The sequence below is a fragment of the Pilimelia terevasa genome (assembly GCF_014647915.1).
In the GTDB taxonomy this organism is placed as follows: domain Bacteria; phylum Actinomycetota; class Actinomycetes; order Mycobacteriales; family Micromonosporaceae; genus Pilimelia; species Pilimelia terevasa.
This window is the reverse complement of the sequence record NZ_BMQC01000018.1, coordinates 1-57,671: the sequence shown is the minus strand read 5'-3', so window position 1 is coordinate 57,671 and position 57,671 is coordinate 1. Positions and strand designations below refer to the sequence as shown.

General features: G+C 67.8%; 30 protein-coding genes and 3 pseudogenes (1 of these 33 running past the window's edge). 17 read left to right on the top strand and 16 right to left on the bottom strand.

Annotation, left to right across the window (positions count from 1 at the left end):
- The 4 genes and pseudogenes from IEY75_RS18360 to IEY75_RS21560 form a co-directional block, all read right to left on the bottom strand.
- Window positions 1-840, bottom strand: the 5' portion of a protein-coding gene (locus IEY75_RS18360) for a hypothetical protein (protein WP_189115623.1). The gene continues 213 nt to the left of window position 1, outside the view; only the first 840 of its 1,053 coding nucleotides appear in the window; its start codon is at window positions 838-840; its stop codon lies beyond the left edge, outside the window.
- 381 nt (window positions 841-1,221) lie between these two features.
- Window positions 1,222-1,392 (bottom strand): annotated as a pseudogene (locus IEY75_RS21075) (DDE-type integrase/transposase/recombinase); the annotation flags it as partial.
- 1,640 nt (window positions 1,393-3,032) lie between these two features.
- On the bottom strand, window positions 3,033-3,500 hold the full coding sequence (locus IEY75_RS18350) for a hypothetical protein (RefSeq protein ID WP_189115621.1): 468 nt from the start codon (window positions 3,498-3,500) through the stop codon (window positions 3,033-3,035).
- Between the two features lie 272 nt (window positions 3,501-3,772).
- Window positions 3,773-4,270 carry a NucA/NucB deoxyribonuclease domain-containing protein gene (locus IEY75_RS21560; RefSeq protein ID WP_444544008.1) on the bottom strand — a complete coding sequence of 166 codons (498 nt, stop codon included), beginning with the start codon at window positions 4,268-4,270 and terminating at the stop codon, window positions 3,773-3,775.
- Between the two features lie 168 nt (window positions 4,271-4,438).
- Between IEY75_RS21560 and IEY75_RS21070 the strand changes: the two are divergent.
- A pseudogene (locus tag IEY75_RS21070) lies at window positions 4,439-4,774 on the top strand (site-specific integrase); the annotation flags it as partial.
- A 391-nt stretch (window positions 4,775-5,165) separates the two neighbouring features.
- On the top strand, window positions 5,166-5,897 hold the full coding sequence (locus IEY75_RS21065; RefSeq protein ID WP_229789881.1) for a tyrosine-type recombinase/integrase: 732 nt from the start codon (window positions 5,166-5,168) through the stop codon (window positions 5,895-5,897).
- Between the two features lie 844 nt (window positions 5,898-6,741).
- On the opposite strand, the gene IEY75_RS18340 is transcribed toward IEY75_RS21065, so the two are convergent.
- Window positions 6,742-7,851 (bottom strand): DNA cytosine methyltransferase, encoded by a 1,110-nt coding sequence (locus tag IEY75_RS18340; protein ID WP_189115620.1) that lies wholly within the window; start codon window positions 7,849-7,851, stop codon window positions 6,742-6,744.
- Window positions 7,852-8,124: 273 nt separating this feature from the next.
- On the opposite strand from IEY75_RS18340, the gene IEY75_RS18335 reads away from it, so the two are divergent.
- From IEY75_RS18335 to IEY75_RS18325, 3 genes are read left to right on the top strand one after another with little or no spacing between them, the layout of a single operon-like run.
- Complete coding sequence (locus IEY75_RS18335; RefSeq protein WP_189115619.1) at window positions 8,125-9,744, top strand: sigma-70 family RNA polymerase sigma factor; 1,620 nt, start codon at window positions 8,125-8,127, stop codon at window positions 9,742-9,744.
- Window positions 9,741-12,806, top strand: a complete 3,066-nt coding sequence (locus IEY75_RS18330) for a helicase-related protein (protein ID WP_189115618.1) — start codon at window positions 9,741-9,743, stop codon at window positions 12,804-12,806. Before IEY75_RS18335 ends, IEY75_RS18330 begins: the two co-directional genes overlap by 4 nt.
- Before the next feature lie 12 nt (window positions 12,807-12,818).
- Window positions 12,819-14,561 carry a DUF8724 domain-containing protein gene (locus tag IEY75_RS18325; protein WP_189115617.1) on the top strand — a complete coding sequence of 581 codons (1,743 nt, stop codon included), beginning with the start codon at window positions 12,819-12,821 and terminating at the stop codon, window positions 14,559-14,561.
- On the opposite strand, the gene IEY75_RS18320 is transcribed toward IEY75_RS18325, so the two are convergent.
- Window positions 14,491-14,982 carry a very short patch repair endonuclease gene (locus tag IEY75_RS18320; protein ID WP_189115616.1) on the bottom strand — a complete coding sequence of 164 codons (492 nt, stop codon included), beginning with the start codon at window positions 14,980-14,982 and terminating at the stop codon, window positions 14,491-14,493. The genes IEY75_RS18325 and IEY75_RS18320 overlap by 71 nt on opposite strands.
- 103 nt (window positions 14,983-15,085) lie before the next feature.
- On the opposite strand from IEY75_RS18320, the gene IEY75_RS18315 reads away from it, so the two are divergent.
- The 12 genes from IEY75_RS18315 (at window position 15,086) to IEY75_RS18260 (ending at window position 48,452) form a co-directional block, all read left to right on the top strand.
- Window positions 15,086-17,965: a helicase-related protein gene (locus IEY75_RS18315; protein WP_189115615.1), complete on the top strand. Its 2,880-nt coding sequence runs from the start codon at window positions 15,086-15,088 to the stop codon at window positions 17,963-17,965.
- Window positions 17,962-22,659: an Eco57I restriction-modification methylase domain-containing protein gene (locus tag IEY75_RS18310; RefSeq protein ID WP_189115614.1), complete on the top strand. Its 4,698-nt coding sequence runs from the start codon at window positions 17,962-17,964 to the stop codon at window positions 22,657-22,659. The genes IEY75_RS18315 and IEY75_RS18310 overlap by 4 nt, the downstream gene beginning before the upstream one ends.
- Window positions 22,656-28,979: a DEAD/DEAH box helicase gene (locus IEY75_RS18305; protein WP_189115613.1), complete on the top strand. Its 6,324-nt coding sequence runs from the start codon at window positions 22,656-22,658 to the stop codon at window positions 28,977-28,979. Before IEY75_RS18310 ends, IEY75_RS18305 begins: the two co-directional genes overlap by 4 nt.
- Window positions 28,979-31,114 carry a UvrD-helicase domain-containing protein gene (locus IEY75_RS18300; protein ID WP_189115612.1) on the top strand — a complete coding sequence of 712 codons (2,136 nt, stop codon included), beginning with the start codon at window positions 28,979-28,981 and terminating at the stop codon, window positions 31,112-31,114. The genes IEY75_RS18305 and IEY75_RS18300 overlap by 1 nt, the downstream gene beginning before the upstream one ends.
- Before the next feature lie 69 nt (window positions 31,115-31,183).
- The gene (locus IEY75_RS18295) at window positions 31,184-32,191 is read left to right on the top strand and encodes an HNH endonuclease (RefSeq protein ID WP_189115611.1); all 1,008 of its coding nucleotides are present in this window, start codon (window positions 31,184-31,186) and stop codon (window positions 32,189-32,191) included.
- A gap of 440 nt (window positions 32,192-32,631) precedes the next feature.
- Window positions 32,632-33,234, top strand: a complete 603-nt coding sequence (locus IEY75_RS18290; RefSeq protein ID WP_189115610.1) for an XRE family transcriptional regulator — start codon at window positions 32,632-32,634, stop codon at window positions 33,232-33,234.
- Window positions 33,235-33,311: 77 nt separating this feature from the next.
- A complete protein-coding gene (locus tag IEY75_RS18285) occupies window positions 33,312-33,797 on the top strand; it encodes a ParH-like protein (protein WP_189115609.1) in 486 nt (161 codons plus the stop codon).
- Window positions 33,790-34,980 carry an MAB_1171c family putative transporter gene (locus tag IEY75_RS18280; protein WP_189115608.1) on the top strand — a complete coding sequence of 397 codons (1,191 nt, stop codon included), beginning with the start codon at window positions 33,790-33,792 and terminating at the stop codon, window positions 34,978-34,980. Before IEY75_RS18285 ends, IEY75_RS18280 begins: the two co-directional genes overlap by 8 nt.
- Window positions 34,973-35,599 (top strand): phosphatase PAP2 family protein, encoded by a 627-nt coding sequence (locus tag IEY75_RS18275; protein ID WP_189115607.1) that lies wholly within the window; start codon window positions 34,973-34,975, stop codon window positions 35,597-35,599. Before IEY75_RS18280 ends, IEY75_RS18275 begins: the two co-directional genes overlap by 8 nt.
- Before the next feature lie 254 nt (window positions 35,600-35,853).
- Window positions 35,854-39,120, top strand: coding sequence for a hypothetical protein (locus IEY75_RS18270; RefSeq protein ID WP_189115606.1), 3,267 nt, complete (start codon window positions 35,854-35,856; stop codon window positions 39,118-39,120).
- Between the two features lie 197 nt (window positions 39,121-39,317).
- Window positions 39,318-41,960: a LamG domain-containing protein gene (locus tag IEY75_RS18265; RefSeq protein ID WP_189115605.1), complete on the top strand. Its 2,643-nt coding sequence runs from the start codon at window positions 39,318-39,320 to the stop codon at window positions 41,958-41,960.
- A gap of 96 nt (window positions 41,961-42,056) precedes the next feature.
- Complete coding sequence (locus IEY75_RS18260; RefSeq protein WP_189115604.1) at window positions 42,057-48,452, top strand: RHS repeat domain-containing protein; 6,396 nt, start codon at window positions 42,057-42,059, stop codon at window positions 48,450-48,452.
- 913 nt (window positions 48,453-49,365) lie between these two features.
- Here IEY75_RS18260 and IEY75_RS18255 read toward each other — a convergent pair.
- From IEY75_RS18255 to IEY75_RS18210, 10 genes and pseudogenes are all read right to left on the bottom strand, one after another.
- A complete protein-coding gene (locus IEY75_RS18255; protein WP_189115603.1) occupies window positions 49,366-50,826 on the bottom strand; it encodes a tyrosine-type recombinase/integrase in 1,461 nt (486 codons plus the stop codon).
- A 186-nt stretch (window positions 50,827-51,012) separates the two neighbouring features.
- Window positions 51,013-51,309: a DNA-binding protein gene (locus tag IEY75_RS18250; protein ID WP_229789879.1), complete on the bottom strand. Its 297-nt coding sequence runs from the start codon at window positions 51,307-51,309 to the stop codon at window positions 51,013-51,015.
- Window positions 51,306-51,815: a hypothetical protein gene (locus IEY75_RS18245; RefSeq protein ID WP_189115602.1), complete on the bottom strand. Its 510-nt coding sequence runs from the start codon at window positions 51,813-51,815 to the stop codon at window positions 51,306-51,308. Before IEY75_RS18245 ends, IEY75_RS18250 begins: the two co-directional genes overlap by 4 nt.
- Before the next feature lie 140 nt (window positions 51,816-51,955).
- Entirely contained in the window at window positions 51,956-52,303 is a 348-nt protein-coding gene (locus IEY75_RS21060; protein ID WP_229789878.1) for a hypothetical protein, read from the bottom strand.
- Between the two features lie 401 nt (window positions 52,304-52,704).
- Window positions 52,705-53,697 (bottom strand): DNA-methyltransferase, encoded by a 993-nt coding sequence (locus IEY75_RS18235; protein WP_308425716.1) that lies wholly within the window; start codon window positions 53,695-53,697, stop codon window positions 52,705-52,707.
- Between the two features lie 56 nt (window positions 53,698-53,753).
- Window positions 53,754-54,059 carry a hypothetical protein gene (locus tag IEY75_RS21055; protein WP_229789877.1) on the bottom strand — a complete coding sequence of 102 codons (306 nt, stop codon included), beginning with the start codon at window positions 54,057-54,059 and terminating at the stop codon, window positions 53,754-53,756.
- A gap of 241 nt (window positions 54,060-54,300) precedes the next feature.
- Entirely contained in the window at window positions 54,301-54,870 is a 570-nt protein-coding gene (locus tag IEY75_RS18225) for a DNA cytosine methyltransferase (RefSeq protein WP_229789876.1), read from the bottom strand.
- Window positions 54,867-55,781, bottom strand: coding sequence for an adenine nucleotide alpha hydrolase family protein (locus IEY75_RS18220; protein WP_229789874.1), 915 nt, complete (start codon window positions 55,779-55,781; stop codon window positions 54,867-54,869). Before IEY75_RS18220 ends, IEY75_RS18225 begins: the two co-directional genes overlap by 4 nt.
- Window positions 55,778-56,605, bottom strand: a pseudogene (locus tag IEY75_RS18215) (TRM11 family SAM-dependent methyltransferase); the annotation flags it as partial. The gene IEY75_RS18220 and the pseudogene IEY75_RS18215, both read right to left, overlap by 4 nt.
- Before the next feature lie 19 nt (window positions 56,606-56,624).
- Entirely contained in the window at window positions 56,625-57,209 is a 585-nt protein-coding gene (locus IEY75_RS18210) for a hypothetical protein (RefSeq protein ID WP_189115599.1), read from the bottom strand.
- Between the last annotated feature and the right edge of the window lie 462 nt (window positions 57,210-57,671).

Genomic DNA, 57,671 nt, shown 5'->3' with positions numbered 1-57,671 from the left:
CACCGCCGCCCGCAGCCACTGGCCGGTGCCGTCGTAGACGTTTCGTACCAACGCGCCCCAGACGGACGCCAGCAGCGGCGCGGCCGCTAGGACCGCGGCCATCTCCCAGCCCCCTGAGGGTACGGCGAACGCCAGCGGAACGGTGGCCAACGTCAGCAGCAGCACGACGAGGGCTAGCAGCAGGCCCGCGACCATCCGGCGGCGAGCGCCACGAGTGGTCTCGGCGTCGGCCGCGAGTTGGGCCGTGACTCGCTCGTGCTGCGCGAGGAGCGCCGCCACCACGGCGCCGGCCGTTCCCGTCTGCCACGGTTGGGCCAGGGCGCTGACGTCGTTGTCGGTGGCGTGGGCGCGTTCGGTGTTAAGCCGGTGCCAGACGCGTTCTGCGGCACCGCCGAACGCTGCCACAGCTACTACGGGGATGCGCCGTGAAAGCGCGAGCACGCCCGCGATGAAGGTCGACCGCCCGCCGCCCAGGAGGACGACGGCGTCGACGTCCAACAGCGCCCGGTAGAACGCCACTTCCCAGTCGGCCGTCGACTCCGGCGCGACCACGAACAGCTCGGGATGTTCGACCATCTCGTCGAACGTGAGGTCTGATCCGTAGCGGCCGCGGACGTGGATTGAGCGGGTACCCGCGTGGCCCGATGCGACGTATCCACGTACCACCGCCTGCTCGATGTAGTCGGGCCTGCCCGAGAAGACGACAACCTGACACCCCTGCGCCGCCAGCTCATGCCCGATTGCCACCGCGGCCGCGGCCGCCGTCACCGGCTCGCGCACCGGGTACTCGTAGTCGCGTGAGGAGTCGGCACTGCCTATGATCGCCACCACCGGATGCATGTGACGATCGTGGCTTACCCACGCCAGCCAGGGGAAGGGCGGACCGGTGTTCGATGAGCGCCGCCCGGTCGCCTCGTCCGGGCTGCGGCGCCAACGAGGATCGGGCCGCGTAGCGGGTATCAGCCTTGTGACCTGCGCAAACTTGCGCAGAGTCAGTTGCCATTCTGGGCCCGACGTGGCCGATATGCCCTGAGCGTAGCATTATGGCCTTGAGCTACTTTTATATCGAAATTGTCCTTGGGTCACCCGCCGCTAGGTTTGCCACCTTCCGTCGCGGGTGGGCTGCGGCCCGGCGTGGGGGCGGCAACGATGGCCGGTGTGACTGTGCTCTTCGATTCTGACCTGCCCGTCCACTACGGATTCGCGTTCCTGGCGGCGCTCGCCGCGATCGGAGTGGAACACCAGCCCCGAGGCAGGCCGGCGGCGGGTAAGCGCGTCGGTCAGGGCGGCGTCAACGAGGTCGGTGCGTAGATGCTCGGCGACCGCCCAGCCGACCACGCGACGGGATGCGAGGTCGATGACGGTGGCCAGATACAGCCAGCCCACTCCAGTTTCAGCCGTCCGCCGTCGGCCGCGACCACACGCCGCACCGTCGCCGGCCGGTGGAAGGACTTCCTGCACTACGCCTAACATCCCTTCAAAACACCTTCTTGGGCCATTGCGCAGCATGCGCTGCTTGCCACGGACCCGGCTGCGGCATCCGTGGCAGCTCGCGAAGGTGACCTGCAGCGGCCCACCATGCGTTCGACGATAGCTGTGCTGGCCCGGTAGACGGTCATCAGTGAAATGTCGGAGGGTAGCGCTACGGTCATTCGATGAGTTACAACCCTCATCGAGCTGCCGCGCTGGCGATGGCCGACGATTGGATGGCCGACCCGGAGACGCTCGCCCTTATCGCGAACGCCTACGAGATCTCTCGTGATGAGCATCGAGACCGGGTCACGGTTGTAGACGTATTCGGCCAACCGCATAGCGGCTGGGACATGGGTCAACTGTTCGCCCTCGCTTGCATGGATCACCTCTTGTGCACTGGGCGAATGGTTATGGCCGAGCACTACGTGGGCGCGACACCGAAGCCCGACAAGTTTCGGAGTGAGAACGAGCAAGCGCTCCGATCCCGGTTGGAGGACGGCACTGGGGTGTACGTGGACCTCGCGCAACGGGGCGCCGAATGTGACGGGCGCCTACATTGGGAAATGTCTATTCCGGCCACCGGAGCATCGGGCCGTTCTGTCGAAGTAGCGCCCAGCGGCGCTTCGCTGGAGATTGGCGGCACAGACGCGAGCACAACGCTCTTGCACCTGGGCCGTCGGGGCGCCGTCGCGCGTTGGCCGTACGGACATGACACCCTTCGTGTACTGGTGATGCAACCACGACAATTGATCAACTGGGTTCGCATAGGACACTGCGAGACCGATGACCTTGTGCTCCAGTCCGCAGCTAGATTCCTCGATGCGATGTGGTGGGGCTGGTTCAACCGGGGCCCTGCCACGAGGCGTCGCGGATTGCCCGTAGGGCGGCCTCGTCCGCCGAAAGCTTACCTCGAGCAGGGAGGGTCGGGAGCATCTGGCCAAACCGATTCATATAGAACGATCGGATCATCGTCGCCGCCGGTAGCCGCCGACGAAGTCCAGCCTAGCGGCACCAGTCGGTGCTGCAGCCAAGCAGGTAGAAGCGCGGCTGCATCGACTTGTTGCAGCTCACCATCGCGATTGAAATGGCGACTGGGCACTGGGGAAGCCGCGAGCCGGGCGCCCATCTGATGAGGCTGATGCCGGCCTGGCCAGTGTCGCCGCAGCCGGTTACTTCCGGGTCAAGTCGCCGCCGCTGCCGCAGCGACCTTGGCGATTGCTTGACACAAGCATGCTTAGTCGTTGTTGGCGAGATGGTGTGTGCCAAGGCATCAAAATCTGATGGGTCGACGACCATTTTCTAATAGTCGAACCGCCCTCGCCGGCTCGCTGCCCTGAACTCCTCTGTGGCCGCGCGTAGCTCAGTGGCAGCGGCCCTGATGTCTTTCGTGTCCAATGCGATTGCCGATTCAGAGAGGACGCTTACGGTTCGCCTGAAGGTCGGCGTTCCCAAGACTTCAGCCTCGTGCCCCAGCGCGGCAATCGCATCTCGGCGCGGCGACCCCGGCGAATGGCCAAGCGCCTGAACAAGATTTTGCAGTTCACGCACCGTGAGCGCGTTCACGCGACCGGTCTTGGCGAGCTAGTCGGCGATCCGCTGTAGGCGCTCGGCGGGGGCGTGAACGCGGCTACCAGGAGATCGTTCAAGACCTTCTCGTTCACTGGCCCGAGCGCGGCGAGCGCGGCTCCGTTATCACCTTCACGCTTGTCCTTCCAACTACGGAGCAGCTCGGCCGGGTACAGGCGCTCCCCGGTTTTCGGGTCGTCGATCTCACCGTGGTGGGGGTAGCACAGAAGCAGGAGGTTGGTGAACCCGTCCCGCTCGGCCTGTGGCAAGGGCTGGTAGCGAGGTGCACCCGGAGCGACCCCGTGGATGTGCGCGATCTGAGCGTTCTTCCGAAACACGCCCTTGCGAACCTGCATGACGAGCGGGTTGTCGCAGAGTGGAAAATAGCACCGGCCATTACTGAGTGCCCACAGGGCAGCCTGGGTCGCCGCCTGGATTTGCTTTCGCGGGGATGCGGTCATACCGAGCGCCCTAGCCAAGGTGAGCGACACAGCGAGCATCTTGATCAGCCACCGCCACTCTGCTCAGCCGGGCGGGGCGCCGGTGGTCGCGGCGATGATCGCGACTGCTGGGCCGGCAGCCGGCGGAGCTGCTGTTCGGCGCGACGCCGATATGTGTCAGTTTTCGATCCCCCGCTCCAGGTCGTCGATTGCTCCGCCGACGCGACACACTAACCGAGGCGACGAGCGCAATCTGACGGAGCCGACTCCCAATTTGACCTGCCTCGTTCCGGCTACCAGGCCTGACGACCTCCTCGGTTCGGCTTGGCGACAGGCGCCAGCCGGGACGGACGCCTCGGCTGGCGCTTCATCTCAAAACAGGTGCCGGCTCTCGCCGGCCAGCGCCGCCGCGTGACCTGACCTGTCACCCACGGTGCAGCAGACCCGTTCTCTCCATAGGGAACCGGGTTGGAAGAGAACGACAAGGTCGAACCTGGCTGGTAGTCCGCGTGGGCAACTCCCTCGAAAGTTGAAGCCATTGGGTACTCGTCGCAGTCCCGCTTCTGATTCGAATATTCGCTGTTCGGGCTTTCTGGCTTGGCGTAGTCGACACCCCAGAACCTCACGCAGTTCTCCCGTGCCCGCGTCCGGTTTTTAGTGATTCGCGCGTCAAGTTCGGGCGTGTGATTGACCAGGAGCGTCAGTGGTTGCCCTAATCCCGGCTTGCCTGGGATGACCTTATTGGGGACGCCGGGCTTGGTCTCCAGCGGCTTGTTTAGTGCCTGCCACAAGTGATCTCCGACTGACTTGTGCGGGCTAGCGGGAGCTCGGGAGAGCCGAAACCACTCGCGCCAGCAGGCTCAGAACCATCCGGCAACGTTTCGCACATCGACCTACATGTTCAGCTTGCTTAACCGGAGCGCGGCACGCTGGAACTACACGACTGGAAGGACGCCGCCATGAACAGAGGACTGATCTTCAAACGGTGTGGGTGTGTGGCGCCTGGCACCCAGCGCAAGCTCGGTCGGGCCTGTCCCCGCCGCGGCGAGCGCGGCCACGGTAGCTGGTACTACCGCTGCACCGTGCCCACAATCCTCGGCCGAGGCGAGCGAGTCTGTCGGGGCGGGTTCACTTCCAAGGCCGCCGCTCAGCGTGCCCGTGACGAACTTCTCGCCCTACCGGCCGAGGAGCGCGCTGCCCGTACCTGGACTCTCGCTCGTTGGTTGGAGCACTGGCTCGCCACTCGGGTGCGGCTGCGGCCGACCACCCGCATGAACTACGCCGGCGACATCCGCCGCTTCCTGATCCCGCACCTGGGCGCGGTGAACCTCGGCGACTTGACCACCCGACAGATCAGTGTCGCGTTCAGCCAGGTCGCCGAAGCCCACAACCGGTTCGGTAAGCCGCACTCCGCATGCACCCTTGCTCATCTGCGAAGCACCCTACGAGCGGCATTGAACACCGCCATCCGCGAAGGGCTCATCATCGACAACCCCGCCCGCCGGGTCGAGACACCTACCCGGCCGGACAGCCACGCCCGGGTCTGGACCGAACAGCGCGTCGCCGATTGGCGGGCCACCGGCACCCGCCCCACGGTCGCGGTGTGGACAGCCGAACAGCTCGCCGAGTTCCTCGACAGCGTCCGCGGCGACGGCCATTGCGCGATCTGGCGCCTGATCGCCCTGCGTGGTCTGCGCCGCGGCGAAGCCGCTGGTCTGCGTTGGGAAGACATCGACTTCGACCGGCTCCAGATCAACATCGTCCGTCAACGCGTCGCCGTGCGCTACGACGTCTGCGAAGGACCACCGAAGTCCGCAGCCGGTACCCGCGTCATCGCCATCGACAAACACACCGCATCAGCCCTACGCGCCCACCAACGCCAGCAACGAACCCACGGCGACACCCATAGTCGGTACTGCGACACCGGCTACGTGTTCACCCGCCCAGACGGCCGGCCGGCCGGGCCACCCCGGCTATCTCACCCAGCGGTTCCGTCTACTCGTCACCCGATCTGGGCTACCACCGGTACGGCTGCACGACCTACGGCACGGCGCCGCCACCCTCGCCCACACCGCCGGCGCCGACCTCAAAACCATCCAGGACCAGCTCGGCCACTCCACCATCACCGTGACAGCCGACATCTACACCAGCGTCCTACCACCAACACAACGCCGCAGCGCCGAAGCAACCGCGCAACTGGTCCTTACCGCCGCCGCCAAGATCCGCAGCCGCATCAAGCAGGCTAGGCGACGCCACGAACGCGACACCAAAAATCCGGATGCGTCAAACCGACCGCCCACCAGCAGCGGCCTCGAAACACCAGGCCAACGCCATGAACGGCGGAGCAGGAAGCACCGCGCAGCGAAGCCTAAGAAGCGGCACACACGTGGCACACGCTGCCCCAGAAAACATCGATGACCAGACATACTGCCTGGTCATCGTGGCGCGCCCGAAGGGACTCGAACCCCTAACCTTCTGATCCGTAGTCCGAAGTTCGGATATCCAAATTTCTCTGTCATCGGTGTGATGTGTGTGGTCGGCGACTCGCAGGAGTTGAGGCGGACTTTCTGGGCAGCTCCGCTACGAGGTTGGGCGTTCTAGTCGGTTTTCGTGCGTGTCTTCTCGCGGAAAGCGCGGCTGTGGCGGTGCTGTCAGTGATCGCGGAGTGTCCACAGTTCACGGGCCCGCGATCGGCGGGTTGGCGTTGTCGGGTCAGTCTCATCCGGTCTCCCTTGGTCTCGGACGATGTCTGTTGTCAGCTCGGCAGCCGAGCAACCACGGAGCAACACGGTCGCGCCGCCATGGACGCTGGCTGCCGGTGTCCTTCTGGGCCATCATCACGGTCTGCTCATGCCTGGCGGGGAGACCGGTTGGTTCAGGCCGGACCAACTGCCGCGTACGGTGAACCCTGACCGTGCTGTGACGGAGGATGCATCGTGACATGGACATTGTGGCGACCGATCCACCTGGAGCAGCACGGTCCTAGAGGTGCGAATGGCGGCTGCGGAGCTGGAACAGTGCAAGCGGCACATCGTCGGCCGGCTCGATCACGAAAGCTCGGGCGACTCTCGCGCACAACTCGGGCCGGTCGAAGGCGCGGTCATCCGGATCAAACGATCAAACGACAGGCGTACGGTCGCGCGCAAACCTCGATCTTTCCGCCGCCGAATCCTTCAATCGTGATCCAGGCCGAACCGTCAACACCCAACGGAAAGGGGGCCAGAACCAGGGTTGGGGCGGCGTTGACAGAGTTGTCGCCGGATCAAGCGGTGAGCTGGGCTGCAGGGACGGTCTTGGCGCGCGAGACCTTGCGGACACTGCCCCTGAACGCCTTGACGTGATCGACGATCGCCGTTCCCACCGCCGCAGCTAAGCGGGGCGGTACCGCGTTGCCGATGAGTCGGCCGAGGGGGGCGAACTGCACCGGTTCCCCCGGCGCGACGAACTCGTAGTCCGGCGGGAAGCTCTGCAAGATGGCGGCTTCGCGGAGCGTGATGGGACGGTCCTGCTCCGGATGCCCGAACCGACCGGCACCGAAGTTGTACGCCAGAGTGGTGATCGTCGGAGAGGGGTCGTCCCAGACCATGCGGGCGTAGACGTTGCGGAAGGTGGCACCCGAGGCCCTGCGATGGCACGGTGCTCGCAACTCCTCGGGCCACTCCTCCCAGGTGCCGCCGGGCTTGGAACGCCTGATGCGTTTCAGGTTGAGGTCGTTAAGGGTTCGACTCTTGTGAAGGCGGTCGTCGGGATGGACCTCACCGTGCCTCACCGGCTCCAGATCGCCGATGGCCTGCCGGACAGTGGTGTAGTTGGCGGCCGTGGTCGCACCTTTGGGCACGGCGATGTCGCCCATTAACGATGCGACGAGGACCAGCCGCCGCCGACGCTGCGGTACCCCATACGCCGGGCAGTAGCACGAGCCGGAACTCACCCGGTAGCCAAGCTTCCGTAGGCGCGCGACGAAGTCCGTGAAGACCGGCGTGCTGACTATGCGAGGAACGTTCTCCATCGTGACGATGTCGGGCAACGCGCCTTCGACGAGCCGGCGTACCTCGTTGACGAGTGGCCACTGGGCCTCTCTCGACGTGTCGACACCTCGACGGTACGACGAGAACGGCTGGCAAGGCGCACACCCGGCGAGGACCCGTACGGCCCCAGCCGGCCACATGGCAGCCAGCTCGTCGACAGCGAGGTTGCGGATGTCTCGTCGGTGAAACGGTGCCCGGATGTTGGTGCGGTATGGGTAACCGCAGATGGGGTCCAAGTCGACGCCGGCTGCGACGTGAATGCCGGCGTCCTGCAGTCCGTGCGACAGGCCGCCGACGCCACAGAACAGGTCGACGGCGGAAACTTGGATGGGTCGGGCTGCCATGTAGGGACTGTAGTGGACCAGCCGCCGTTGACGTTCGACCGAGGGTGCGCCGCCGGAACAGAGCCTGGCGAGCAGCTGCTCTGTCGACTCTCCGACAGTCGCGGGCATCGGGTCGGACCGGTGATCGGTACCGACGGTGGGGCTGCGCATCGACCTCGCCGGGGTGCTCCAGACCCGCTTCTTGGTAGACCCGCCATCGAACAAATGTTCTATTGATGCCTTCTTGTCGGACTCGGTCTCTACGATGAGCCTTCCACGAGCAAGGAGGCGGTCATGGCGACGTTGACGCGATCGTCGGTGCAGCGCTGGGCGAGCGCGCCGACGCGTGTCACTCCCGCCCTCGTCGATGAGCTCCGCATGATCGTCGACAGTCGCGGTGCTCGGTCGGTCCCGTCCCTCGTAGCTGACTACGTGGCTCGCTACCGCCTGACGCATCGCGACGTCGAGGCGCTCGTAGCCGCCCTCGCGCAGCAGGAGGACCCGACCAACATCCGAGTACCCGAACGCGCGGTCCAGGCCGCCGGGACGCCACCGGTGTGTCGGTCAGTCGCCGTTATCAGGTCCGTCCAAATGACAGTCTCGGGCGCCGAGCCGGATGACCCGATAGCCGGAGGCGACCCAGGCGGACCTGGTGAGGACGTGGCGTGGATGTTCGGGCAGGAGCCAGACCCGCCGGTACCGCGGGCTGCAGACGACATCGTCGGCAAGGCGCTCGACGACCTGATGGGCGACTGGGTCCGTACTGGCGGGCAGCTTACTCGTGCTGATGTGGCGCTGCTGATCACGAAAAGGAAGCTTTCCTCCGCTGAACACGGCTCGCTGTTGGAGCGGTTGGAAGAGGCGGGGGTCGACCTACCCGCACTCGCCGATCTGCGGCTGGAGCGAGTCGCTCCCGAGGGGTACGAGCACCACGAAGACTCGGTTGGGCAGTATCTGCGAATGATCAACCGTCATCCGCTGATCGGTGGTGTGCGAGAGGTCGAGCTGTGGTCGGTGATCTCGCAAGGCGCCGCCGCTCAGGAAGAACTCGATGCTGCACGCGAGGGCAAGCTCTCGCCGGGCGTCCAGCTGAGCCTGCAGACTAGGGTCTTAGCCGGTCGACAAGCGCATGCCGAACTGGTGTGTACGAACCTGCGGTTGGTGGTGTCAATTGCCAAGGCCCGTCAGTATCAATTCTGTGGCGTCGAATTCGCCGACCGTATCCAGGACGGGAATCTGGGCTTGATGCGTGCGGCCGACAAGTTCGACGGGTCAAAGGGCTTCAAGTTCTCCACGTACGCCACATGCTGGATCAAGCAGGCGATCGACCGTGGTATCGCCGATCGAGGCAGGACCATCCGCATTCCCGTCCATGCCCATGAACAGATGCAGAAGGTCAGGAAGGGAGCCGCGAGACTGAGGGCGCGGCTCGACAGAGAACCCACCTTGATCGAGATTTCAGAAGTGGCCGGCCTGGAGCCGGGAAAGGTTCAGTGGGCACTGGACGTCATGCGTCCGTTTCGGAGCGTGGACGAGCTCCTCGGAGACGAAGGCGACCTTCGCCTGGCGGACATCTTGCCACGCGATGAGGACCGCGATGGTCGAACCGACCCTGCGGAGATCGTCGTCTACGCCATGTTCCACAGTGACATCGCGCGGATGCTCAGGAGGCTTCTGCCGGAGCGGGCCGCTCGCGTCGTCGAACGTAGGTTCGGCTTCGAAACTGGGGACGAGGAGACGTTGGAAGAAATCGGTGCGGACTACGGCGTCACCGGGGAGCGTATCCGACAGATTCAGGCCACGTCGATGACGAAGCTGCAGGCAAGCGAAGAGGCGGCGGCGCTGCGCTCGTATCTGGTCGACGATTCGAAGGCCGGCTGGTCCGGCGGTTCCGTCGAGAGGAAGGCGTCATGAACGTCAATGGGGTCGAGTCGCAGGAGCAGGCGTGCGAAGCGTTCGTCGCCTGGCTCGATCGCCGGGTCGTCGCGGCGGGCCGCGGTGACGGGTTGGCGCGATTGGAGGTGGCACCGTCCGGGACGTTCTGGCTGGGTCGGATCGCCTGCGAGGACGAGGTCCGCAAGGGAGCTGCCGACGAGCGGTTGGAGCGGTTGGACCCCTGCGCGATCGGCATCCGGCTGCGACCGGCGGTGGCGCCGTCGTGGTCGATGACGGTGACGGTGCGCGCCAGAGCCTGGGTCAAGGACCCCAAGGATGGGTCGCATCCGGAGCAGCGTTGGTGGCGCAGTGACCTCGTCGAGGAGGTCGTGTCGGTCCTGGTGGACGCCGGGGGCGGTTCATTCGGTGGCAAGCAGTTGACGGATGCGTTCGCCGCGGTCGGGGCGCCGGGCCTAGCGGCCGAGGTACGAGTCGAGGTCGAGGACTGGCACCGCGAGGCCGAGCTGGTGGTGCAGCTGGTCAACACCAGTCCGGAGAAGGCACCCGGGCTCACCGATTCACATTTGTACGAGACCCAGCTGGAGGTCGCCGGCCTCACGACGACACCGTTCCAGCTCGAGGCGTTGCCGGACAGCTTCCGATACGACCGAGACGTTCCCGCGTACGGAATCAACGTCGGCGTCGACGTGCCTGAGCCGGGGGTGTTCCGCACGACAGACACCGTGGATGTGCAGACGTGTCGCCCGGCCTACTGGAACAGCACGAGCACTCCGCCTGACCTGTCGTTCCTGGCGTTGGCGTGCGACCCACTACCGGAGTTGACCGCGCTGGTGGACGCGCTCGCGGCATACGACGAAGCGCATTGGTCCCAGGGTGCCTTGGACGACCGGCAGACGGCCGAACGGTGGACTGCGTCGATGCGCGCCGAGGCGGACAAGTCCGCCCAGGACGTGTTCGACGAGCTGGATCGCCTGCGGACCGGGGTGGAGTTGCTGCGGACTCGCCCGACGATCCTGCGGGCATTCCAGTTGATGAACAAGGCCATCGCCCGAAGCGCTGAGGGACGTGGTTATGCCACGTGGCGGCCGTTCCAGGTCGGGTTCCTGCTGTCGGCTATCCGGTTCCTCGCTGAGCCGGACGACGAGGCCCGCTTCGTGGACACGGTGTGGTTCGCCACCGGTGGCGGCAAGACGGAAACCTACCTGGGGCTGCTGCTGACGGCAGCGTTCCACGACCGACTCACGGGCAAGCTGATGGGCGTGACAGCGTGGTCCCGGTTCCCGCTGCGGCTCCTGAGTTTGCAGCAGACCCAGCGCTTCGCCGATGCGCTGGCCGGCGCCGAGATGGTGCGCAGGGAGGAGAACGTCGGGGGCACCCCGTTCAGCCTCGGCTTCCTCGTGGGCCAGGCCGGTACCCCCAACAAGATCGTCCCCAAGGCGGAGAAGGACGGCGACATCACCCCGGACAGCCCTGGGCTTCCGGACAAGTACCAGGTGCTGCTGCAGTGCCCGTTCTGCCGCGCCGACAACCTTACGATGCACTTCAACCGTGAGCGGTGGAAGTTGGAACACCGTTGCACCAGCACGACCTGTCCCACGAAGGGGCAGGCGCTGCCGATGTACGTCGTCGACCAGGAGATCTTTCGGTTCCTGCCGACCGTGGTGGTGGGCACTTTGGACAAGGCGGCGTCGATCGGTATGCAGCAAGCGATGCGAGGGCTCGTCGGCCCGCCGCAGAAGCTGTGCCCGGTGCCGTGGCATGGCTTCACCTACGCCGAGCGATCGGCGGCCCCCAACGGGTGTCTGGTGCCGAGTTGCCAAGGTGGCAAGGTCCTCAAGGACCTCCCGATGGATCCGAAGCGGTATGGCCCGTCGTTGCGGCTGCAGGACGAGCTGCACCTGCTGCGCGACAGTCTCGGCGCGGTCGACTCGCACTACGAGAGTCTGCTCGACCACCTGCAGCACGAGCTATGCGGCACCAGGGTGAAGATCGTGGCGAGCAGCGCGACGCTGACCGGGTACGACCGGCAGATCGACGTGCTGTACCAGCGCGAGGGCCGGGTGTTTCCCCAACCGGGTCCGCGAGCCGGCGAGTCGTTCTGGACGACGTCGACGACGCAGCCGCTGCGCCGTTTCGTGGCCGTCGCACCGCGCGGTGTGACGTTGGAGCACGTCAGCGACCGCACGCTGGACGCCCTGCAGCGGTGCGTGCGGGAGCTCGTCAACAACCCGGCGTCGGTGTGCGCGGAAGCCGGCGTCGACCCGCGCCACGTGCCCACGCTGATCAGCCTCTACGGCACCGACGTCGTCTACGGGACCACGCTCTACGACGTCGAGGCCGCCGGTCGAAGCCTGGGCAGCAACAACACGGTCGACGGCATCAACGTCGAGCAGCTCACCGGTCAGACCGACTTCGACGAGGTCCGCGCAATCCTAGATCGGCTGGAGAAGCCGGAAGACGACTTCGCGGAGCGCATCCACGTGGTCGCCGCCAGCTCGATGCTGTCCCACGGCGTTGACGTCGACCGCCTCAACACCATGGTCATGCTGGGTCTGCCGCTCACGACGGCAGAGTTCATCCAGACGACGGCCCGGGTGGGACGCCGTCATCCCGGCTTGGTGTACGTGCTCCACAAGATTGGCCGCGAGCGGGATGCGCAGACCTTCCGGCACTTTGCGCAGTACGTGCGCCAAGGCGACCGCTTCGTTGACGCGATTCCGATCACGCGCCGCAGCCGCCGGGTCCTGGACCTCACGATCGCCGGCATCGTCGCCGCGCGCACGCTGATGCTTCGTGAACCGGCAAGCCGACAACGGTTGAGCACACCGGCGAAACTCCGTGACCATGTTCGTGCCTCGGGGCTCACTTCCGCGATGGAGGCTGCGGCCGTAGCGGCGGTGCTCAACCTCGAAGGACCCGAGGACTCGGTGCACCGCGAGCAGATCACCGAGTGGATCCGGGCGTGGTTCGCGGAGCTGGTAGACCCCACCAGCAAGGCCAAGTTCATCGGCGACCTCGGGCCCCGTTCCCCGATGATGAGCCTGCGCGACGTCGAAGCCAGCGCTCCCATCCACGACTGAGAGGCGGACGAGATGACGGTCCTCGGATCCCGCAGCGGCAGCCAAATCTTGCGTACGTTCTTGCCCGATCAGACGGTCGACCTGCGGGGCGACGTCTACCGGGTCGCCGAGTGGTCGGCGCCGAGCCCGATCGAGGTGGACACCGCTCTGGTGCGGCGGCACCTGCTGCGTGAGATCGGCGCGTGGATCGCCCACGACACCGACGGCGGCATGGGCGACGATCTACTGCGCAATGTCTCGGTCGAGGTCGTCGAGCTGGAGGAGCGGCGCGGCGTCACCGTGGAGCGGTACCCGCAGGTGTGGTTGTGCCGGGTCTGCAAACGCATCGGAAAGTCCCTCGATCGGAATTGCATCTGCGGACAGCGCAAGTGGGGCCAACTGCACTTCGTCGGCATCCACGATTGCGGCGCGATCACCGAACCGTGGATCCGTCGGTGCCCCGCGCACGACGACGTCAAGGTCGTCATACCCAAGAGTGCCAAGGCCGCAGACATCACCTTCGTCTGCCCTACCTGCAACACGCAAACGATGCAGGGGCTCGGCTTCGGCAAGCAGTGTGCCTGCGGCAACGGCACGATGCGATGGAACGTCCACAAAGCCCGTGCGGTGTATACGCCGCGCGGCATGGTTCTGATCAACCCGCCGCGCCCGGAGCACCGCGAGGCGCTCAAGCTGGCCGGGGGTGCCCGTAAGGCCCTCGTCTGGGTGGTCGAAGGGCTGACCGCCGCACGGCCGGCTGACGTCGCCTCCCCGCCGACCAAGGAAGAGCTCGTCGAGCAGCTCGTCCGCAACGGCATCCCACCGGAGATCGCCGAAATCTCCGCGTCCGCCGCCGAAGCGGGCGGCGGCCTCGCGGCACCCGGCGACCATCCGATCGACCGGTTGTCGACCGGACAGCGGGAAGAGGCCGAACGCGAAGCGGTCGACATCGCGATGGCACTCGCGGAGAGCAGGCTGGCGACCACGGCCCTCCGTGGGACGACCCCGGACGATTCTTTGAGCGTGCGATATCGAGACAGCTACCCCGCGGCGCTGGCTCGGGCCGGGATCGACGGCCTGGACCTGGTCGACCGCTTCCCGGTGCTGAACGCGATGTACGGCTACACCCGCGGCGACGACGACCCGGCGAAATGCAGGCTCGTGCCGTTCAGGCGCAAACGGGGCGGCTACCGCCTCTACGGCAACCTGGCCGAGACTGAGGCGTTCCTGGTGCGTCTCGACCCGGTACGGGTGGCGAGCTGGCTCGTGGGGCGGGGCCGCGACCTACAGGGGTGGGCGTCCGGAAACGACGATCCGGTCGCTGCGCGGGTGGCGATCCTGCGCTCCGCGGTGATGCCGACCAAGCGCGACGACCCGTCGGTGGAGTCGGTGGGCACCGACGTGGTCAAGCTGGTGCACACGTACGCGCACCGGTTCATCCGGCAGGCCGCGGTGTTCTCCGGCATTGAGCGGGACGCGTTGAGCGAGTACCCCGTAACCGGGCATCTGGGATTCTTCGTCTACGCCGCCGCGCGCGGCGACTTCGTGCTGGGCGGGATGCAGGCGGTGTTCGAATCGAACCTCGACGATCTGCTGCATGCGTTCGTTGACGCGGAGCACCGTTGCCCGCTGGACCCGGGGTGCAGTCGTGGCAGCGGGGCGTGCAGCGCCTGCGTACACCTGGGCGAGCCGTCCTGCCGCTTCTTCAACCGGTTCCTCGATCGTGGGGTGCTGTTTGATGCGGGCGGCTATCTGCGTCCACGGCGCGATGCGTAGCGGGCACCCGGCTGCGCCACTCAGCTTCGATCGTGTCGGCGGCGGCACCGGGCGCTTCGTGTTCCCACACGTGCAGCACGACCCAGTCAAGATCAGCCAAGGCAGCGTCCTTGGCGCGGTCGCGGGCGACGTTGCGATCCAGCTTGTCCTGCCACCACTGCCGGTTGTTGCGCGGCAGGGTGCCGTGCTCCGGGCAACAGTGCCAGAAACATCCGTCGACGAAGACCGCCACCTTGGCCCGGGTGAACGCGACATCGGGACGTCCCGGCAGTTGCGGGTGGTTGATCCTGAATCGCAGCCCTCGGCGGTGCAGCTCACGACGCAAAGCCAGCTCGGGCTTCGTGGAGGCGCGGGCCTGACGTCGCAGACGGGCGGACGTCGCGGCGTCGAGGGGCGCCGGCGGTGTGGACTTTCGGCCCATCTGTCCAGCCTATCCGCCGTCGTCACGAAAGATCGCCCGCAGCTAGGCTTCGGGCGAACGGAACCTCACGTGCAGTGACTGCCTCAGAACGGAGAATGCACCGGTGACGGCAACGAAGCCCGACGCCCGGGAGACGCTCGCGCCAGGATCGGTCGTCGTGGTCCGCGACGAGGAATGGTTGGTGTACGCCACCGAGGAGACCACCGACGGCACCCTGGTGCACGTCCAGGGACTCGGCGAGCTGGTACGTGACACCAACGCCTCGTTCTACACCCGACTCGACCACGTGGTGCCGCTCGACCCGGCGAAGGCCCGGGTGGTGGCGGACGCGAGCCCACGCCATCGCAGGGCACGGCTGTGGCTGGAGTCGACCGTCCGTAAGACGGCGGTGCCGCTCGGGGAGCGTGCGTTGTCCGTGGCGACCCGCGGGCTCGCCGATCCGCTCAGCTACCAGCAGTCCGCGGTGCACAAGGCCCTGGATCCGGCGAATCTGCGGCCACGCATCCTGCTCGCCGACGCGGTCGGCCTCGGCAAGACCCTCGAGATCGGCATGATCCTCTCGGAACTGGTCCGGCGGGGACGCGGTGACCGGATCCTCGTGGTGACCCCCCGGCACGTGCTGGAGCAGATGCAGCACGAGCTGTGGACCCGGTTCGCGTTGCCGTTCGTCCGGCTGGATTCCGCCGGCATTCAACGGGTGCGGCAGAAGCTGCCCGCGACCCGGAACCCGTTCACGTACTACCGGCGGGCGATCATCTCGATCGACACGCTGAAATCCGACCGGTACGTCGCTAGCCTGCGCAGACAGCGCTGGGACGCCGTCGTCATCGACGAGTCGCACAACCTGTCCAACGTCTCCACACTGAACAACCGGCTGGCGCGACTGCTCGCCCGCAACACGGAGGCTCTCGTCTTGGCCTCGGCGACCCCACACAACGGCAAGGCCGAGTCGTTCGCGGAGCTGGTGCGACTCCTCGACCCGTCGGCCGTGCCCGCCGATGGCACCCTCGACCGTGACGAGCTGCGCCGGCTCGTCGTTCGCCGGCACCGGCACAGCCCCGAGGTCGCCCGCGTCGTCGGCGCCGACTGGGCGGAACGGCAAGAGCCGAACAATGTGCTGGTGGCCGCCACCCCGGCCGAGGACGCCGTTGCCCGCGAGCTGGAGGAAACCTGGCTGTGGCCCGGTCGGGGCGGCAGCCCGTACTCGGGGCAGAACGCGGCGCTGTTCCCGTGGACGCTCGCGAAGGCGTTCCTGTCGTCGCCCGCGGCGCTGAAGGAGACCATCGACGGCCGCCTGGGCCGGCTCGGCAACGACGACCGGGCCGACGCCGAACGACGTGCGCTGCTACAGCTGGCCGAGCTCAACGCCGAGACGTTGCGGCGGCCCTCCGCGAAATACACCAAGCTGGTGGCGCATCTCAAGCAGATCGGCGTCGGCCGGGGCTCACCTGCCCGGGCGGTGGTGTTCGCCGAGCGCCTCGAGACTCTGCGCTGGCTGCACCGCAGCCTGCCGAAGGACCTCGGCGTGTCCGACGATGCCGTGCAGATCATGCACGGTGGGCTCGCCGACGACGAGCAGCAGCGCATCGTCGAGGCGTTCAAGCAGGAGCAGGCACCGGTACGCGTGCTGGTCACCGGCGACGTCGCCTCCGAGGGGGTCAACCTGCACGCCCAGTGCCACGAGCTGATCCACTACGACATCCCGTGGAGCCTGATCCGCATCGAGCAGCGCAACGGCCGCATCGACCGGTACGGCCAGAAGCACCCTCCCCGGGTGACCGCCCTGCTGCTGGACCCGTCGAGCGATCGCTTCGCCGGTGACGTGCGGATCCTCGCGAAGCTGGTGGAGAAGGAGGACGAGGCGCACACCGCCCTTGGCGACGTCGCGTCGCTGATGGGCCGCTTCGACGTCAAGGGCGAGGAGGACGCGATCCGCGCCGTCCTCGCCGGCACCAAGGACTTCGACGAGGTGGTCCGCCCGGTCGCCGCCGTCGCGGCCGCCGACGACTTCGCCGCCATGTTCACGCAGCTCTTCGACGCACCGGAGACGCCCCCCGTCGTCACGGCCACCAAATCGGAGCAGCGGACCGACCCCGGCTCGGGCCTGTACGACGACGACGTCTCCTACCTGGAGGACGCACTTGGGGAGGCGTTCATCGACCCGACGGCGCCGCCGGCGCGGGGCGGTGTGGGCTGGCGCCGCAACGCGGCGTTCGGCACCGTCGAGCTGAACCCGCCACCGGACCTCGCGCAACGCCTCGAGGTGCTCCCTCAGACCTACCTCACCGACCGCCGGGTCACCGAACGGCTCGTGCTGGCCACCACCCTGGCCCGGGGCAAGGACAGGCTGGCGGCGGCGCTGCGCGACGACAGCGACTCGACATGGCCGGACGCGCACTACCTGAGCCCGCTGCACCCCGTGCTGGACTGGGCGGCCGACCGGGCGCTGGCCGCTCTGGGCCGCAACGAGGTCTTCGCCGTCCGCGGTGCCGTCAACGCCCCCACCGTTCTGCTGCTCGGCACCCTGACGAACAAGCGCGGCCAGGTCGTCTCGTCGGCATGGTTGACGGCGCAGTTCCCGGCGCCGGACAGCCCCTCCTTCGCGCTGGTAGCGCCGCACGGCTCTGCCCGCGAGGCGCTGGCTGCGCTCGGCTGGGACGCCGTACGCACCAACCCGCGCCCGGTCGCGGACCTCGACGTGCTGCAACGCCTCATCGCGCCGGCCGTTCACGAGGCCGAGAAGCACCTGCTCACCGTGTTCGCGGCCGCGGAGCAGGACGTGGCTCAGCGGGTCGAGCAGTGGTCACGACGGCTGGACCGCTGGGACGTCGAGGCTGACGCGCTCATCCAGCGCAGCGAGATCAAGCAGCGCCGTACGAGCGTCGAACAGGAGCGCGCGCTGGTGTTGGCGATGGCGCCCGACCAGCACCTCGTACGGCCGCTGCTGGTGGTCGTCCCGGACATGGAAGGTGGCACCCAGTGAGCGGGTCGGACGCGATCCTGGTCGGCGAAGGCTGGATCTCGGAGCACTACTTCACCACCGACGCGAAGGGCGAGTCGTTCCGCGCCAAGGTGGTGGAACGCCGCGCCTACTGGGACGCCGAGGCGAAGGAGGGACGTGACACCCCCCGATCCCGCTTCACCGAGGCCCGGCTTGGATTAGAAGTCGACCTTGCCGCGCTGGCGGAGCTGCTCGACCCCACGGCCACGATCGACCTGCGCGACGGGCGCACCCCCGACGACATAGCCGCCGCGGTCCACGAACGGTTGCTCGACGTCCTCGAGCTGACCGGCCACGGCCTCGCCCTCGACCGGCAGGACCCGATGCTGCGGGTGTCGTCCCCGGGCGTCACCGACCGCGCGCCGCTCGTCGTAGTGTCCGCCCGGCCGGTGATCGCCGTCGAGGAACTGCTGGCCCGCGAGGCGGTGACGCTGCGCGCCCCGGTGCAGCTCACCGAGGATGGCGACGAGCTGAAGTCCGCTGCCCGGCTGGTGTCGGCGCTGTTCGTCGCCGACGACGCCCCCGATCTCGTGCTCGTGCTGGCCGGCCGGTGGGCACTGCTCGCCGAACGGGAACGCTGGGCCGAAGGCCGGTACCTCGCCGTCGACCTGCAACTCGTCTGCGAACGCAAAGACACGAAGAAGGGAGGCGAGATCGACCGGGCGCTGACCTGCCTGAGCGCGCAGTCAATCGCCCCCGACGCGGACGGCAAACTGTGGTGGCACGCCGTCCTGGAAGCCTCCATCAAGCACACCGTCGGCGTCTCCAAGGACCTGCGCGACGGCGTACGCCTTTCCATCGAGATCATCGCCAACGAGGTCGTTGACCGCCGCCGCGACCAGGGCCTCGACCCGCTGCCCGGTAGCGAGGCCCAACCGCTGGCGAAGCAGTCGCTGCGGTTCCTCTACCGCATCCTGTTCCTGCTCTACGCGGAGGCGTCCCCTGAGCTGGGGGTGTTGCCCGTCGGCGCCGCCGAATATGACCAGGGCTACAGCCTCGACCGGCTGCGCGAACTGGTCCAGGTGGAGCTGCCTTCCCCGCGCGCCCGAAACGGCACCCACCTGTACGAGTCATTGGGTGTGTTGTTCCGGCTCGTCGACCGCGGCCACAGCCCTGTCGTCGCTGACGACTCCATCGATACGCAAGGGCTTACGTTCAACCCGCTGCGGGCCGACCTGTTCCGGCCCGAGGCGACCGCGCACATCGACGCAGTGGGCCTGGGCAACGCCGCGCTGCAGAAGGTACTCACCCACCTGTTGCTCAGCAAGGAGTCGCGGGGGCGGGACCGGGGCTTCATCTCGTACGCGGAGTTGGGCATCAACCAGCTGGGCGCGGTGTACGAGCGCCTCATGTCGTACACGGGCTTCTTCGCCGAGACCGACCTGTACGAGGTCGCCAAAAACGGTGACGGGTCCAAGGGCTCGTGGGTGGTCCCGGTCGAACGGGCGGATGGGATCTCGTCGGCTGACTTCGTCAAGGTCGTCCACCCGCTGACCGGCGAGTCTCGGCCGGTGCTGCACGAGCGGGGGTCGTTCGTGTTCCGGCTCGCGGGGCGTGAGCGGCAGCAGTCGGCGTCGTACTACACGCCGGAGGTGCTGACCCGTTTCACGGTCGGGCAGGCCCTGGAGGAGCTGCTCGACCAGGACGGGCGCACGACGACGGCCGCGGAGATCCTGGAGTTGGCCGTCTGTGAGCCGGCGCTCGGGTCGGGCGCGTTCGCGCTGGAAGCGGTGCGGCAACTCGCCGAGCAGTACCTCAAACGCCGCCAGAAGGAACTGGGCGTTCAGCTGGACCCTGACGAGTACCCGCGCCGGTTGCAGGAGGTCAAGGCCTACCTGGCGCTGCACAACGTGTACGGCGTCGACCTCAACGACACCGCCGTCGAGCTGGCCGAGATCTCACTGTGGCTGGACACGATGGTCGAAGGATTGTCCGCGCCGTGGTTCGGCCTGCATCTGCGGCGGGGCAACTCGCTGATCGGTGCCCGCCGCGCCATCTATCGCCGGTCTCAGGTCGCCGACAAGTCATGGCTGGCCGCAGTGCCGACCGAGGTGTCGCTGACATGCCTGGTGAGCGACGTCGAGGCCGACAGGGTCGCGACCGATGGCATCCACCATTTCCTGCTGCCGGCCGATGGTTGGGGGTCGGCCGCCGACGCGAAAGATGCCGCCGCCCTCGCCCCGCACGCCACGACCAGGCTCAAGAGGTGGCGAGGCGCCACCAAGACCGAACCCACCAAGACCCAGATCGACGCGTACGCGGAGCTCGCGCATCGGGTGGAGACGCTGTGGCAGATCGCCTACCGCCGGCTGAGCATTGCCGAGCGGGAGATCCGCCGCTCGATTCCGGTGTGGGGCGCCACCGGACTGCCGGTCGGCGGTGCGGTCGGACGCGAACAGATCGAGGCGGCGCTGGCCGACCAGGCCGGCGCGTATCGGCGCCTGCGCCGGGCAATGGACGCCTGGACGGCGCTGTGGTTCTGGCCCCTCACCGACACCGCCGTCACCGTGAACGGCGTGGTGGTCTCGCCACCGACCACTGATCAGTGGATCGCGGGCCTGCAGGCGCTGCTGGGCCGCAACCCGGACGTGCACAAGCGTAAGCCGGTCGAGCTGCGGTTTGGCGCCGGGATGAGTTGGGACGAGCTGGGCGAGGCGGAGCTGATGGAACTCGGCTTCGCCAGCGCCGAGTCCATCGACGAGGTCCTCCAGAAAAATCCGTGGCTGGTGGTCTGCGACCGAATCGCCCAACGACAGGGCTTCTTCCACTGGAACTTGGACTTCGCCACGGTCTTCGCCCGCGGCGGCTTCGACCTGCAAGTCGGTAACCCGCCCTGGGTACGACCCGATGTCGATGTCGCGGCCCTGCTCGCCGAGGGCGACCCCTGGTGGCAGCTCGCACTCAAGCCGACCCAGGCGCAGGTTCTCACCAAGCAAGCCGCAACGCTCGCTCTTCCCGGCATGACGGAGTTCGTCATCGACGGCACAGCGGACACGGTCTGTGTCGGGTCCTTCGTCAGCGCAACGCCACAGTATCCGCACCTGGCCGGGCTGCGGCCCGACCTGTACCGCTGCTTTATGGAAGTGATGTGGCGGCACCTATCGGAGCAAGGCCGAATGGGCATGATTCACCTGAACTCGCACTTCACCGACGAGAATGCCGGCGTCCTTCGCTCCGAGCTGTATCTGCGCCTCCGCCGCCACTGGCACTTCATCAACGTTCTTAGCCTCTTCGAAATTTTGCACAAAATCCATTATGGGATCACGGTGCACGGATCTCGACAAATGGCACCCGCGTTCACCCAGGCAAGCTGGCTGTACCATCCCGACACTGCCGAGCGTTCCCTCGCCCATGACAGTTCCGGGCCGGAACCTGGCCTCAAGGACGATGACGGAAGTTGGGACGTGCGTCCACACGGGTCACGGATCACGGAAGTTACCGATGAGACCCTGCGCGCCTGGCACGCCACGATGGAGAACGACGAAGTGCCGATCCGACAGACCCGGATGGTGTACGCCCTGAACCGATCTACCGCGGCTGTGTTAGAGAAATTATCTCGTGCCGGCCGCATGAATGAACTTGGGCTCCGCTTCTCGCAGGGCTGGAACGAAACGACCGATCGCCGAAAAGGCTATTTCGAGTCGGAGTGGGCGGTGCCGGCGTCGTGGGACGACGTGATCCTGCAAGGGCCGCACCTGTTCGTGTCGACACCGCTCTACAAGGCCCCGAACCCGACCATGCGAAACAACCAGGATTGGTCAGTGACGGACTTCGAGCAGTTGCCGGCCGACGCGATCCCGGCCACCGCCTACCAGCCCGCCGGTGAACGCTACGACTACGACTGCGCCTACACCGACTGGGGCGACGAGGACCACCCGTACCCCGCCCGCGACCACTACCGCATTGCCTGGCGAGACATGGCGGCAAACCAAGGCGAACGTACCTTAATCCCTGCATTGATCCCGCCAGGTCCAGCGCACGTTCACACCGTCAGATCAGCCGCCCTGCCTGCAGAACCTCATCGTTTGGTGCAGGTGCTCGGATTCTTTTCATCACTCAGTCACGACTACTCGGTGCGCGTTGCGCCAAAGTCGACCATTTCGCCGGGGACAGTGAATCGACTTGCATTCATTAACTCGCTACTGAATATCGACCTCGCTATTCGCGTCCTTCGCCTCAACTGCGCCACCATCGCATATGCCGACCTCTGGCGAGCGTGTTTCGTAGCCGAATTTGTCGATGACGAATGGGCGGGTGGTTTCGAACACCGGAGGCGGGTGACCCTGGGAGATGTCGGGCCGGAGTGGACCGCCGACACGCCGTTGCGGATTGCCGCTGATCGACGCCAGGCGCTCGTCGAGATCGACGCGTTGGTCGCGCTCATGCTCGGCCTCACCGCCGACGAGCTGTGTTCGATCTACCGCACCCAGTTCGCCGTGCTGCGCGGCTACGACCGCACCGTCTACTACTACGATATCAACGGGCGGATCGTACCGAACTCTGTGCTGAGTGTCTGGCGAAAGAAGGGTGATCGGACCACCCACGAGGAGCGGACCGCCACTAACCAGGCCGGCAACACGTACACCTACGAGCTGCCATTCGTGACACTGGATCGTGAGGCGGACATGCGGCAGGCGTACGCCCACTTCGAGCAGCGGCTGAAGGACCGCTCGTGAGCGAGCTGCTCCCCACCCTCCAAGCAACAAACATCCGCCACAGCCTCGTCGACTACCTGACAACGACGTTCGGGCTGACCGACGGCGACGCCCGCGACGGCCTGGACCGTTTTCTGTCGGTCCCCGACAGCGGCATGTTCAAGGGCCCGTACGTGCGCCTGCGCTTGCCGTTCCGCCCTGCCGACGAGGGCTGGCGCGACGCCCTGGACTGGTACGGAGGCTTCCCGCCCTACGGCCACCAGGCCACGGCCTTCGCCCGGCTCAGCTCCAAGACGAACGAGCGGCCCCGCCCCACACTGGTCACGACCGGCACCGGCTCCGGCAAGACCGAGGCGTTCCTGTACCCGATCCTCGACCACGTGTTACGCGCTCGCCGCGAGGGCGTGACCGGCACGAAGGCGCTGATCCTGTACCCGATGAACGCGCTCGCCAACGACCAGGCCGCCCGGCTAACCAAGCTGCTCACCACGAATACCGAGCTCGCCGGCGTGACCGCAGCCCTCTACACCGGGCAGGCCGGGCCGACCCGCATCGCGGTCACCCCCGACGGCTTGATCACCGATCGAGAGATCGTCCGGGACACCGCACCGGACATCCTGCTGACCAACTACAAGATGCTCGACCAGTTGCTGCTGCGTTCCGCCGATCAGGCCCTATGGCGACAGTCGGCGACGAGCCTGCAATACCTCGTCCTCGACGAGTTTCACACCTACGACGGCGCGCAAGGTACAGACGTGGCGATGCTGCTGCGCCGCCTCGGCCTGGCGCTCAAGAGTCATTGGCACGACGGCGAGCCCGTCGTTGATGATGCGGCCCGCGCGCGTCCGCTGGGGATGATCACGCCGGTGGCGACGTCGGCGACGCTCGGCGACAAGGGCGACCCGACGGTCATGCTGGACTTCGCGCGCACCGTGTTCGGCGAGGAGTTCGACGCCGACGCGGTCGTCACCGAGACCCGGCTGGGGCTCGCCGAGTGGGTCGCCGACGCCGAGCAGGCGGTGACCGGGGCAGGGTTCACGCCGGTCGAGGTGGCGTCGCTGGACGCGGCGGCGACGATCGAGGCGGTCACGGAGCTGGGCCATGATCCGACCGGCGCGCAAGTCGCCCACACGATTCTCGGTCAGTTGTACGGCGTTGACGCGAGCAAGGTCGCCGATGCCGAGCCGCAGCTGCTGGCGGCGTTGTGCCGGGCGCACCCGCTCGTCGGTGAGCTGGCGCAGTGTGCCGAGCACGCCGTCGGGCTGGACATGTTGGCCGAAGGCGTTTTCGGCACCGGCAACGTGCCGCGGGCGCAGACGCTGCTGTCGTACGTGCTCGGGATGCTCGGGCACGTGCGGGCCGTCGCCGGACGCGAAGCGCTGTCGGTGGACGTACATCTGTGGGTCAGGGAACTATCCCGCATCGACCGTGCCGCCGCGGCCACCGCGCGGTTCCGGTGGGGTGACGACGGGCCGCCGGTCGCCGGCGGCGACGCCGAGGAGGCCGGGCCGTCGTTCCCGGCAATCTTCTGCCGGCTCTGCGGCCGGTCCGGGTGGGGCATCGTGCTGGCGCCCGTCGGCAACAGCCTCGACGTCGACGACGACGGCATTCGCCGGCAGCACGCCGCCCGGGAGGGCCGCTTCCGGCCGCTGCTGTACGCCCCCGCCGAGGCCGCGACCCGGCTGGAAGGCGGCGAGCGGATCGACCGGCTCATGTGGTTCTCCATCCGCAACCGGGAGTTGCTCGCCGACGTGGCGGAGGACGACCCTGACCTGCGCGATGGCTGGATCCTGCCGGTGCTCACCAACGTCGGTGCCGACGCCGACGAGCAGAGCCGCACCGACACCTGCCCGTCGTGCCGGCAGGAGGACGGGATCCGGTTCCTCGGCAGCGCGGTCGCCACATTGTTGTCGGTGTCGCTGTCGACCCTGTTCGGATCACCGACGCTCGACGCCCGGGAGAAGAAGGCGTTGGTCTTCACCGACTCGGTGCAGGACGCGGCGCACCGGGCCGGGTTCGTGCAGGCCCGGTCGCACACGTTCACCCTGCGCTCCGCGCTGCGCGAGGCGGTGGTCGACGGGGCGCTCACCCTCGACGCGCTGGTCGACGAGGTGATGCGGCAGGCGAAAGATCCGTTCGAGCGGTACCGCATTCTCGCCCCTGACTGCGCCGACCGGGAGTCCTTTGCGGAGTTTTGGCGGGCGAAGACCCTGCGGTCGGTGCGCGCCTCGGTGCGGTCCCGCGTTCGCCGCCGTCTCGCGCTCGACGCGGCGCTGGAGTTCGGGCTCAACTCGCGCATCGGCCGCACGCTCGAGCTCACCGGCTCGGTGGCCGTGGAGGTGGAGGCGGGGCTGCCCGCGCGGATGGCGGGGGTGGCACGCGCGGCACTGCACGGCACGTCGTGGCAGGGCGCGCTGGGCTCGGCCGGCCCCGACGACGAGACGCTGGTGCGGTGGGTACGCGGCCTGCTGGACCGGATGCGCGCCCAGGGCGCCATTGACCATCCGTGGTTCGACAGGTACCGGCTCGAGGACGGCCGGGACTGGTCGATCTGGGGTGGCCGCCCTCGGGGCGAAGGCATGCCCGCGTTCCCCCGTAACCGGCCGCGGCCCGGGTTCCCCAAGGTCGGCGGATCCGCACCGCCGGCCCGCCACGGCGGCCTCGACGCGGTGACGTCCGCCCAGTCCTGGTACGCCCGCTGGACCGCACGGACGCTCGACGTGTCGCCGCTCGACGGAGGCCGTCTCGCGCGCCTGCTGTTCGACCGGCTGGGCCGCGACGGCGTGCTCACGACCAGCACCAGCGAGTCCGGCGCTACCGTGTACGCGATTCCCGCCTCCGCGATCGTCGTCGCCCCCACCGAGGTCACCGACCTCGCCGCCGGGCGCCACCTGCTCGCCTGCACCACCTGCCGGGCCACCACACCGGGCTCGAGGACGGCGGTCGAGCAGCTCACTGGCGCGCCGTGCCTGAACGTGAGCTGCCGCGGCCAACTCACCCCCGCGACGCTGAACGACAACTTCTACCGCCGGTTGTACGCCTCGCCCGACACGCGCCGCGTCGTCGCGCGGGAACACACCAGTCTGCTCGACGACGTGACCCGCCGGGCGTACGAGGACGGTTTCCGCGACGCGGCCACCAGCCCGCAGTCGCCGAACGTTCTCGTCGCAACGCCGACCCTGGAGATGGGCATCGACATCGGCGATTTGTCGGCGGTGTTCCTGGCGTCGCTGCCGCGCACCGTCGCGTCGTACCTGCAACGCGTCGGCCGGGCCGGGCGCCTCACCGGCAACGCACTCAATCTCGCCTTCGTCACCGGGCGCGGCGAGCACCTGCCGAAGCTCGGTGACCCGCTGTCGGTCGTTGACGGCGAGGTGCGTCCCCCGGCGACGTACCTGGCCGCCGAGGAGATCCTGCGCCGGCAGTACACCGCCTACCTGATGGACGGCTTCGCCCGTGACCAGGCGCGCGTGCATCCGAGGACGGCGGTCGCCGCCATCGGGACGTGCCGGCCGGGAACCTTCCTCGGTGATCTGGTCGTGCACGCTGAGCAGGGCGCCGACGCGCATGTGGGCCGCTTCGCCGCCACGTTCGATGGGCTACCTCCCGAGGTCGTGTCGGGGCTGCGCGACTGGTTGCAGCCCGTGTCCGGCCCGCGGACCAGTGGGTTCGCGGCGCACGTGCTGGCCGCAAGCCGTCGCTGGCAGGACACCGTCGAGACGTTGAAGCGTCGGCAGGCGACCATCGACGCGCTGCTGCCCGATCTGGAAGCGCGGATCACGTCGCCGGCGGCGACCGACGACGACCGGCAGGCGTTGCGGTCGGCCAAGGCCACCCGCAAGCTCACCGCCAACCAGCTCGCCCACCTACGCAGCGAATACTGGATCAGCGTCCTGGAGGAGTACGGGCTGCTGCCCAACTACACGCTGCTCGACGACACGGTCACCCTCGACGTCGGCCTGTCCTGGATCGACCCGGACAGCGGGGCGTACGAGTACGGCAGCGCGCAGTTCCAGCGCGGCTCGGCGCAGGCGTTGCGCGAGTTCGCCCCCGGCGCCACGTTCTACGCCCGCGGGTGGGAGATCGAGGTTGACGCGGTCGACCTCGGCCTGGACGGCGCGTCCATCCGCACCTGGGCCTTCTGCCCCGACTGCGGGTACGCCGTTGACCTCGTGGAGTCCGGCCAGGAAATCATCGTGTCGTCGTGTCCGCGGTGTGGCAGCACGCGCATCGGCGACACCGGTCAGCGTCTCGACGTGGTGGAACTGACTCGGGTATCCGCCGAGGTGCGGCGCGACGAGGTCGCCATCTCCGACCGCAACGACGAACGCGGGCGAATCGCGTTTCAGATCGTCGCCGCCGCCGACGTCGACCCCGCCCACATCGCCCGCCGGTGGTTCGTCGAAGGCACCGGCCTCGGCTGCACGTATCTGCGCTCCGTCGACCTGCGGTGGATCAACATGGGTCCGTCGGGGCACGGCACGACGCGGATCGTCGCCGGCGCTGAACGGCAGGGGACCCTGTTCCGGGTGTGTTCCGGGTGCGGCAAGAAGGACACCGACACCGGACGTAACCGGCCGCACGAGCACCGGCCGTGGTGCCCGTACCGCGCCTCCGCGACCGAGGTGACCAGCACCGTAGCGCTGTCACGGACGTTGCGTACCCAGGGTTTGTTGATCCGGTTGCCCCATACGGTGAGCCTGGGCGACGACTTCGCCGTGCCCAGCCTGTCCTCGGCACTGCTGCTCGGCCTGCGCGAGCAGATGGGCGGACACCCGGATCACATCCGCGTCGAGCACGTCGTCGACCCGACCCTGTCCGATGGCACGGACAACCACGACGGAATCCTGCTGCACGACGCCGTGCCCGGCGGCACCGGCTACCTCGCCGAGACAGCCACCCCGGACCATTTGCGCAAGCTGCTGCTGTTGGCGTGGAATCGGGTCCGTGACTGCGAATGCCGACACGAGGAACGCCTCGCCTGCCACCGGTGCCTGCTGCCGTTCACCGCTCCCGGCGCCGTTCGCAGGGTCTCACGGGCGTCGGCCGACCGGCACCTGCGCGCCCTTCTCGGACTGACTCCCGATGCCGAGACCGCCGAAGGGACGGCCTGGACCGTGACCGAGGTGCCCCCCGCCGAGGAGCCCGAGTCCCACCTTGAACGCGCCTTCCAGCGGCTGTTGCTGGGTCGGCTACGGCGCAACGGCGCCGCTGTCACCGAGGTGCCCGGCCCTGCCGGCAACGCCGTGCGGTTCACCCTGCCCGGTGGCCACCGACAGTGGACGCTCACCCCGCAGGCCAACGTCGCGGACTCCCGGCCGGATTTCCTGCTCGAGACCAACGACATGAACGTGCCCGGCGTCGCCATCTTCACCGACGGCAGGGCCTACCACGCCACCGCCGCCGCCAATCGGCTCGCCGACGACGCCGCCAAGCGGACCAACCTGCGCGACAGCGGCCTCGTCGTCCTCGGAGTCACCCTGCCCGACGTCACCGCCGGCGAAGACGGCACCGCCTCCGCGCCTGCCTGGTACAACCCCGACCTCGCCGGCGGTCTGATGAACGTGCCGTCGCTGCAGGCACCGCCGGAGGCGTACCGGGCGCTGGGCCGGGGGCCGGTCGACTGGCTCGTCGACTGGGTGTCCGATCCCCGACCCGACGCGGTCCGCAACGTCGCCCGAGCCGTCCCAATGTTCCTGTCGGCTGTGGCGCAGCCCGTACAGGTGACCGACACGACGAAACTGGAGGAAGTCGCCCGCGCGATCATGGTCGGCGACCATCTGCCCACGGGTTCCCGGAAGGTGCATCTGCATCGGAGCGGCGCTCTGGCGGTCGTCGTGGAAATGGCCGCCGCCACTTCCGTGCATGTCGCTGCCGTCCTCGACGACCGCGACAGCGTCCTCGACGACGCCCACGCCGACTCCTGGCGGGCCTGGCTACGGCTGTCCAACGCGCTCGCTCTGCGCGATTGGCCCACGGTGGTGACGACTACCAGTGCCGTTGGGGCATCCGGCACCGAGTCGACCGACACCGAGCATGGGCGCCCCGTCGGGGCTTGGGCCGACGTCTACGACGCAACGACGGCTGGCCCCGAAAGGACGCTGGTGACGGCTCTCGCCGCACACCAGGGAATCGTCCCCCCCGTCGTCGGCGCCGAAGGCCCCGACGGCATCCCCCTCGACCTGTCCTGGCCCGATTTCAAGGTGGCCGTGGCTTTCGATCACATGCCGCCCGAGGACCGCGCCGACCTCGCCGGCGCCGGGTGGCGAATCATCGATCCCTCGCCCGATCTCGTCGCCGCCGCGCTGAGTGGCGGTCGCCGCACGCAGGGAGAACGCTGATGCCGACGATCATCATGGGCAAGCTCGCCAGCAAGATTGACGGCTCCGTTCGTAGCAAGGCCATGACGTTCCTGCAACGGCTCGGCAGCGACGACACGACCCCCGGCCTGCGCGTCGAACCCATCCAGCACTGCGCCGACCCCCGGGTGCGGACGGGTCGCGTGGACGGCTTCTGGCGCGCCGTCATGTTCCGCCTCGACGGCGAGGGTGAGACCCACTACGTCATCCACGGCATCTGGCCGCACGACGAGGCCAACGCCATCGCCCAGCGAGTGCGATTGAAGGTCAACCCCATCAACGGGCTGCCGCAGATCCAGGAGGTCGCTCCACCACCCGTGGCGCCCGTCGTCCCGCAGCCGACCACGCCACTACACCGCGAATCGATGCTCGTCCGCATCGGACACCGCCGTGCCGATCTCGTCGACACCCTCGGGCTGCCAGTCGATATCGCCGACGAAGCCATGGCAGCAGCCGACGAGGATTCGGTACTCGACATCGCCCAACGTCACGACGGGTGGATCGGCTCTATCCTCGTCGACCTCGCCGCCGGTGACACCGCCGAGGCGATCGCCGACCGCATGCAGCTCGAAAATTCCCCCACGTCAGGCGACGCGGACACCGACGTCCTGCAGTCGCTCAAGCGCCCCGCCGCCGCGCTGCAATACGCCTTCATCGACGACCAGGATGAGCTGCGCCGCGTCATCGAGCAGGGAGATTTCGGCGCCTGGAGGGTCTTCCTACACCCTGAGCAGCGTCGCTACGTCGACCGTAGCTACAAGGGCCCGTTCCGGCTGTCCGGCGGTGCCGGCACGGGCAAGACCGTCGTTCTCGTCCACCGGGCCCGCGCGCTCGCCCGACGAGACCCGACGGCTCGTATCATCCTGACCACCTTCACCACCAACCTCGCCGAGGCACTCGGCGCAGGCCTCACCCAACTCGACCCACGCATCCCACAACCGAAGAAGCCCGGCGACGCTGGCGTGTACGTCACCGGCGTTGACGCCTTGGCCGCCGCCGTGCTCCGCAGCGCCGGCAGCGGTCTCGCCGCGGCCATGGGCGACGTCCTCGGGGAGGAACGTTCCGCACCGCTTGCCCGCACCGCCGGCACCCGGTGGCGCGACGCCATCGACGCCACCGACACATCCCTACCGCACGAGCTGGCCAACGAGACGTTCCTGGCCACCGAGTACGCCCACGTGGTGCTGCCCGGCAAGATCCACGACGTGGCCGGCTACCTGCGGGTACGCCGCCCCGGGCGTGGCGTGGCCCTGGACCGGACGAAACGATCCGGTGTGTGGGAGCTGATCGCCGCGTACCGGGCACAGAGCCGCATCGACGGCAGCCTGGACTTCACGGAAGCCGCCGCCGTCGCCGCCGCGCATCTCGTTCGACAGGCGCATCGGCCGGCAGACCACGTTCTCGTCGACGAGGGTCAGGACCTCGGACCCACCCACTGGCAACTGCTGCGGGCTCTCGTCGGTGAGGGGACCGACGATCTGTTCATCGCCGAGGACTCCCATCAGCGGATCTATGGCGCCCGTACCGTCCTGGGGCGGTACGGGGTCGCCATCGTCGGCCGGTCGCAACGTCTCACTCTCAACTACCGCACCACCGCGCAGAACCTTCACTATGCGATGGCCTTGCTCGACGGCGGCGAGTACGTCGACAGCGAAGACCAACCCGACGCCACCGGCTACCGCTCCGCACGAACCGGCCCGGCACCCGTCATCGAGACCGTCGGCTCTATCACCGGTGAACTCGACGCGATCGTCCGTCATGTCCACGCCTGGCTCGCCGACGGAGACGTTCCCGACACGGTCGCCGTCCTCGTGCCGGACCGCTTCCACCGGGATCGGGTGGTCACCGCGCTCACCGAACATGGCATCGATGCCCGCGCCGTGGACCGCGACCGCCCGCCCGGCGGACGGGTGCCCGTGTTGACCATGCATCGGGCCAAGGGCACGGAGTTCTCCAAGGTCGTCCTGTCCACCGGCAAGCCCTCCCCGGCGGAACTCGAACGCCTCTCGTCGTTGAACACCTCCGAACGCGCGGACGCGGACCTGCGTGCCCGATCGTTGAGGTACGTGGCAGCGACGCGAGCGCGTGACGAGTTGGTAGTCGTGAGCCGGCATTGACCGACCGGCGACACGGCTTCGGGCTCAAGCAGGCTTCGCTTCATTGCCTCAGCATTGCGGGGAGGGTGGATGCCAGCGGCAGCGGACTACCTGGCGATCACTCCCGCTGCGGCTCGTGGGCAGTGGAGCGCGGTCCTCAACCGTCCCTGGCCGGCAGCGGGGAAGCGCCAAGTCGCGTTCACGCCGGTCGAGACGTTGCTGTGCCTGGCCGCGAGCCTCATGGTCGATCATCGCCGGTACGGCGGATCGACCGCGCACCGTGCTGAGGAGCCGGTGTCCAGCCTGGCCCAGCTGTTCAAGCGCCCTAACAGCAGTGTGTTGGCGAAGATGGCCAATCTCGACGGCAGTCGCCGCAACGGTGCGCGTCACGAGGTAGAGATTGCCGCCCGACTCCTCGGTACGCAGGACCACTTGGCGGTCGTCTACCGCATCATCGTTCGCGCGGCCCGAGATGCCGGCGTGTCAGCGCACGCACTGCCCGACTTCCTGATGCTCGAGCACGACGAGGCGCCGCTGATCCTGCTCGGCCAGGAAGAACTCCCCGCGAACGACATCGCCGACGTCGTACACCGGGAGAACCCGATGCTGGCCGATCACCTCACGGAGAAGCTGTTGATCGCGGCGGCACGGGTCGGACAACACCGTTTTGCCCGCGACGTGTTACGCAACCATGGCCACCGGTGCGTGTTCTGCGGCCTGACGGTCACCGTTGACGACCGGAGGGCCCCACGGATGCTCGTCGCGTCGCACATCAAACCGTGGCGCGACAGCGACACCCGCGAACGCCTCGACATGACCAACGGTCTGACAGCGTGCCCAACACATGACGTCGCCTTCGACATCGGCCTGCTCGGCGTCAACGGAGGCCTCCGCATCAACCTGCACCGCGACCTGCATCGCGCTGCCGACACCGATCCTGCCACCCAGGCCGCGTTCGGCCGACCACCGCTGGCCGAACGGCTCCTCGTGCCCGTCGGCGGCACGCCACCGCACAGCGCCTACCTCCACTGGCACCGCACGCACGTGTACCGCGGGGGAGACGAACGCGCTGACGGAGCCCGCGATCCGGTGACATGACGGGCCGTACGGGCTTCGTGCGCGCCGTACCGCGGCACCGACGTTGACAAAAGGGCCCCGCGCAGACGTTGGTTGTGACCGACCGCGTGGTGGTATGGGTTCGCACATCAATGTCTGGGTTGATTCAGAACGCCTGGTGTCGAGAAGCTAGGCGCACCCAAGTGCGCATACGTTCATCTGCGATTTGGGATCGACTTCTTCACCGGAGTCGAGGTAGGACCGGCGGCGCGGGTACCGTGGCGACGTGTGATGTGTGGTCGGCAGGGTGGGAGGCGAGGATGGAGGCTGTCGGGCCTCTGGGTATGGGCGGGGATCACGTCTACCCCGGCCGGGTAGGCGACGGTAGGCGTGGAATGCGCCTTTGGACGCTGCCGTCGCGACTGGAGCACCTTTTCGGAACGGTGGTGAAGCCTTCGGGGGCGCAGCATACTGTGGAGGAGGTGGCGGACTGGATCAACGGTCGCGGCACGGTGGAGGTGTCAGCGGCGTACCTGCGGTGTCTGTTGGCGCCTCGGTCGGGGGCGGGTAGGCCGGCGGTCTCGGCGCTGGCTGTCCGGTTGAACCACCTGTTCGACGCCGTCCGGCGTCCGGACGGGAAGGCGTTCAGTAATGACGAGGTCGCCGCCGCGGTCAGCCGCCGTGACGGAGTTTCCACCTCCGGGTCGTACCTGTGGTACATGCGCCGCGGGGAGCGGGACAACCCGAAGATGAAGGTGATCGAGGGGTTGGCCGATTTCTTCGGAGTGCCCCCCGGGTATTTCTTCGACGACGAGCCGCCGGCGGTACTGCTGGGGGAGGTTGCCGCGTTCTTCGATGTACCCGTTTGCTACTTCCACGACGACGAGCAGGCTACGACGATCGCCGAGGAGTTGACCCAGCTCGCTACGCTGGCGCGTGGTCGGGCCACCCAGACGGTGGCGAAGATCGAGCATGTGGCGATGCGCATGGGTGACCTGTCAGAGGACAGTTTGCAGACAATTCTCGAGATCGTCGAGAACGTGCGTCGCCTGGAGGGTCTGGACCGCCCTCGCCCCGGAGGCTGATAGTGGGTCCGTGGAACTTGCATCATGCAGCTTGGTCCCAGAGTCAGCGGTCATTGCGCGTGCGGTGCGTGGCGCGCTTGGCTGAACTGGATCTGTCCCTGCCCGTTCCGTTTGACCCGGAGCGGTTCTGCCGGGATTTGGCCCACCGGCGTGGTCGGCCGATCCACCTGATGCCGCTTCCTCGTGACCGGACCCAGGCGCCGTGTGGGCTGTGGATCGGGTTGGAGGATCGGGACATAATCACTTACGACCCGGGACAGTCCCGTCTGCATCGCGACCACATCATCGCGCATGAGACGGCCCACATGATCTTGGATCATCCTTCTCAGCTTGACCCCGCTGCCCTCTCGACCCTGCTTCCGCACTTGTCTACGCGGCTGATCAGACGGGTTCTTGGACGGCATCCGTTGATGCGTGGACCGCAGGAGCGGGAGGCTGAGCAGCTGGCGGCGATCATGCTGAATTGGGGTGACGAGGGGCTTCCTGTGGCCGATTCGGCTGGAGGGGGGCAGGTGCGGCGCTGGACGAGCATGTTCGACGCCTCTCGCCGCTGGCATGGGTGAGGTCGCGGTGGACGTTGCCGCTGCGGTGCTCGTCACTGCGGCCGGCTGCTACAAGGCGGTCCACCTGGCCCGGAATCCGGGTAATCCGACGCTACGCGCGTTGGTCCTCGGCGCCGGACTACTCGCCCTCGGAATGTGGTTGGGTGTGGCCTGGCTGTATGCGGCCTTCGACGAACTTGTGGGCGTGGCGAACGCGGCGCGGCTGGCGCGGCACCTGTGTGCGTTAGGCGTGGCGGCGGCGAGTCAGTCGCTGTTTCTGTGGTTGGCCGATCCGTCATCGGCGGCGCGGCGGGCGCGGCGCCGCGTCGCCTGCTGTGTGGGCGCCGGGATCGGGATGGCGGTGCTGTTCACCCAGGCGCGGGTGCCCGTGGAGGCGCCACGCGATTTCGCCGCCCGCTACGCCGACCAACCGCAGATCGCCGCGTACATGCTGCTCTACCTGGCGGTGCTGGGCTTCGCCGCGGTCGACCAGTTCTGCGCTGCCGTCCGGTTCGCCCGCCGCTGCAGCGGGCTTGTCCAGGTCAGTGGCTACCTGTTTGCCGGGGCGTTCGCCGCCGGCGGCTGCTATGTGGCCGCCACCGCCAGCGTGGTCGTGGCCGGCGTTCGCGGCGCCCGAGCAGCTTCTTACGACACCGCGCCGCTGCTGCTACTGATCATGGTTCTGCTGGTCGGCGCGGTGGTCCTGCCGTCGGTGTGGCCCCGCCTGGCCACCGCCGCCCGCGCCCCGCTACGGCGACGGCTGTACCGCAGGATCGGCCCGCTGTGGCGGGCACTGCACGCGGCGGCCCCACACATGACCATGCGCCCCGCTTCGCAGGCGGCCACTGACCATGCCGCTCTGGGGCACATTCGAGACGCTCTCTACTGGCGTGTGATCGAATGCCACGACGCGCTACGCGCGCTTCGCCCACTGTTGGCGGTCGCGACCCCCCAGGGCGGCGCCGACGGGGTGAAGGCGCTGGCCGCGTCCATATACCGGGCCTTGAGTAACGACCACACCACCGCACCACCCGCGGTCCTGACCTCGTCCGCCCAGGACGTGGACGGCGGCGTGGCCTGCCTTGACGCCGATGCGCGGCATCTCGCCGATGTCTCCGACGTCTACACCGCGCTACGACTCGCAGCGGAACTCACCGACTGCGGTGCGGATCTCCAGTCTCGAAGGGAACCCGGGAATGACTGAGGCGAAGCCGGCGCCCTCGCGCACCCGACACGCTCTGGACAGGCTCGCCCGGGTTATCACCGAGACACTGGCGCCCGCGGTGCTCCTCAGCGTCACGATCCTGGCCGTCGCGGGTCACGTCATGGCCACCGAAGGTTGGGCGGCCCTGGCCTGGGGGGCGGTACTGACGCTGTTCGGCGCGGTCATCCCCACCATCTACATCGTGCGGGGCGTCCGACGCGGCCGGTGGAGTAACCACCACGTCACCCGACGCGAGAGCCGCACCCGGCCGCTGATCGTCGCGGCGTTGTCGATCCTGACCGTCCTGATCCTGGCCTCGGTGGGCGACGCGCCCCGGCTGCTGGTCGCCATGACCGTCACCGGCCTGGTGAACCTACTGGTCCTACTGGCCATCACTAGGTGGGCGTGTCACAAGATCTCGTTACACAGCAGCGTTGCCGCAGGCTCACTGGCCGTCCTGGCCACCACCTACGGACCCACCCTCTGGTTCGCGGCGCCGCTGATGGTCGCGGTCGCCTGGTCGCGCGTCCACCTGCGCGAACACACCTTCCTGCAGGTCCTCACCGGTGCCACCACCGGCCTGCTCGCCGGAGCGGTGCTGTTCCCCTCGCTGCTCTGAGCGCCTGCACCCGCTCTCCTACGAGCTGTTCCCTGGACTGGCGTGAACGTGACACACGGCTCAGTTCTGCGGGCCTTCCATTGTGGCGTCGTATCAATACACTGTGCACGCAGCCGGTCTGGACTGGAGTGAAGATCCGATCCGGGGCTGGGACGGTGGCCGGTGTTTGAGAACGGGGTGGCTGGATGTCATGGGCGATGTGGTCACTGGCCACCCGAGCAAGGTCGTGCCAGCAATTGGTGAGTATTGGCACGGTGACCGCGGCGATCTTCACCATCTTCGCGGTCACGGTGGCAGGTCCGGTCGATGCGCGACCGTCTCGCTCAGCCACCCCGACCTCGACCACGGCGGTCGTCGCCGCCGACCTGGTCCCGGCGGCCAGGCGTGGCCCGTGTGGTCCGGCGGTGGAGTTGGGTAACGCACTGGACTGCGTTTGGGAGCCGGGTGAAGTGCACGGGTACGCCCTCCGGTTGGAGCGCGGTGCGGACTTCCTGGTTGGCCGGGTCGGGAGTGAGGCGGGGCTCGGGGCGACATTGTTGTCGCCGGCTGGTGAGGCGTTGTGCCGGTGGGGCCCGGAACCTACCCGCGGCTGTCAGGTCGCCGCCGGCACCTATCTCGTCCGGGTGGCCGAGGCCGACCGTCGCAAGCGGGCAGCCTCCGCCGGCAGCTACCGGATAGAGGTCGCCTCCATGCTCAGCGCGGCCTGCCCGCGGCTGGGCGCGGAGGCCTTCAGCTTCGCCGGCGGTGGTCTGGCCGGGCAGCTACCAGCCGACGCACTCGCGGGCTGCTGGCTGGTCGATCAGGCAGCGGGGAGCGTGGTTCGTTCCGCAGTGACCTCCGACGCTGACGTGTCCGCCGAGATCATTGACGGTGGCGGGGCGGCGGTGTGTGCCGCGCAGTGGGGCAGCGACTGCACTCTGGCCGGGCCCGGCCCGTACCGGCTGGTGGCTTGGGAGGTGTCCGGCCGACCATCTGAGATTCGGCTGCACCTTCCCCGGCTGACCGATCCGACGGGCTGCCAGGGCGCGTCGGTGGCGGGCTTCGGCGATCCCGGCTCCGCTGTGGTCAAGGCGAGCCGGAACGGTGGTGAGCCCCACTGCGTGTCGGTGACCGCCGCCGCCGGAAGCCACCTGGTCCGCACCTTGGGCGAGGGCGTCTCCTGGCGCGCCTACGACGAGCAAGGACGGCATCGGTGCGCGGCCGGGTCGGTGTGCCTGCCTGGCGCGGGGCAGCGCTTGAATGTCGTGGTCGAACCGGTGGAGGCGCAGCAGGAGTGGTCTGTGGAGGTCGCGGTCGTATCCACCGCCGGCGGTGGATGCGCCACCGGCGACCTGTCCTGGTCGGCTCCGGCGCGCGCTGTGGCGGTGCGGTGGCCCGGTCAGGTGGACTGCACGCAGGTGTCCGCGACGGCCGGTGACCGCTTGGTGGTGGCAGACGACGCAGGCGGCGCGGTGACAGCACAGGTGCTGGACGCCTCTGGCGGCGTGGTCTGCGTGGACACGGTCAGTGCCTGCACCCTGCCGGCCGGCGGTGTGGTGCGGGCCGTGTCTTACGCTCAGCCCGACGCCGGAGCGAACGGCGGTGACTACCGGGTGGAGGTTCGGCGGCTCAATAGTCCGATCGGCTGTCCCGTCACCGCGCCCACGGTGTTCGGCGCTAGGCCCGCGGCGGCGGCAGCGGTCCGCTGCCGGATCCTGTCCGGCGCTTCGCGCGCTCGTCATCTGGTAGGCGCGGTCGTCACCGACGGTACCGGTGTGCGGCAGGAGCCAGTGCGGCTGTTCGACGGCGCCGGGGTCCAGCTCTGCGATCAGCCGGTCTGCGACCTGCCGGCCGGACCGGTGACGATGCTGGTCGGCGCGGTCGGCCAGGTCGAACATCGCGCGTTCGAGACCGTGCTAATTCCGACCGCGGCGGCGGGCTGCCGCGATATCCCGGACCAGATGCTCGCCCGCCCGGCCGAGCGTGGCCGGCTGGACAGCGGCGGGCAGGTCGACTGCCTTCAACTCTCCCACCCGGCGGGTGCCCCGATCCGCCTGCTGCAGGCCTCGGACGCCGCCGTGACGCCCCGTACCCAGGTCCTGGATGCCACGGGCGCGCAGGTCTGCGACGATCTGCAGGTCCGTACCCGCTGCGTCCTGAACGGCGCGGCACCGTTCCGGCTGGCCGTTGCGGCGGGGGCCGGGGAATACGCGGCCACGGTGTTCCGCACCGACGCGGCCGCCGGCTGCCCCATCCTCCCGGTGGGCGCGTTCGGCACCGACGCCGGCGCGACGGTGACCTTCGCCGCTGACCGGTTCGCCGGATGCGCGGTACTGCCGGCCGGCCACGCCGACACCGAACTGTTCGCGTTCGAGCGGACCGCTGACGGCGGCGATGCCACCGTAACCATCTTCGGCCCCGACGGTGAGCAGGTCTGTGACCTGGAAGCCGGCGCGGCTGCGTGGCGTGACTGCGCCTTGCCCGATGCGGGCCTGCACTTGGCGGTCGCGGCGGGCGCCGCGATGAAGGGTTCGTTCCGGCTGACCCGCCGCGACCCTTCCCAGGCGGCGAAGGGCTGCCAGGCACTGACGCCGACGGGTCTGGGAGCTCCGGCGAAGGGCGAGGCCAGCCACGTGCGGTTCCTGCCCTGTTACCAGATCAGGTCCGCCGCCGCGGATGTGATCTGGGTCGACAGCCGCGACGAGAAGGACCACAGCCGGTTTCGGGTCTTCGCCGCTGACGGGCGCCTGCTCGGCGATTCCGAATGTCATCGGGGCGCGGCGCCGTGCGTGGTGACCGGTTTCACCTCCTATCAGGTGGTGCCGTGGGGTGTGGCCGCCGCCGGTAAGCCGCTGTCATTCCACCTGGACGCCTGGCGCCTTGCCTCCAGCACCGGACCGGCGACGGAGTGTGGGCGACTGCCGTCGCTGGCCTACGGGTTCGACAGGCAGCCCGGGGAACTTACCGCCAAGCGGTCGGGCATGTGCCTGACCGGCACCGCCGCGGCCGGGGACCGTTTCCTGGTCACCGCCACGGCGGGCACCGCTGTCGCCGCCGTCTCCGGCGGCGACCTGCACCGCTGCCCGGTCGGTACCGGCGGTTTCACCTGCACCATGGACGGCGACGGCCCGCCTGCACCGGTCGTGTTCGTCGCATACCCCACCGACCACCTGCCCGCAGCTCGCAAGGTCACGGTCGAGGGCGGCTGCCAGAGCGGTCTGTGCGGTGGAGAGAAGTTCACCGCCACCGCGGTGAGCCCCGCCAGGCTGACTCCGGGCGGAAAACGCTCCCTGACCATCGCTGGAAGTGCTCTGCACACAGACGACCAGGTCATGCTCCGCGACGCCCAGGACAACGTCATCGCGGCGGACTCCGACCGGGTGAGCCCGGACCGGCGCACCGCGACCGCGACCGTCGACCTCACCGACGCGAAGCCCGGTACCTGGTGGGTGGACTACGCCTCAGTGACTGGCGCCGCGACAACCGTTGGCACGGTCGACGTCGGCTCTGCACCTCAGCCACACCGTAGCCACCAGCACTGATCGCAACCTTCGGCAATGTCAGCCCGCCAACCGGTGGGCAGCCACACGAGGATGGGGACCACGTGCCACAACATCGAGGTAGACGAACAGCCGCGGCGCTGATCGCCGCGGTCACCGCGGCGGGCTCTTGGGCCGCGGTCCGGGTGCCGGCGACAGCCGCTCCGCCCGGCGCCAGCGGGCCTACCACGGAGGAGGCGATGAGGGCAGCAACCGGCCGTGCCCGCAGTAGCCAGCAGCCGGTGGAGGTGCCAGAGCTGCGCACCGAATTGGAGACGGTGACCGCGAACCCGGACGGATCGTTCACCGCTGAGGTCGCGGCCGACCCGGTGCGTGCTCGGGGGGTGGACGGCCCCTGGCGGGAGGTCGACTACACCCTGACCGCCCGTGACGGGGCCTGGACGCCCGTCGCTGGCGGCGAGGTGAAATTCTCCACCGGGGGCGGTGATCAGCCGCTTGTCCAGTACCGGCACGGCGGCGCCGGGTTCTCGCTGCGCTGGCCGAAGGCGCTGCCCGCTCCTCAGATCAGCGGACCATCAGCGACCTACGTGGACGCCCTGCCAGGTCTGGACGTGGTACTGACCGCCGAAGGTGGCGGCTACGCCTTCCGCACCGTCACCAAGAGTCTCCAGGCGCCAACCGACATCGACCTGAAGGTCGACTCAGACGGATACCGCATCGTTGCCGACCCTGACAGTGAAGGCGTGCGGATCGAGGACCCCGACGGCCAGGCCCTGGTCGAGCAGGGACCACCACAGGTCATCGCTGATTCACCAGCCGCAGGCGGCACACGCCGGTCCTCCTCCCCTTCTCTGGAGGTTGTCGCCGACGTAGTCCACCTGCGGCTGCCCGGTCCAACAAAGACGCGGTCGTCGGCGGACCGGCCCCAGATCATCGACACCGGGATGGGCGCGAAGCTGGCCACTTGGAGCTACGTCTCCTCCCTTCATGGCGACGAGAACTACAAGGCTGCCAGAGACAAGCAGGGCCTCGGATCCGGGCGCTGCCGCACCACCCGGGTAGCCAAGGGCAAGGTCCGCTCATGTGCCGGTGGCCTCAACTTCGTCAGTCGAATCCTTTGGGCGTTCCGGGTCGACAGCGGCGCGCGCAACGACCGGATCGCGCGGTGGAAGAACCGCACGGTACGGGATGTGAAATTCCGGGCTTTCGAAACCCACGCTTTCGTATGCAAGCCGGCCACGCGCGTCGACATCCGGACGGTCAACTCCAAGCGGGTCAGCGGCGCGACCTGGAACAAGGAGAAAAAGAATCTGGGGCACCACCTTGCCAACCGCACCGTTGCCTACGGGCACCCGGACTGCAAGAAGGAAGGCTCGCCGGTCGAGTTCGGGAGTGCAGCTCTCACCAGCTACGTGACCAAAACCCTCACCGCGGCCAACCCCGCCGCTGGCATCCTGATGAAGGCGACCAAGGAAACCGACAACATGACCACCGGTCGTGGTTGGAAACGATTCCATGGCTACAGCGCCGCCCTGTCGATCACCTTCAACATCCAGCCCGGCTTGCCGAACCCGCTGCGGATGACCGACACCAGCAACGACGCCTGCCCGAACGGTGCCGGCCAGGCGTACCTGAACACGCGAGGGCCGACGATGCGTATCACGAACCCGGTACACAAGGGCGAAGCTGCGCAGCAACTGACCACCACGTTCCAGATCGAGCACCTGGCCAGCGACGGCACCGCTAGCGAGGTGGAACGCAAAGACGTTGGACCGAAACCCAACAACACCATCGTCACGTTCAGCCCCACCGCAGAGTTGCCCGACGGCCGCTACCGGTGGCACGCGACCGCCACGGACGGCCTGCTGTGGTCGGGTTGGGGGCCGTGGTGCGAGTTCACCGTGGACGCGACCGCACCGTCCGGGGAGCCTAGCGTGACCTCGGCGCAGTTTCAGGAAGACCAGTGGGGCGCGCCAGCCGGCACCGTCGGCGAGTTCCAGTTCACCGACGCTGGCAACTCTGATGTGGCGGAGTACCGGTGGGCGTTCAACAACGACCAGCCGATGAACCGCCTGCCCCGTACCGGCGAGGTGACGGTTCTGACGGTGCCGGTGTCGGCGTTCGGTCCGTCCACGCTGTACGTGACCATGGTCGACCAGGCGGGAAACACCTCCGAGCGCACGCGCGGCTACCGGATCAAGGCTAAGAGCCGGTGCGTGAATCCGATCGACGACAAGTGCGCCGCAGCCGTGTTCCGTATGGACGAGGGAAAGGGAACGGTCGCGGCGGATGCCAGCCCGGCGGGGCGGAAAATGACCCTGACGGTCGACCCGTCGAAGGCGTGGGTGGCCGGCCCGCACCCGGACCGGCCAAACGACCGGGCGGTGGGCTTCAACGGATCCACCGACCACGGCCACACCGGCGCAGGGGTGGACAGCACCGGCGGTTTCAGCGTCGCAGGCTGGGTGCGCGCGACTGACACCCGGCGTGACTTCACGATCGTCAGCCAGAACGGGGGGACCAGGTCAGGGCTGTTCCTGGGGGCTCGCGGCGGCAGGTGGGTGTTCGGTCACGACCTCGCCGACGCACCGAACGCCGAAACCGTAGCCGCGGCCGGCGGCACGGTCACCGACACCTGGACCCATCTTGCCGGCGTGTACAACCCGACCGAGCGAACCCTGCGTCTGTATGTCAACGGAGAACAGGTCGCCGAACACACCGAAGTGCAGATCAGCTGGAACGCCTCCGCCGACCTGCAGGTCGGGCGGGAACGGGACAAGGTCCGCCCCTTGGCCGGCGCGGTCGACAGCATCCGACTCTTCCAGGGCGTCCTCACCGGCGGCGACGTGGAACGGCTCACCCGCGCCGACCAGGCTCGCTGACCGCACACCGGCGCGCGGCCGACACTGATCGGCCGCGTCGCCGCCCCTCAACTCCCACTTGACGGCCGCTTCGGGAGCGGCGGAAGGATCACCCCTGTGCGCAGACACCTGCAACGGACATCCCGCAAATCAACGTCAGCATCGCGGCGATTGCTCGCCGCGGCCGTGGCGGGCGTTCTCGGCGCGTCCTTGTTACCCGCCGGTATGGCCTCGGCCGGACCGGACGTCGAGGAGCGCCGCCCAAAGACCCAGGACGTGTCCCCGATCCCGGTAAAGCCCGATCCGTTGCGGCCGGGCCTGGAGGAGGCGGGCCGGCCGCAGCATTCGGATTTCATCGCTGGCCGGGAGATCGGCAACGCGGTGTGGCCGACGGCGGGCGTCGTCGAGGTGCCAGTCGGCGGGGATGCCCGGTCGGCGCGCGCAGCCTCCGTCGGCGGTCTGCCGATTCGTGTGTGGACGCCGCCGGGTGCCCAGGCGGCACCGCCGGGCAAGGTGCGGGTGGAGGTGCTCGGCCAGGACGTGTCGGAGCGGGCCGGCGTCACTGGCGTGTTGTTCAAGGTCACCCGCGCTGACGGTGGCGGTGAGGCCGCTGACGTCGTCGTCGACATCAACTACGACGGCTTCTCGCACGCGGTCGGCGGTGACTGGGCCAGCCGACTCGGCATGATCGAGGTTCCGGCCTGTGTCGCCGACCCCACCCCGGCACCCGGCTGCGCCGGCGGCGAGGATGTGGAGGTCCGCCACAACGCCGACGCCCGGACTGTGACCGCCACGGTGGCCGTGCAGCCAACTACCGGTCTGGCGCAGGGTCGGATGCTGCTGATGGCAGCCGGCGGTTCCGGCGCCGGCGGCACCTACGCGGCGACGAGCCTGACGCCGGCCGGGTCGTGGCAGTTGGGCGGGAACACGGGCAGCTTCTCCTGGCAGTACCCGATGCGGGTGCCGCCGGCGTTGGCCGGCCCGTCGCCGCAATTGACGCTGTCGTACTCGTCTGCGGCGGTGGACGGCAAGACCGGATCCAGCAACGCCCAGCCCTCCTGGGTGGGTGAGGGGATGGACCTGTCGGTCGGGTTCATCGAGCGGTCCTACAAGGCGTGTAAGGACGACGGCCACGACGACAAGGGCAAGGAGCGCTACGACCTGTGCTGGGCCGGCGACCACCTGAACATGTCGTTCGGTGGCCGTAACGGTGAACTGGTGAAGAAGTCGGCCAACGAGTGGCGGTTGAAATCCGACGACGGCACCCGTATCCAGCGGCGCACTGACGGGTTCAACGGCGACGACAACAAAGAATACTTCGTCGTCACCACCACCGACGGCACCCGCTACTTCTTCGGCCGCGGCAAGCGCGCCAAGAACGACCCGGAGAACCTTCGGTCGGCGTGGAAGGTGCCGGTTTTCGGCGACGATAAGGGCGAGCCCTGTTACAACAAGGGCGACGACTTCAACGACCGCCGCTGCAGCCAGATCTGGCGTTGGAACCTCGACTACGTCATCGACGGCAACGGCAACACCTCCACCTACTTCTGGAACACCGAGTCCAACCGATATGCCACCAACCGGGACAACAAGGAGATCGTAGGCTACGACCGGGGCGGCTGGCTGGGCCGGATCGAGTACGGCGAGCGGGCCGGCGCAGACCTAAAGTCCGCTGCGCCAATGGTTGTTGAGTTCGACACCGCCGAGCGGTGCATCGGTGCCACGGGCTGCGCGGAGAAGGACCTGACGGACAAGACCCGCCAGCGGTGGCCGGACGTGCCGTTCGACCAGATCTGCAAGGCCGACGCCAAGGAATGCAAGTACCAGTGGTCGCCGTCGTTCTTCACCCGCAAGCGACTGACCAAGGTCACCACGAGCGTCCTCGAGGCGGGGAAGAAGCGGCTGGTCGACACCTGGGAGCTGGCGCAGGAGCTACCCGATCCCGGTGACGGCTCCGGGGCGGGACTATGGCTGAAATCGGTCACCCACATTGGCGGCGCGGGCAAGGATGCGATCAAGCTCCCGCCCACGGTGTTCGAACCGATCTTCCTGTCCAACCGGGTCGACTCCGACACCGACGACCGCTACCCGTACCGCAAGCCGCGCTTGGCGGCGATCCAGACCGAGTCCGGCGGCATCACCGGCATCACCTACAAGTCGCCCGAGTGCCGGTTCGGTGACAAGCGAGACGCCAAGCGCAACACCGGCCTGTGCCATCCCTCGTACTGGTCGAAGCAGGGCACGGTCGGCGAGAAGGCCGACTGGTTCCACAAGTACGTCATCGAGCGCGTCACCGAGGATGGCCGGGCCGGATCGACCAACCAGACCGGCTCGAAGGTCACCTCATACTCGTACGGGGGTGGCGCGGCCTGGCATTACGATGACAATGAGCTTTCCAAGAAAAAGAACAAGACGTGGAGCCAGTTCCGCGGCTTCACCACCGTCACCACCGTCACCGGCGACGCCAACGCCACCCCGCTCAAGCAGACGTCGACCTACCTGCGCGGGATGAGCGGCGACAAGGACCGCGGCGAAATCAAGGCCAAGGCCTCCGACGGCACCGAGGTCGATGACGACGACCGGCTGCAGGGCTTCCTGTTCGAGCAGCGCACCTTCAACGGGGACACCGAAGTCTCCGGCTCGGTGCATACCCCGTGGGTGTCCAAGCCCACCGCCACCGAAGGCGCCGACAAGGCTGCGTTGATGGGACCGGCGCGGACCGTCACCCGGACCGCGTTGGACGGTGGGAAGTCGCGGCGCACGGCCATTACTCACCACTACGACGCCTACGGCATGATCGATCACGCCCACGACCAAGGCGACACCGGCGGCGACGGTAAGAACTCCGGCGCGGCCGCGGAAGATGACTCATGCACCCGCTACACCTACAACCGCAACACCGCCAAGAACCTCATCACCCTGGTCAGCCGAGTCGAGACGGTCGCGGTCGCCTGCGGCGCTGAGGTGAAGCGCCCCGACCAGGTCGTCTCCGACGTGCGCACCTTCTATGACGGCGCCACCAACCTCACCACCGTCCCCACCCGCGGCACCATCACCCGCAGCGAGGAGGTCGCCGACTACAAGGCCGGCAAGCCGGTCTACCAGACCGTCACCGAGAACCGCTATGACGCCTACGGCCGGGTGATCCGCTCCTACGACGCCAAGAAGCGACTTACCCGCTCCGACTACATCCCCGCCAGCGGCGGGCCGGTCACCGGGATGAAGGTCACCAACCCGGCCGGCCACACCCTCGTCTCCACCGTCGACCCGGCCTGGGGCGAGGTGACCGCCACCGTCGACGCCAACAACCAGCGAACCAGCCTGCGCCGCGACCCGCTCGGCCGCCTCACCGCCGTGTGGCTGCCCGGCCGTGACACCACGAACACCCCGGACACCGAGTACCAGTACCTCGTTCGAGCCAACGAACCAGTCGCAATCATCACCAAGACCCTGACCGCCAGCGACCAGCAACACGTCTCCTACCAGCTGTTCGACGCCATGCTGCGACCCCGGCAGGAGCAGAAACAGTCCGCCCACGGCAAACGGGTCATCACCGACACCGTCTATGACTCCCGCGGCCTGGCCGTCCGCAAGATCGGCCCCTACCTCGCCGCAGGCCCCCCCGCAGGGACCCTGGCGTTCTCCGCCGCCGCGAACCTCGCCGCGACCACGGTGACCACCTTCGACGGCGCCGGGCGCTCCACGAAGGAAACATTCCAGTACCGCGGCCAGGAGAAATGGACGACCACCACCTCCCACCACGGCGACCACGCCGTCGTTGACCCGCCCACCGGTGAAACCGCCATCGCGACCTTCACCAACGCCCAAGGCCAGACCACCGAACTGTGGGAGTACCGCACCCCGGCGCCGACCGGGAAGCGGGAGGACGCCGACGTCACCCGCTACAGCTACGACCACGCCGACCGGCTCACCGGCGTCCGGGACCAAACCGGCCACCAGTGGACCTTCGGCTACGACCTGCGCGGCCGCCGCACCACCTCCATCGACCCTGACACCGGCACCAGCATCACCCGCTACGACAGCGCCGACCAGATCATCGAAGCCACCGACGCCCGCAAACGGACCCTCACCTACCGCTACGACAGCATTGGCCGGCCCACCGCCGTCCTCGAAGGCGACACCCCACTAGTGACCCGCCGTTACGACGACACCGCGGTCGCCAACAGTAAGGGCCGACCCACCTCCGCCACCCGCCACCACGGCGGGAAGGCCTACACCACCGCAGTCAGCGCCTACGACGCCGCCGGCCGCCCCCTCAGGAACACCATCACCATCCCCGATGGTGAAGGAGCCCTCGGCAAGACCTACGAGTTCGCCGCCACCTACACCGCCAGCGGGAACTCCCGCACCACCTCGCTCCCCGCCGCCGGTGGCCTCAAGTCCGAGACCGTCAAGACCAACTACGACCTCAAGTCCGCCCTGCCCTCGGTAACCAGCGCTGATGGCTCCTACCAGAACATCTATGTTCGCCAATCCGTCTACTCCGAATTCGGCGAGCCGCTCCAATATGAACTGGGAGCCGTGGAAGAAGGCACCAAGTACACCTGGCTGACCTACAACTACGAAGCCGACACCCGCCGGCTGCGCGGTGCCCAGGTCGACCGCTACCTCGTGCCCACCGCCGACAGCGTCGCCAACTACCGCTACGACTCCGCCGGCAACATCCTGTCCATCGCCGACACCCCCAAGGGCGCCAACCCCGACGTCCAGTGCTTCACCTACGACCACCTACGCCGCCTCACCGAGGCGTGGGCGCAGGACAAGGCGGAGTGCGCCACCAAGCCCACCAAGGACGTACTCGGCGGCCCGGCTGCGTACTGGCAGTCCTTCGGCTACGACTCGGCCGGGAACCGCACTAGCCAGACCGACCACGCCGCCGGTAGCCAGACCGAGACGGTGACCCGGACGCACCAGCCGTTCGGGCCGGGTAGGAACCCCGCCCACGCGGTGGAGAAGGCCGACATCACCACGGCGGCCGACAACGGCCGCAGCAAGTCCCAAGCGACATTCGCTTACGACCCGGCCGGCAACATGACCCGCCGCAACGTGGGCGACAGCACCCAGACCATCGACTGGGACGCCGAAGGCCACGCAGCGAAGATCACCGACAAGAACGGCAAGGCCACCAGCTTCGTCTACGACGCCGACGGTAACCGGCTCATCCGCCGCGACGAACAGAACCAAACCGTCACCCTCTACCAGGGCGGTCAGGAACTTCGCCTCGACACCCGCACCGGCACCGTGTCCGGCACCCGCTACTACACCCACAATGGCCAAACCGTCGCCATCCGCACCGAACAGGGAATCTCATTCCTGGCCGGCGGGCAAAACGGCACCAGCGAAATGGCGGTCAACGCCAACGACCTCAACCTCACCCGGCAGCGCACCAAACCGTTCGGTGAGACCCGCGGACCGGACACGCCGCTGCCCGGTGAGCGGGGCTTCATCGGCGGCACCAACGACAAGCACCTCAACCTCGTCCACCTCGGCGCCCGGGAGTACGACCCTGCCACCGGCAGATTCATCTCCCCCGACCCACTGATGGACTTCAGCGACCCACAGCAACTCAACGCCTACAGCTATGGCCGCAACAACCCCTTCTCATTCGCCGACCCCACCGGCATGTGGTGGGGACAGAACTGGAACTGGAACGCCATCGGCCACGGCACGCTCGACGTCATCGGCCTCGTCCCCGTCGTCGGGGAAGTCGGAGACATCGCCAACGGCGCCTGGTACTCCGCCCAAGGCGACAAGGTCAATGCAGCGTTATCATTCGCCTCAGCCATCCCAGTCGCCGGATACGCCGCCACCGCCATCAAGGGCGCGAAGTGGGCCAACAAGGGCATCGACGCAGCCAACGCAGTCAACAAAGCCGACAAAGCGACCGATGCCGGCCGGTCGGCCGCAAAGGTCTCGGATAAGACGACTCCTCCCGCAGCGCCAGCGCCAAAGGCGGCACCTAAACCAGCGCCCGCCGCAAAGGCAAAAGCTGAGGCTGGCGGTGGCAAGTCAGCGAACAAGTCAACCACGGCAAGCGGCGGTAAGGCCGCTGCTGACAATGGCGGCAAACAAGCTGGACATGCAGGACGACAGGGAGGCCAAAAGGCCCTTCCTGCCGCGCAACGTGAAGCGCCGAACTCTGGCCATATAATTTCGCGCAACGCTGAGCCCGGAGAGGAATTCAATATGGTTCTCTCTGCAGGGCAATCCTCGTCAAAACCTGGCGGATTTGGCACATTCCAAAACATCCCAAGTCAATCATTTGCCCGCAATGATCTCGCTATCCGGTCGGATTGGAAACCGGACGTATCAGTGGTTCAGCGTTACAGAATTCCTAAGGGCGAGCCCATTAGAATTCAGGAAAGCGTGGTCGGTCGCCAAATGGACCCTAAGCTGGGGGAGCTAGCGGGAGGCGGAGGACAGGTCGAAATTATCAACTTCATCGACCGAGCGAGACTAATCCCCGTAGGGCCGAGAGTCCCACTCAAGTGAGGATGACCTTCATGATGCGAGTATCGGATCTGCGATGGTCCGAAACAAGCAACGTAGTCAGATGGAAAGAAGGCTCCAGAATAGTCAAAATTTCGTTGGACCAGCCACCCACCTCCGTGGTGCTAGCTCCGGCAACGAACGTGGTGGTAGTTGTAGACTCATCACCCAACGGGTCTAAGCTGTCCAATGCGGTGCTGTTCGATTGTAACGGTTGTGAGATCAGACGACTGAAGCCACCAAACATTTGGTCCGAACCATCCTGGAGGCTCGGATTCTACTTCGTGATGTTGGAACCAGACGATTCGATACGAGCCGTATTTTCGACGACAGTCGGTGATGTGAGCGGTATAGTCGACCTGAATACGGGCGAGCTAATAGATGTGGCAGAATGGCGTTGATGGTCTATTATGAAGTCGTAGACCCCCACGACGTATGGAATTATCGCAACGAAGGCGCTAGGCCCAGAATCCGCAGCTCTAATTTGAAGGCATACCCTTGATTCTGCGGAGCTAGTTGCTGGTGGGGCGGACCGAGTTGAGCGTCCGCCCCACCCATGTTCGGAAGACGCGTATCGTTTATACCTATATCGAGTTTGCCGCTAAGCAGCTAGGGGCCCTGTTCGCCGCACTGGCTTGTTGCCTTTGCGGCAGTCATCTTCTGTGAGGCGATTTCAACAACCGACCCCGACCCCGCAGAATCGCCTGCACCACTTCCGGGAGAGGGCTCCTGACCTGGGGAACGAGCCCGGTGGGCACTTGACACAATTCCTTGTCAAGATCACCTCGGTATAAGTATCGTCGCCTTTCCGGAAGTCCTTGTAGTTGTTGATGCAATGAGGTGTATGCGGAAATTGGTAGTTGGCGCGCCCTAGTGTTGTCCGGATTTCTTTGAGGGCGCCTAAGGCGCGCTTTCGCTAGGCGCCTCGGGGGCGTTTCGTTCGGGGTACCAGCTTGGTGGCCTTTTCTGCGGTGGTCTTTTGTAGTTCTTCGAGTACGGAGGTGTAGGTGTCGGCGGTGATTTGGTAGTTGGCGTGGCCGAGTGTTTCTTGGATTTCTTTGAGGGTGGCGCCGGCGGCGAGCATGAGGGTGGCGGCGCAGTGGCGTAGGTCGTGCAGCCGGATGGGTGGTAGGCCGGAGGCGGTGGTGAGGTTGTCGAAGATTTGGCTGATGCGTTCGGGGTGCCACGCCGATCCGTCGTCGCGGATGAAGAACCTGCCGCTGTCGACCCAGGCGGTGCCGGCTTTGAGTTTGAGGGCTTTGCGGCGGGTGTTGTAGCGGCGCAGGCTGGCGGTGGTGTCGTCGGCGAGAGGGACGGTGCGGTCCCCGGCCCGGCTCTTGACCTTCTTCAGGACCGGCTTGTAGGCGACGGAGGCGATCTGTTCGTGGATGGTCAGTTGCTGGTGGTGCAGGTCGACGTCGTGTTCGCCGAGGCCGCAGGCTTCGCCTCGGCGTAGCCCGCGGTGGGCGATGAGTTCGAACATGTCGTGCAGGTCGGCCTGGTGGTCGGCGGCGTGGTCCAGGAACGTGCCGAGCTGGGCGGGTGTCCAGACCATGACCGGGCTGGGGCGGCGGCCGGTTTTGCGCCAGCGGGTGACGGCGGCGTCGGTCCACAGCTGGGGTTTGGGTGGGGCGCCGGAGGCGAGTTCGACGTGTAGGGCGGGGTTGTACTCGATCAGCTTGTGCACGCCGATGGCGTCGTTGAGTGCTTTGCGGATGGTGGCCAGGAACCTCTGCTGGCTGGCCGCGCCCCGAACCCGCTTCCCCTTGACTGTGTCGCGTACTGCCTGGTCGGGGTGGTTGCGGGCGCGCAGCAGTGCGGCGTCGGCGGCGTCGATGTTGTTGAACACGGCCTGGATGTGGGCGGTGCGCAGCTTCTGCAGGGGGATGTGGCCGAAGCCGGGTTTGAAGTACATGCGGATGTGGTCGGAGTAGGAGCGCAGGGTGTTTTCGGAGACCCGCCGGTTGGCGAGCCATTCGTCGAGGTAGGCGCCGGTGCTGGTGTCGTCGTAGACCGCAACACCGGCACGTACGCGTCGGGCGATGGCGTCGCGGTCGGGCAGGGGTTGGCCGGCCTTGAGGTCGGCGATGATGTCACCGATCTCGGTGCGGATCTGCTGGTCGCCACCCAGGCCGATCAGCTCGTGGACTCTGTCGCGTTCGGCCTCAACCTGCTTGGAGGTGGTGAAGCCGCTGCGCCGGTATTGCCGGCGTGTCCCGTCGGCGGCTGGGGGGAGTTCGACTTGTAGGGCCCAGACGCCGTGGTGGTAGTTCCAGGTCCCGTCGGCGCGGGTCAGTTTCGGGCATTTGATGCCGAGCCGTTTCCCGGCCTGGTTTTTGCAGTTGCATTTTTTGGAGATTGTTTTGTCGAGGGCCATGGCAGACTCCTGGCATAAATCTAGAGTGGATTTGGTTCGGCGCGGGGTTTCGCTTCTGATTTTCGCGTCGGTCCATGGACGCTTCGATCCGCCAGGTATGCAAGTCACCCGGTAACGGAAACGCCGACGCCGACCGGGCCGCCGCTGCGGTACTACGCCGCGCCGACGACCGGCGACGGATGCGGTCTACGGATCGGGATCCTCGTCGTGGACGGCCAGGCAGAGGGCGCGCAGGATCTCCGCGACCGGGACCCGGTACTGGGTGCGGACGCGGACGAGCGGTACGGGGAAGTCGCCGTTCGCGGCGAGCCGGTAGGCGGCGCCCCGGGTGAGGCCGAAAATGCTGCCGGCGGTTTCGATGTTCGTCAGCGTTCCCAGCGCCCGGATCTGCGCCGGGCTCCACCCGTTGGCCTGATACCGCCCCCGCCCTGGCCCCCGCCCGCGCTTCGGGTTCTGGGGGCTGGCGGGGTCGCTGGCGCTCACGGCCGGCCCCGCCCCGCCGCGGCCACGACGGTGGCAGCGATCGCGGTGTACGCCGAGTCGGGGTGGAAGGTGCCGAAGGCGCCGTGGGCGTCGACCAGCAGCGCGGACTGGTCACCGGCGTGGGCGGCCAGGCTCCAGCTGTGGGCGTGCAGGACCACGACGGCGACCGCCCCGCGCAGGGTCCGGCCGATCAGCATTGCGCCGGGCGGTGGGTCGGCGGTGAGGGTTTGGGCTTGGGCGGCGATCTGCTCGGCCATCTGCGGGGGCAGGTGCAGGTCGGGATCCGGCACCAGCCCGAACTCTGCCGTGGTGGTGCGGTTGCTGTGGTGAGGGGTCAGGGCGTGGCCGATCTGGTTGGCCTGCCGCCGCCGCTGCTTCTGCTGCGGGGTGAGCCGGTCCAGGGCGACGGTGGCCGGCTGCAGGACCGTGACCGGGAACCGCGGGTGGCGACGTCGGTGCGAGCGGGACTTCGGTTGGTGGTGCTCGGGATTGGTGGGCGTGTTCATCGCGGAACTCCTTCGGACACCGCCGGGTAGGCGGCGAGGTAGCGGAAGACGCCCGCTGGGGCCCACCACAACGGGCAGGCCCCAACGGGCGCGGGAAAATGGCGAGGTGCCGGTCCCGGCCGGATGCGGCCAGGCGGCGGTCAGCTCTGGTCGGGCCAGCGGTGCAGGCCGAGCAGGTCCAGCAGCGGCGCGACCGGCACCCGCAGCCGCCGGCCCACCTGCACGACGGGTACGGGGAACTGGCCGGCGCGGTGGATGCGGTACACCGACCAGTGGGAGATCCCCAGGATCCGGCCGGCGGTGGGTAGGTCGGTGGTGGCGCCCAGAGCGCGGATGTCCTGGGCGGTCCACCGCCGAGGACCCTTGGCCCGCGCTACCGCCGTAGCGGCTTCAGCGGTGGTGGTGGGGTTGGTGCGGCGTAGCCGCCAACGGCTGGTGCGGTGGGCGCCGACGTAGCCGGCAGGGCCGGATTCGATAGAGCGAGACATGCGTGACTCCAGAGCAACGATGACGAAGACCCCGCCAACCCAGCGCGGACGCGCGGATCGGCGGGGTCTTCGAGGAACGGTTCAAGGAAGTTGGTGTGGCATCGGGATCGGCGGGCGCCGACGGTGGTGGTGTTCAGCAGCGCAGGTAGCGCAGGAGCGCCTCGTAGATCACGGTCGGTGGCAGCTCGTGCGGCGCTTGCAGCGCGGCTGGCGTTGTCGGTGGTGCTGCGGTGGTGGTGTTCTCGGTGGGTTGGTTGTCACCGCGCATGCGGCGGCTTGCGGGCCGGCGATGTCGCCGGCGGAGCAGTGGGAGGCGCATCGGGTTTCTCCGGGTGTGGTGCGCCGGATCCCCGCCACTGCGCGGTGCGGTGGCGGGGATCCGACGTTCGAGGTGGGGTTGGTCAGGTGTGGGGGTTGCTCCTGTTCTGGCTGTCCAGGTGTGGGGTGAGCCGGGTGATGGCCTCGTCGTGGAACGAGGCGTTGATGTCGATGCCGATGTACCGGCGGCCTAGCCGCAGCGCGGCCAGTCCGGTCGTAGCGGCCCCAGAAAACGGATCCAGGACAACTCCGCCCGGCGGGCAGCCGGCCGCGATAGCTCGCATCGGCAGGTCGATCGGGAACGGCGCCACGTGCGCCCCCCGATATGGGCGGGTCGCCATCGGCCACACGTCGCCCGGGTTTTTCCCACGCGGATGCGCTGCCGTATGCCGGCTGCCGGTCGGGGTGAGGTTCGGCGCTCCGGCCCGCGCTTGTACCGCCCCGGCACCGTATTTGCTGGTACCGCGGCGGCGTGCGGTTGCCCCGATCCCGCCGCTGGTGCCTTTACGGGAGCCGCCGATGGTCAGGGTGCCGTCGGCGGCTTCGGGGCGTTTGAGTGGCTGGCGGATCGGGTCCAGGTCGAACCAATACCTGCTGCTGGGGGTGAGCAGGAAGAACAGCTCGTAGGTGCAGGACAGGCGGTCCCGCACCGATTCGGGCATGGGGTTGGTCTTGGCCCACACCACCGCATTCCGCAGCACCCACCGGTCTGCTTGAAGCGCGAATGCCGTCCGCCACGGCACGCCGACCAGATTCTTGGCCGGCAGCAAACGCGCGCTTGCGTGTTGCTCCTTCCTCGAGTTAGGGGCATATGCGGTGGTGTGCCGTTCGGGGCTGGTGTAGCAGTCGCCTAAATTCAGCCACGCCGTTCCCGAGGGTTTCAGGACCCGACGCAGCTGTGCGAACACCGCGACGAGCCGGTCGACGTACTCCTCCACGCAGGATTCGAGTCCGTACTGGCCGGTGACGGTGTAGTCGCGGAGCCCCCAGAACGGTGGGGAGGTGACTACGCAGTCGACCGACCCGTCGGGCATCGCTGACAGCACCTGGTGGGCGTCGCCGAGCAGCAACTCCACCGGCCCCATCTGCGAATACCGGAACCGAGCCAGCGGATCCCCTACCGGGTGGCCGCTCATGCGAGCACCCACTCGTGCGGGCACAGCAGCCGCCGCAGCGCCGCCTCAGCCTGCTGAGGGACGACCCCGTTACCCAGCACATGAAGCGCCCGGGTACGCGGCAACCCCAGGTCAGTGACCCACCCTTCGGGCAGACCCATTAACCACTCCACCAGCACCGGGCTCAGCACCGGCTTGCCGTGGGCGCCAAGCACCGTCGGTGCCGGTGCGGGGCGACCGAGGATGCTCTCCCATCCGGCGACCGCCTGGGCGTAGATGCCCCACCTTTGGGTGTCCGGCCGGCCGACGTAGGGAACCCGCACGGACGCCGACGGCAGGGTGAGGTCACCGCGCTGGCCCCGCTGCCCCGGGCAGCCATTCACCCCATCGCTCGCGCGTGGGGTGGGGAGCAGGACCTGTGACAGCGGTGGCCGGAATCCGGCCCCAGCCCGTCGTCCGGGGGTGCCGGTGTCGCTTGCCCGTGGTGTCGGCAACAGATGGCTGCGACTGCCGGCGGGTTCCACGACATCGGGTAGACCATGCTGGTGGCCGGGGCCTTTGCCGTCACGAGCGCACGGCGTCGGCAACCTCCTCATCTCCACAGTCAGTTCGGCTGACTTTTCGGGTGGCGAGCATAAATAGCCGATCGCGGCGGTGCGCCGCCCCGACCTCGGATGCGCGTATGCACGTCCAGCGTGTGTCGTACCCGAGCGCGGCCAGATCGGAGTGGCAGACTTCGAACCCCCGCCTGAGCAGGGCGGCCACGTTCTCCACGAGCACGTATTGCGGTCGAACCTCGCCAACGGCGTCGGCGACGTGGGCCCACAGACTGGACTTGGGCCCGGTGATTCCTGCTCTCCTTCCTGCGTTCGATATGTCCTGACATGGGAACCCGGCGGTGATGATGTCGACTTGTGGCTGTTGTCCCCAGTCGACTGCGGTGATGTCGCCGAGGTTCGGGATCCCGGGCCAGTGGGCGGACATGACGGTGGCGGCGTGTCGGTCGTTCTCGGCGTACCAGAGCAGCCGGCCGCCGAGGACGGCTTCGACCGCGAGGTCGAGACCCCCGTAGCCGGAGCACAGCGATCCGATCCGCAATCTGCCTGCGGTGGGGTGGGTGGTGTCAAGGTTCACGCCACCCCCCGACCGGCATCGCCGGCAGCGTCGCCTCCGCCGCCGGCGGGTGGGGTGGCGGGGCAGGTCCACGGACCACACCCCTGCTCGGGCTCTCCGCCGGCGCGTGGCCGCAGGACTACCTGATCCAGCGGGATCCGCTGACGGTGGAGGAAGAACTGCCCTCGCAGCGGGTGCCCGTTGGCGGTGGCCCGCGCGGACCCGTTCCGGATCGCGTGATCGAACGCCACCGCTGACGCCCACTCCAGCGGCTGGTTGGATTTCAGGTCGGCCCAGAAATCATCTGAATGAAATGGGCATCCCACACATGACGACCGAGGCGTATCAGCCAATCCATTCTCGGCCAGATAGGACAAACAGTCGCTACGCCGCCAGCCGAGATCTAGCAGTGGGAAGGTGTTGCGCATGTAGCGCACGTCGGAATCACGGGCTCTGCCGATCTCATCGACGCTGATCCCGATCGCCATCTGCGCCCACACCGCGGCCGGAACCCGGCGCGGGTGCGGGTAGCCCAGCCGACGCCGTACCTCCTTCTTCAGCGGGGAAATTTTATACGAAGAAGTACATTGGCGGCGTGCCATACCACGTTGCCCGTTAGGGGCTAAAGTGAACAGTGGCATGGACGCGAACCGGCTCGCCGGGTTCAGGGCGTCAAGACGGATATTGCCCGCCCCCACCCGCACGACGGGAATGTGATGAGCAGCCGCTAAACGCTCCAATCTCAACAAATGCTGATACACCGTTATGGACTCCCAGCCCGTGTCGGCGAAAATGCACACGTCAAACTTTTCGACCAAGCCGCGGCAAGCCGCGACCAACAGGGCCGAGGACTGAACCCCGGCACCCAGCGAAAGCGCGTTTATTGCCGGCTTCCCGACGCTCGCCTCCGGCGTCATGGCGGTGGTGTTCATCGGCCCACCCCCGCCTGGAGCAGAACCAAATCCTCGTGAGCGATGAGGTGCATCGGCCGGCCGGCGGTCCGCTGTTTGCGGACGTGGCCGAGTTGGAAGAACGACGGGCGGGCGATGATCCGCCCGTCGCGCACCACACCCAGGCATGCCGGCATGACCGCTACCGGGGTGAGCCCGGCGTCGATCCCAGCTCCCACGACTGCCGAGGGCAGGTCGACCAGCGGCCCGTTCTTACGGAACGGCCGGACGGTGACCACGACATGCCCGCCGGGGCGTAGCACCTGCCGGCAGCCGGCCAGGATCTCGGTGAAGCCCTCTACCAGTGCGTTGGTGTTGCGGTAGGCGAGGTTGCCTCGATCGGTGCCATAGGTGGCGTCGGTCTTGGCCACCCCGGCCGGGCCGGGTTCGACCAGCCCGTGGACGGTCGACCCGTACGGCGGGCTGGTGACCACCAGCGCGACCTGCCCGTGCAACACGCGGGGCAGGAGGCTGGTCAGTCGGGTGGAGTCCCCACGGATTACCGATCCCCGGCCGGGCGCGCCCAGGTTGAGGGTGTGGGCGATGTTGGCATCGGACAGGTTCGCCCAGCGCGGCTCGTACTCCACCCCGAACGTATCCCGGCCCAGGTGCATGGCTTCCACGAGGGTGGTGCCGATCCCGCACATCGGGTCCAGGACCAGATCCCCGGGCCGGCTGTAGGCGGCGATGGCGTGGGCGGCGGTCGCCGGGTACATGCGTGCTGGGTGGGCTTTCTGTCCGGGCACGTACCGGCCGCGTCGTTGGATGGGCTGGGTTTTCTGGGCGGTCGCCCACACCGACAACGGCCGGCGAGGCGTGTTGTGGCTAGGCATCGGCGTCACCACCGAGCAGGTAGACGCGCAGATCGCGGTGTACCCGCACATGCCCCGACCCGCCAGGGCCGGCGGCAGCCGCCAGCTCGGCGGCGGTGGGGTAGTAGACGAACTGGTCACCGTCGACGCGGGCGGTGACGGCGACGATGTGCTGGAAGTAGCCCAACCCCAGCTGCGCCGCAGCGGCGTGCAGGGGCCGGTGATCGGTCGGGCCTGCGTCGGCGGCTTCGACCAAGATCAGACACCCACCCGGACGCAGCACTGGTGCGGCTGCGGCGAGTAGCTGACCTGCCGCATCGGGGTTGCCTGGCGGTAGGTCGGCGACCAGCAGAGCCGCCCCGTCGGTGGGGTCGGCGTAGCTGCGGTGGCCGCGGCCGAGGGTGGCGCAGGCGTTGGCCAGGACGGTGTCGGTGGTCCAGTCGGCGACGGTGTCGCCGGGCTGGCTGTAGGAGGTGACGATCGCCTCGGCGAGACGGACGCCAATTGCGGCGGGCTGGTCTTCGCCGGTGGTGGCGGTGCGCCACAGGGTGATCGGTACCGGCGGTTCGCCGGCCACCTGATCGATCCCGGCGCCCACAGTCGGACGGACGGACGGGTGGTGGTGTGTGTCGGTGGACTTGACGTGGGACGGACGTGGTGTGGTGTTCATTGGCGGTGTGGAGCTGCCCGCCGCACCTGATGCGCTGACGGTTACTAATCCGGTTTCGTTAGAGCTGACGAACGTCTGGTCGCTCTAACGGCCTCTAACGGTCCCGATCTGCACCGATATGCGAAGCGCGTTGGCGCGGTGGGCAGCTGGTCGAACGGAGGCGCCGCGCAGCCACCCATGTGCGAACGGACGCGGTTGCCGGCCACGGACGCGCGTCCGTAGGCGTGCTCGACCAGCGGACCGACGGAAGGACGTCCGCCCACGGAACGCGAACGGAACGCGCGGACGCGAACGGAACGCGCGCCCGGCCAGGGAACGCGAACGGAACGCGCGGACGCGAACGGAACGCGCGCCCGGCCAGGGAACGCGAACGGAACGCGCGGACGCGAA

Coding starts and splice junctions, on each gene's coding strand:
- IEY75_RS18295 (WP_189115611.1), top strand. CDS start 31,184: ATGCCAGCGGCAGCGGACTACCTGGCGATCACTCCCGCTGCGGCTCGT.
- IEY75_RS18335 (WP_189115619.1), top strand. CDS start 8,125: ATGGCGACGTTGACGCGATCGTCGGTGCAGCGCTGGGCGAGCGCGCCG.
- IEY75_RS18245 (WP_189115602.1), bottom strand. CDS start 51,815: ATGAACACGCCCACCAATCCCGAGCACCACCAACCGAAGTCCCGCTCG.
- IEY75_RS18340 (WP_189115620.1), bottom strand. CDS start 7,851: ATGGCAGCCCGACCCATCCAAGTTTCCGCCGTCGACCTGTTCTGTGGC.
- IEY75_RS18300 (WP_189115612.1), top strand. CDS start 28,979: ATGCCGACGATCATCATGGGCAAGCTCGCCAGCAAGATTGACGGCTCC.
- IEY75_RS18280 (WP_189115608.1), top strand. CDS start 33,790: ATGGGTGAGGTCGCGGTGGACGTTGCCGCTGCGGTGCTCGTCACTGCG.
- IEY75_RS18350 (WP_189115621.1), bottom strand. CDS start 3,500: ATGACCGCATCCCCGCGAAAGCAAATCCAGGCGGCGACCCAGGCTGCC.
- IEY75_RS18275 (WP_189115607.1), top strand. CDS start 34,973: ATGACTGAGGCGAAGCCGGCGCCCTCGCGCACCCGACACGCTCTGGAC.
- IEY75_RS18220 (WP_229789874.1), bottom strand. CDS start 55,781: ATGAACACCACCGCCATGACGCCGGAGGCGAGCGTCGGGAAGCCGGCA.
- IEY75_RS18325 (WP_189115617.1), top strand. CDS start 12,819: ATGACGGTCCTCGGATCCCGCAGCGGCAGCCAAATCTTGCGTACGTTC.
- IEY75_RS18265 (WP_189115605.1), top strand. CDS start 39,318: ATGAGGGCAGCAACCGGCCGTGCCCGCAGTAGCCAGCAGCCGGTGGAG.
- IEY75_RS21060 (WP_229789878.1), bottom strand. CDS start 52,303: ATGTCTCGCTCTATCGAATCCGGCCCTGCCGGCTACGTCGGCGCCCAC.
- IEY75_RS18320 (WP_189115616.1), bottom strand. CDS start 14,982: ATGGGCCGAAAGTCCACACCGCCGGCGCCCCTCGACGCCGCGACGTCC.
- IEY75_RS18255 (WP_189115603.1), bottom strand. CDS start 50,826: ATGGCCCTCGACAAAACAATCTCCAAAAAATGCAACTGCAAAAACCAG.
- IEY75_RS18330 (WP_189115618.1), top strand. CDS start 9,741: ATGAACGTCAATGGGGTCGAGTCGCAGGAGCAGGCGTGCGAAGCGTTC.